This window comes from Microvirga sp. M2 (assembly GCF_047497095.1).
Lineage (GTDB): Bacteria > Pseudomonadota > Alphaproteobacteria > Rhizobiales > Beijerinckiaceae > Microvirga.
Genome location: NZ_CP134064.1, coordinates 1,459,542 through 1,516,156, shown reverse-complemented (window position 1 = coordinate 1,516,156; position 56,615 = coordinate 1,459,542). Strand labels below are relative to the sequence as shown.

The 56,615-nt window shown below is 63.0% G+C and carries 54 protein-coding genes and 1 pseudogene (2 of these 55 cut by a window edge); 17 read left to right on the top strand and 38 right to left on the bottom strand.

The annotated features are described in order from the left end of the window. Both RE429_RS26670 and RE429_RS26665 read left to right on the top strand, forming a co-directional pair. Window positions 1-408, top strand: the 3' portion of a protein-coding gene (locus tag RE429_RS26670; protein WP_414474732.1) for a FadR/GntR family transcriptional regulator. Its footprint begins 309 nt before the window's first position; only the last 408 of its 717 coding nucleotides appear in the window; its start codon lies off the left edge, out of view; its stop codon occupies window positions 406-408. 125 nt (window positions 409-533) lie between these two features. After that, a complete protein-coding gene (locus RE429_RS26665; RefSeq protein ID WP_414474731.1) occupies window positions 534-1,739 on the top strand; it encodes an epoxide hydrolase family protein in 1,206 nt (401 codons plus the stop codon). A gap of 159 nt (window positions 1,740-1,898) precedes the next feature. Here the strand turns inward: RE429_RS26665 and RE429_RS26660 are convergent, their stop codons facing one another. The 4 genes from RE429_RS26660 to RE429_RS26645 form a co-directional block, all read right to left on the bottom strand. Continuing rightward, window positions 1,899-2,849 (bottom strand): ornithine cyclodeaminase family protein, encoded by a 951-nt coding sequence (locus tag RE429_RS26660; RefSeq protein ID WP_414474730.1) that lies wholly within the window; start codon window positions 2,847-2,849, stop codon window positions 1,899-1,901. A gap of 45 nt (window positions 2,850-2,894) precedes the next feature. Further along, the gene (locus RE429_RS26655; protein WP_414474729.1) at window positions 2,895-3,893 is read right to left on the bottom strand and encodes a succinylglutamate desuccinylase/aspartoacylase family protein; all 999 of its coding nucleotides are present in this window, start codon (window positions 3,891-3,893) and stop codon (window positions 2,895-2,897) included. Between the two features lie 12 nt (window positions 3,894-3,905). After that, window positions 3,906-4,868, bottom strand: coding sequence for a pyridoxal-phosphate dependent enzyme (locus tag RE429_RS26650; protein ID WP_414474728.1), 963 nt, complete (start codon window positions 4,866-4,868; stop codon window positions 3,906-3,908). Between the two features lie 166 nt (window positions 4,869-5,034). Continuing rightward, the gene (locus tag RE429_RS26645) at window positions 5,035-5,889 is read right to left on the bottom strand and encodes a lysine/arginine/ornithine ABC transporter substrate-binding protein (RefSeq protein ID WP_414474727.1); all 855 of its coding nucleotides are present in this window, start codon (window positions 5,887-5,889) and stop codon (window positions 5,035-5,037) included. Between the two features lie 245 nt (window positions 5,890-6,134). Between RE429_RS26645 and RE429_RS26640 the strand changes: the two genes are divergently transcribed. The 3 genes from RE429_RS26640 (at window position 6,135) to RE429_RS26630 (ending at window position 9,499) form a co-directional block, all read left to right on the top strand. Continuing rightward, a complete protein-coding gene (locus tag RE429_RS26640; RefSeq protein WP_414474726.1) occupies window positions 6,135-6,788 on the top strand; it encodes a transcriptional regulator in 654 nt (217 codons plus the stop codon). 309 nt (window positions 6,789-7,097) lie between these two features. Further along, window positions 7,098-8,297: an MFS transporter gene (locus RE429_RS26635; protein ID WP_414474725.1), complete on the top strand. Its 1,200-nt coding sequence runs from the start codon at window positions 7,098-7,100 to the stop codon at window positions 8,295-8,297. A 545-nt stretch (window positions 8,298-8,842) separates the two neighbouring features. Further along, window positions 8,843-9,499 carry a hypothetical protein gene (locus RE429_RS26630; RefSeq protein WP_414474724.1) on the top strand — a complete coding sequence of 219 codons (657 nt, stop codon included), beginning with the start codon at window positions 8,843-8,845 and terminating at the stop codon, window positions 9,497-9,499. Between the two features lie 360 nt (window positions 9,500-9,859). On the opposite strand, the gene RE429_RS26625 is transcribed toward RE429_RS26630, so the two are convergent. Genes RE429_RS26625 through nthA form a run of 3 tightly spaced genes read right to left on the bottom strand, consistent with a single transcriptional unit; the run spans window position 9,860 to window position 11,515 of the window. Then, complete coding sequence (locus RE429_RS26625; protein WP_414474723.1) at window positions 9,860-10,261, bottom strand: nitrile hydratase accessory protein; 402 nt, start codon at window positions 10,259-10,261, stop codon at window positions 9,860-9,862. Beyond that, complete coding sequence (gene nthB, locus RE429_RS26620; protein WP_414474722.1) at window positions 10,230-10,889, bottom strand: nitrile hydratase subunit beta; 660 nt, start codon at window positions 10,887-10,889, stop codon at window positions 10,230-10,232. Before nthB ends, RE429_RS26625 begins: the two co-directional genes overlap by 32 nt. Next, on the bottom strand, window positions 10,886-11,515 hold the full coding sequence (gene nthA, locus RE429_RS26615; RefSeq protein ID WP_414474721.1) for a nitrile hydratase subunit alpha: 630 nt from the start codon (window positions 11,513-11,515) through the stop codon (window positions 10,886-10,888). The genes nthB and nthA overlap by 4 nt, the downstream gene beginning before the upstream one ends. A 450-nt stretch (window positions 11,516-11,965) precedes the next feature. Between nthA and RE429_RS26610 the strand changes: the two genes are divergently transcribed. Then, complete coding sequence (locus RE429_RS26610) at window positions 11,966-12,676, top strand: L,D-transpeptidase (RefSeq protein WP_414474720.1); 711 nt, start codon at window positions 11,966-11,968, stop codon at window positions 12,674-12,676. 100 nt (window positions 12,677-12,776) lie between these two features. Here RE429_RS26610 and RE429_RS26605 read toward each other — a convergent pair whose 3' ends face one another. From RE429_RS26605 to RE429_RS26595, 3 genes and pseudogenes are all read right to left on the bottom strand, one after another. Further along, a complete protein-coding gene (locus RE429_RS26605; protein WP_414474719.1) occupies window positions 12,777-14,033 on the bottom strand; it encodes a Zn-dependent hydrolase in 1,257 nt (418 codons plus the stop codon). Window positions 14,034-14,050: 17 nt separating this feature from the next. Further along, complete coding sequence (locus RE429_RS26600) at window positions 14,051-14,698, bottom strand: TenA family protein (RefSeq protein WP_414475949.1); 648 nt, start codon at window positions 14,696-14,698, stop codon at window positions 14,051-14,053. Between the two features lie 130 nt (window positions 14,699-14,828). Further along, window positions 14,829-14,924: pseudogene (locus RE429_RS26595) on the bottom strand (BtpA family membrane complex biogenesis protein); the annotation flags it as partial. A 27-nt stretch (window positions 14,925-14,951) separates the two neighbouring features. On the opposite strand from RE429_RS26595, the gene RE429_RS26590 reads away from it, so the two are divergent. Then, window positions 14,952-15,848, top strand: coding sequence for a ribokinase (locus tag RE429_RS26590; protein ID WP_414474718.1), 897 nt, complete (start codon window positions 14,952-14,954; stop codon window positions 15,846-15,848). Window positions 15,849-15,890: 42 nt separating this feature from the next. Here the strand turns inward: RE429_RS26590 and RE429_RS26585 are convergent, their stop codons facing one another. The 7 genes from RE429_RS26585 to RE429_RS26555 all read right to left on the bottom strand — a co-directional run bounded on the left by RE429_RS26585 (window position 15,891) and on the right by RE429_RS26555 (window position 22,081). Then, window positions 15,891-16,664, bottom strand: coding sequence for a glutamine amidotransferase (locus RE429_RS26585; RefSeq protein WP_414474717.1), 774 nt, complete (start codon window positions 16,662-16,664; stop codon window positions 15,891-15,893). Between the two features lie 41 nt (window positions 16,665-16,705). Then, on the bottom strand, window positions 16,706-17,770 hold the full coding sequence (locus tag RE429_RS26580) for a phosphotriesterase (RefSeq protein ID WP_414474716.1): 1,065 nt from the start codon (window positions 17,768-17,770) through the stop codon (window positions 16,706-16,708). 3 nt (window positions 17,771-17,773) lie between these two features. Then, on the bottom strand, window positions 17,774-18,778 hold the full coding sequence (locus RE429_RS26575) for an ABC transporter permease (protein ID WP_414474715.1): 1,005 nt from the start codon (window positions 18,776-18,778) through the stop codon (window positions 17,774-17,776). Next, window positions 18,775-19,590 carry an ATP-binding cassette domain-containing protein gene (locus RE429_RS26570; RefSeq protein ID WP_414474714.1) on the bottom strand — a complete coding sequence of 272 codons (816 nt, stop codon included), beginning with the start codon at window positions 19,588-19,590 and terminating at the stop codon, window positions 18,775-18,777. Before RE429_RS26570 ends, RE429_RS26575 begins: the two co-directional genes overlap by 4 nt. Further along, complete coding sequence (locus tag RE429_RS26565; RefSeq protein ID WP_414474713.1) at window positions 19,587-20,543, bottom strand: substrate-binding domain-containing protein; 957 nt, start codon at window positions 20,541-20,543, stop codon at window positions 19,587-19,589. Before RE429_RS26565 ends, RE429_RS26570 begins: the two co-directional genes overlap by 4 nt. A gap of 26 nt (window positions 20,544-20,569) precedes the next feature. Further along, window positions 20,570-21,595 carry a LacI family DNA-binding transcriptional regulator gene (locus RE429_RS26560; protein WP_414474712.1) on the bottom strand — a complete coding sequence of 342 codons (1,026 nt, stop codon included), beginning with the start codon at window positions 21,593-21,595 and terminating at the stop codon, window positions 20,570-20,572. Between the two features lie 231 nt (window positions 21,596-21,826). Next, a complete protein-coding gene (locus RE429_RS26555; protein WP_414474711.1) occupies window positions 21,827-22,081 on the bottom strand; it encodes a hypothetical protein in 255 nt (84 codons plus the stop codon). Window positions 22,082-22,688: 607 nt separating this feature from the next. Here RE429_RS26555 and RE429_RS26550 point away from each other — a divergent pair. The 3 genes from RE429_RS26550 to RE429_RS26540 all read left to right on the top strand — a co-directional run bounded on the left by RE429_RS26550 (window position 22,689) and on the right by RE429_RS26540 (window position 26,658). Continuing rightward, complete coding sequence (locus RE429_RS26550) at window positions 22,689-23,006, top strand: DUF5132 domain-containing protein (RefSeq protein WP_414474710.1); 318 nt, start codon at window positions 22,689-22,691, stop codon at window positions 23,004-23,006. 70 nt (window positions 23,007-23,076) lie between these two features. Next, window positions 23,077-23,382: a DUF5132 domain-containing protein gene (locus RE429_RS26545; RefSeq protein WP_414474709.1), complete on the top strand. Its 306-nt coding sequence runs from the start codon at window positions 23,077-23,079 to the stop codon at window positions 23,380-23,382. A 330-nt stretch (window positions 23,383-23,712) separates the two neighbouring features. Beyond that, the gene (locus RE429_RS26540; protein WP_414474708.1) at window positions 23,713-26,658 is read left to right on the top strand and encodes a cation-translocating P-type ATPase; all 2,946 of its coding nucleotides are present in this window, start codon (window positions 23,713-23,715) and stop codon (window positions 26,656-26,658) included. 72 nt (window positions 26,659-26,730) lie between these two features. Here RE429_RS26540 and RE429_RS26535 read toward each other — a convergent pair whose 3' ends face one another. Both RE429_RS26535 and RE429_RS26530 read right to left on the bottom strand, forming a co-directional pair. Next, window positions 26,731-27,237 carry a hypothetical protein gene (locus RE429_RS26535; RefSeq protein ID WP_414474707.1) on the bottom strand — a complete coding sequence of 169 codons (507 nt, stop codon included), beginning with the start codon at window positions 27,235-27,237 and terminating at the stop codon, window positions 26,731-26,733. A 183-nt stretch (window positions 27,238-27,420) separates the two neighbouring features. Next, window positions 27,421-28,626, bottom strand: a complete 1,206-nt coding sequence (locus RE429_RS26530) for a DUF445 domain-containing protein (protein WP_414474706.1) — start codon at window positions 28,624-28,626, stop codon at window positions 27,421-27,423. Between the two features lie 256 nt (window positions 28,627-28,882). Between RE429_RS26530 and RE429_RS26525 the strand changes: the two genes are divergently transcribed. Continuing rightward, window positions 28,883-29,488, top strand: coding sequence for an HMA2 domain-containing protein (locus RE429_RS26525; protein WP_414474705.1), 606 nt, complete (start codon window positions 28,883-28,885; stop codon window positions 29,486-29,488). A gap of 449 nt (window positions 29,489-29,937) precedes the next feature. On the opposite strand, the gene RE429_RS26520 is transcribed toward RE429_RS26525, so the two are convergent. From RE429_RS26520 to RE429_RS26495, 6 genes are all read right to left on the bottom strand, one after another. Continuing rightward, entirely contained in the window at window positions 29,938-31,326 is a 1,389-nt protein-coding gene (locus RE429_RS26520) for an aspartate aminotransferase family protein (RefSeq protein ID WP_414474704.1), read from the bottom strand. A 73-nt stretch (window positions 31,327-31,399) separates the two neighbouring features. Further along, window positions 31,400-32,140 (bottom strand): ABC transporter permease, encoded by a 741-nt coding sequence (locus RE429_RS26515; protein WP_414475948.1) that lies wholly within the window; start codon window positions 32,138-32,140, stop codon window positions 31,400-31,402. Window positions 32,141-32,198: 58 nt separating this feature from the next. Next, on the bottom strand, window positions 32,199-33,386 hold the full coding sequence (locus RE429_RS26510) for an ABC transporter permease (RefSeq protein ID WP_414474703.1): 1,188 nt from the start codon (window positions 33,384-33,386) through the stop codon (window positions 32,199-32,201). Then, window positions 33,383-34,447, bottom strand: coding sequence for an ABC transporter ATP-binding protein (locus RE429_RS26505; RefSeq protein ID WP_414474702.1), 1,065 nt, complete (start codon window positions 34,445-34,447; stop codon window positions 33,383-33,385). The genes RE429_RS26510 and RE429_RS26505 overlap by 4 nt, the downstream gene beginning before the upstream one ends. A 157-nt stretch (window positions 34,448-34,604) precedes the next feature. Further along, window positions 34,605-35,642, bottom strand: coding sequence for an ABC transporter substrate-binding protein (locus tag RE429_RS26500; protein WP_414475947.1), 1,038 nt, complete (start codon window positions 35,640-35,642; stop codon window positions 34,605-34,607). A gap of 166 nt (window positions 35,643-35,808) precedes the next feature. Further along, entirely contained in the window at window positions 35,809-36,357 is a 549-nt protein-coding gene (locus tag RE429_RS26495) for a cupin domain-containing protein (RefSeq protein ID WP_414474701.1), read from the bottom strand. A 163-nt stretch (window positions 36,358-36,520) separates the two neighbouring features. Between RE429_RS26495 and hisD the strand changes: the two genes are divergently transcribed. Next, on the top strand, window positions 36,521-37,804 hold the full coding sequence (gene hisD / locus RE429_RS26490; RefSeq protein WP_414474700.1) for a histidinol dehydrogenase: 1,284 nt from the start codon (window positions 36,521-36,523) through the stop codon (window positions 37,802-37,804). Between the two features lie 224 nt (window positions 37,805-38,028). Here hisD and RE429_RS26485 read toward each other — a convergent pair whose 3' ends face one another. Beyond that, complete coding sequence (locus tag RE429_RS26485; protein WP_414474699.1) at window positions 38,029-38,391, bottom strand: hypothetical protein; 363 nt, start codon at window positions 38,389-38,391, stop codon at window positions 38,029-38,031. A 31-nt stretch (window positions 38,392-38,422) separates the two neighbouring features. Between RE429_RS26485 and RE429_RS26480 the strand changes: the two genes are divergently transcribed. Continuing rightward, window positions 38,423-38,716, top strand: a complete 294-nt coding sequence (locus RE429_RS26480) for a hypothetical protein (RefSeq protein ID WP_414474698.1) — start codon at window positions 38,423-38,425, stop codon at window positions 38,714-38,716. Window positions 38,717-39,018: 302 nt separating this feature from the next. Further along, window positions 39,019-40,026: a 3'-5' exonuclease gene (locus RE429_RS26475; protein ID WP_414474697.1), complete on the top strand. Its 1,008-nt coding sequence runs from the start codon at window positions 39,019-39,021 to the stop codon at window positions 40,024-40,026. A 231-nt stretch (window positions 40,027-40,257) separates the two neighbouring features. Here the strand turns inward: RE429_RS26475 and RE429_RS26470 are convergent, their stop codons facing one another. The 3 genes from RE429_RS26470 to RE429_RS26460 form a co-directional block, all read right to left on the bottom strand. Further along, a complete protein-coding gene (locus RE429_RS26470) occupies window positions 40,258-41,508 on the bottom strand; it encodes a CaiB/BaiF CoA transferase family protein (RefSeq protein ID WP_414474696.1) in 1,251 nt (416 codons plus the stop codon). 1 nt (window position 41,509) lies between these two features. Continuing rightward, the gene (locus RE429_RS26465) at window positions 41,510-42,400 is read right to left on the bottom strand and encodes an HpcH/HpaI aldolase/citrate lyase family protein (RefSeq protein WP_414474695.1); all 891 of its coding nucleotides are present in this window, start codon (window positions 42,398-42,400) and stop codon (window positions 41,510-41,512) included. 138 nt (window positions 42,401-42,538) lie between these two features. Beyond that, complete coding sequence (locus tag RE429_RS26460) at window positions 42,539-43,504, bottom strand: Bug family tripartite tricarboxylate transporter substrate binding protein (RefSeq protein WP_414474694.1); 966 nt, start codon at window positions 43,502-43,504, stop codon at window positions 42,539-42,541. 151 nt (window positions 43,505-43,655) lie between these two features. Between RE429_RS26460 and RE429_RS26455 the strand changes: the two genes are divergently transcribed. Both RE429_RS26455 and RE429_RS26450 read left to right on the top strand, forming a co-directional pair. After that, a complete protein-coding gene (locus RE429_RS26455) occupies window positions 43,656-44,525 on the top strand; it encodes a LysR family transcriptional regulator (RefSeq protein WP_414474693.1) in 870 nt (289 codons plus the stop codon). Window positions 44,526-44,666: 141 nt separating this feature from the next. Further along, window positions 44,667-45,119, top strand: a complete 453-nt coding sequence (locus RE429_RS26450) for a PaaI family thioesterase (RefSeq protein WP_414474692.1) — start codon at window positions 44,667-44,669, stop codon at window positions 45,117-45,119. Window positions 45,120-45,311: 192 nt separating this feature from the next. Here the strand turns inward: RE429_RS26450 and RE429_RS26445 are convergent, their stop codons facing one another. Together RE429_RS26445 and RE429_RS26440 are read right to left on the bottom strand one after the other, a co-directional pair. Then, on the bottom strand, window positions 45,312-45,464 hold the full coding sequence (locus RE429_RS26445) for a hypothetical protein (protein ID WP_414474691.1): 153 nt from the start codon (window positions 45,462-45,464) through the stop codon (window positions 45,312-45,314). A gap of 85 nt (window positions 45,465-45,549) precedes the next feature. Further along, entirely contained in the window at window positions 45,550-46,098 is a 549-nt protein-coding gene (locus RE429_RS26440) for a GreA/GreB family elongation factor (RefSeq protein WP_414474690.1), read from the bottom strand. 579 nt (window positions 46,099-46,677) lie between these two features. Here RE429_RS26440 and RE429_RS26435 point away from each other — a divergent pair. Further along, window positions 46,678-47,715 (top strand): NAD(P)-dependent alcohol dehydrogenase, encoded by a 1,038-nt coding sequence (locus RE429_RS26435; RefSeq protein ID WP_414474689.1) that lies wholly within the window; start codon window positions 46,678-46,680, stop codon window positions 47,713-47,715. 5 nt (window positions 47,716-47,720) lie between these two features. Here RE429_RS26435 and xylB read toward each other — a convergent pair whose 3' ends face one another. The 7 genes from xylB to RE429_RS26400 all read right to left on the bottom strand — a co-directional run. Next, on the bottom strand, window positions 47,721-49,196 hold the full coding sequence (gene xylB, locus RE429_RS26430) for a xylulokinase (RefSeq protein WP_414474688.1): 1,476 nt from the start codon (window positions 49,194-49,196) through the stop codon (window positions 47,721-47,723). 113 nt (window positions 49,197-49,309) lie between these two features. Continuing rightward, a complete protein-coding gene (locus RE429_RS26425) occupies window positions 49,310-50,794 on the bottom strand; it encodes a mannitol dehydrogenase family protein (protein WP_414474687.1) in 1,485 nt (494 codons plus the stop codon). After that, window positions 50,791-52,473, bottom strand: coding sequence for a GMC family oxidoreductase (locus tag RE429_RS26420; protein ID WP_414474686.1), 1,683 nt, complete (start codon window positions 52,471-52,473; stop codon window positions 50,791-50,793). Before RE429_RS26420 ends, RE429_RS26425 begins: the two co-directional genes overlap by 4 nt. 21 nt (window positions 52,474-52,494) lie before the next feature. Then, window positions 52,495-53,628, bottom strand: coding sequence for an ABC transporter ATP-binding protein (locus RE429_RS26415; protein ID WP_414474685.1), 1,134 nt, complete (start codon window positions 53,626-53,628; stop codon window positions 52,495-52,497). 14 nt (window positions 53,629-53,642) lie between these two features. Beyond that, on the bottom strand, window positions 53,643-54,464 hold the full coding sequence (locus tag RE429_RS26410) for a carbohydrate ABC transporter permease (RefSeq protein WP_414474684.1): 822 nt from the start codon (window positions 54,462-54,464) through the stop codon (window positions 53,643-53,645). Between the two features lie 10 nt (window positions 54,465-54,474). Continuing rightward, complete coding sequence (locus RE429_RS26405) at window positions 54,475-55,398, bottom strand: carbohydrate ABC transporter permease (protein ID WP_414474683.1); 924 nt, start codon at window positions 55,396-55,398, stop codon at window positions 54,475-54,477. A gap of 68 nt (window positions 55,399-55,466) precedes the next feature. Further along, window positions 55,467-56,615: the 3' portion of an ABC transporter substrate-binding protein gene (locus tag RE429_RS26400; RefSeq protein WP_414474682.1), read on the bottom strand. 168 nt of this gene lie beyond the right edge of the window; the window shows 1,149 of its 1,317 coding nt (coding positions 169-1,317); the start codon falls outside the window, past its right edge; it ends in the stop codon at window positions 55,467-55,469.

The following is a 56,615-nucleotide window of genomic DNA, read 5'->3' as shown; positions in this document are numbered from 1 at the left end:
CGCCTGCACGTAGAAGGGTATACGGCCGGGTTAGCGGCCTCTCGGATCACCCGCGAAAGTATCGGTGAACTGCGCGAAAGCATCGCGAGAATGCGACACCACCTCCAGGAAGGATATCTCGAAGGAGTGGCCCAAGCCGATCTCAGCTTCCACACGGTGATCGTGTCCGCCGCAGGAAACCGTGCCTTTATCGATATGTATCAGAGTTTTTCCGGCATGGTCCTCGAAAGCCATCGCGCTCCTCTGACGGCGAGAAACCGTCTGCTTGAGCCCATCGCTGAACACGAGAATATCGTTGCCGCTCTGGAGCAGCGCGACACTGAGGGCGCCATCTACTACATGCGTCATCACCTCATTAAGACGGCAGGCCGCAGCGGGATAGACGAGGCCCTCTGCCGCTCATGGTAGAGTGCAATTGCGGATCACGGTGATGCGCTGCATCGAGCCTGTGAACTGCCCAGTGAGCGGGGTTGCGTTGAAGTCATTCTTCCATGCGTTCAGGATCGGGCGCGGTCCGACAAGGGGTGCAAGGGATGAATGAGGCCGCAGGGGGGGCCGAATGTCGACCTTGGAGCATGACACCCATGAGCAGCCGACCACAGCCATTCAGACTGCATGTCCCCGAAGTTGCCCTCACGGATCTGCGGGAGCGCTTGTCACGCACGCGGCTACCCGACCAGGCTCCGGGAGAGCCGTGGGCGTACGGTACCGAGGTGGCCTACATGAGCACCCTCATCGACTCCTGGCGTGATCGCTTCGACTGGCGTGCCCAGGAGGCGAGGCTCAATGCCTTCCCGCAGTACAAAGTGCGGCTTCATGGCATCGATCTGCATTTCCTGCACGTGCCGGGCAAGGGTCCCGATCCCCACCCTCTCCTCCTCTCCCACGGCTGGCCCGGATCGATCTTCGAGTTCCTCGAGCTGATCCCCCGCCTCACCGACCCCGGGCAGTTCGGAGGGGACCCCGCCGATGCGTTCACGGTTATTGCTCCGTCTCTGCCGGGCTACGGTCTGTCGTTCACGCCCGGTCAGCCGAGGTTCGGGGTGGAGGCGATCGCGGATTGCTTTGCCGCGTTGATGAGTGAAGTGCTGGGCTATCACCGCTTTGGCGCCCAAGGAGGCGACTGGGGCTCGTTCATCACGGCTCGCCTCGGCTACGCCTACGCGGAGCGCCTGTCCGGCATTCACCTCAATATGATGCCGATCCGCCGCGACCCGGCGATGGTGTCCGATCCGACACCCGAGGAGAGCCGCTTTCTGGACGAGCTACAGCTCTGGCTCAAGGAAGAGACCGGCTATCAGTGGATCCAAGGCACCCGCCCGCAGACCTTGTCCTTTGCCCTGACGGATTCCCCCGCCGGGCTGGCAGCCTGGATCGTGGAGAAGTTCCGGGCGTGGTCCGATTGCGGCGGGGACATCGAGGCCGTGTTCCCACAGGATCATCTTCTGGCGAACATCAGCCTCTACTGGTTCACGGCCGCGATCGGCTCGTCCTTCTGGCCCTACTATGCCCGCATGCATGGGCCATGGCCGATTCCGGCAGGTGAGACCGTGACGGTCCCTACCGGCTATTGCGAGTTCCCGCGCGAGATCGTGCGGCCGCCGCGCTCGATTGCCGAGCGGACATTCACAAACCTTCAGCGTTGGAGTGCGATGGAGCGTGGCGGGCACTTCGCTGCGATGGAGCAGCCGGATGCCCTGGCTCGAGAGATACGTGCGCTGTTTCGGACGTTGCGCTGATGTCTGCGTCCGTCAGCCTGATTCGGCTTGGGGCTTGGCTGACGGACCTATCGGGCAGCAATGGCGCGGATTGGAACTGGCCCGGATCGTCAGAGCTGTCGACGTGCAATCGCAGTGACTGCCGCCGACAGGCTGCCGTGGACGCGGAGCGGGGATATCTCACTGCCCGGACAGCACCGCTGAAGCCATGGCAATGTCCTGGACTGCGAGGCCCGACAAAGTCGCGACGGTGACCTGGCTCTCACTTGTCCGTCCCTTTGCAGTACGCGAAACGATCTCGCCGATTTCGGCGACCTGGGACAAGGCGGCTGTGTCCTGCCCGTATGCATGCATGAGCTCGCCGCGCGATATGCCTTGGCTCCGGCTATCGGTCACCACGACATCGGCATTGCGGATGATCGCCTCGTCGAGTTCCTGCTTATCGGCGCTGTCTGCCCCGATCGCGGTGATGTGCGTACCGGGCCGTATGTCGGACCATTGCAGCAACGGCGAAGGACTTGCGGTCGCAGTGACGATCAGGCGGCTGCGGGCAGCGACGTCGGATGCCGATGGCGCAATCTCGACAGAAAAGCCCTTCTCCTCCATGCGCCTGGCATAGGCAGACGTGCGTTCGGGGTTTCTCCCCCAGACGACGATGGTCTTGCAGGGACGGACGGCTTGAAGGGCAAGAACCTGCAACTCAGCCTGGATTCCGTTCCCGATGACCCCGATCGTGTCCACGTCCTCCGGCGCCAGATGCTTGGCGGCCACGGCCCCGGCGGCCGCGGTCCGCAGATCGGTCAGACGGCCGCGGTCATTGAGAACGGCAGCGAGTTCGCCCGTTTCCTTCCGGAAGACGAGGAGGAGTCCATCGCTGCTGTTCAGCCCCTTGGCGGGGTTGTTCCAGAACCCTGAAGCGATTTTGATGACGTATGTATCACCGGATTTGAAATAGCCGTACTTGAGATGGACCTCACCGGGCGGATCCTCGATCAGCAGCTCGCCCGGCATCGGCATGACGGCCTCGCCCCTCGAGAAAGCCGCGAAGGCCTGCTCCATCAGGCCAACGACATCGAGGCTTGCGACACGTTGTTCGATCTCGTCTGGATTGAGAAATGTGATGGAGGTCAAGGTCTCGGTTCCGGATTTCAATGGGATGGCAGGTGCAAGGCGGCGTTACGGCCTATAGTCCCTGGCGACGACGACCAGGGTATCGTTGCGGTGGACCACTCCCTGCCCGTGCAGACAGAGCAGCAGTCCGGATTGGGGAGAGAGCACCGGTGTCGGTTTCCGCTCCACGCGGTCGACGTAATGCAGGTGACCGATGACCGTCCCTTTCTCGACCGGGGCGCCGAGATCCAGGGCCGGTTCGAACAATGCGGTGTCATCCGCATGGACATAGTAATCAGACCCCGGCACCGAGACACGGCGCGAGGTCTTGCGCAGCGCGGCACGGTCGTCCGCGGATGGGGTCAGGTGGCCCAGATGCCGCAGGACCCCCAGCAGCCCCTCATAGCTCACGCGGGCGGTCTCTGCCGTGATGATGCCGCTTCCACCGAGCTCGCTGGAGAGCATGAGCTTGCCCGAACTCTCCACCACGTCGTCCAGCATCACGTCCGCATGCGGTTCCCGGATGACGACGATCAGCGGGGCTCCGAAGGCCTCGGCGGCCGCCAGGAAACTGCGGGTCCGCTCGGGGTCGGGCTGCTCATGGATGAATGTGCAGAGCTCGAAGCGCAGGGAGCGGCCGCCCGAATGGATGTCGAAGACATTGTCGGCCCTTGGCACGAGTTCCGTGCTGATGAAGTGCGCGATCCGCTGAGTCGCCGACCCGTGTACGTTGCCAGGGAACTCCCTGTTGAGATTGAGACCATCGAGCGGCGACAGGCGCGCTCCTGCCAGGACGGCCGGCAGGTTGATCGCCGGCACGACGATGAGGGTGCCCTTGATCTCGTCCACCCCGACCGAGTGCGCGAACTTCGAGAGGGCGACCGGTCCCTCGTATTCGTCGCCATGGCTGCCCCCGAGAAGCAGCGTCGTCGGTCCCGGGCCATTGCGGATGACAAACACGGGTATGCGCAGGTTCTGCCATGCGCTCTGGTTCGTGGAGCTCGGCACCTGGATGTAGGAGGCCTGTCGGCCGTCCCTGTTCCAATCGATCTCGAGACTTGCCATGGCGTGCGCCCCTTAACCGTTCACGACGGCCATGATCCGGTCATGGTCGAAATTGGCCCCGCAGAGCACCACGATGTTGTTCTGCCCCTCGCAGCGCTTGGCAACCTGATAGAAGCCGGCGAGGGCAAGGGCCGCCGCGCCTTCGACGAGCTGGTTCTCCTTGGCGGCCATGTCCTTGAGCGCAGCGGCGATCTCCGCCTCCGTGCACGTCAGGACCTCGTCTATGACGGCGCTCGAAAGCGGCAAGGTCATACTGTCATCGTCGACGCCGCCTGCGACGGCGTCCGCGAGGGTATCGAGATGCTCGGTCTCGACGACGCGGCCCGCCACGATCGAGGCCGCCAAGGCGGCCGAATTCTGCGCGGAAACACCGAACACGCGCGTCCTCGGACTGAAGCACTTCAGGACCGAACCGATCCCGCTGATCAGCCCGCCGCCGCCCATCGCGACGAAGACATTGTCGATCCTGTCGGCTTGTTCCAGCATCTCCAGCGCGATCGTGCCTTGCCCCGCGATGATCTCCGGATCGTTGTACGGCGACACGTAGACGAGGCTCCGGCTCTGGGCCTCCTTCTGTGCGTGCTGCTCCGCCAACCCGGTCTCGGCCCCGTGCAGGATCACTTCCACGCCAAAGGAGCGGATCTTCGTGAGCTTCGCGGGCGACACGGTTTCGGGAAGGACAACCGTCAGCTTCTGGCCGATCAGGCTCGCAGCCTGCGCGGCCCCGATGCCATGATTGCCGGAAGATGCCGTGATGACGCCTTGGTCGAGGCCGAGTGCGGTCATCTTGCTCGCCGCGCCACGGATCTTGAACGATCCGGTGAGCTGGAAATTCTCCGCCTTGAAGGAAACGAAAGAGTTGGTGTCGCGGCCGATCTGGCGCGAAGGCAGCAGCGGGGTCTCGTAGACGTAATCGCGGATGCGACGCCGCGCCTGTACGGAGCGGGCGGCTGATTCAAGGACGTCGTTGTTCATTGTCAGGTCTCGGCTTCGGTCAATGTCTCGGAACGCGGCCGGATTCCGGGAGAGCAGGCTCACGCAGCAACCAGGCCCGGGGTCACGTTGGGCTTCGCCGCATCTCACATATCTTATCCGGCAAATGCTCGTCGGGCTTCCGACGAGCACCTGCTGCAATCACTCATCAGCCCTGTGGGGTCATGTCAACTTTGAACCACTTCTCGGACAGCTGCTTGACGGTACCATCGGCAATGGCTGCCGCGATCGCGGGATCGAACATGCCCTTGAGTTCCTGGCTGTCCTTGCGCAGGCCCACAGCCACGCCGCGCCCGAGAACGCCTCCGGAGAAGCCTGGTCCTGCGACCGCGAAATCCTTGAATTCCGGCTTATCCAGTGTGCCGCGAAGGGCCGTCGTATCGCCGATCACCGCATCGATGCGCCCGGCGGCGAGATCGAGATCGTACTGCTCCGTCGTCTTGTACTCCCGGATCTCAACCGCTCCGGCGAGATATTTTTCGGTGAAGCTCGAGTGGGACGAAGAGGTCTGGACACCGAGGGTCTTGCCCTTGAGCGCCTCGCGAACCTTGGCCACGGCGGCCTCCGATTCGGCTGGCTGCGAGGTGAGGTTAAACCGGGCAACGGGACCAAGTGCCTTGGATTCCGGGGAGTTTTTCGCGACAACGATCCCATTGCTCACCTGAGCATAGGGCCGGGAGAAGTCGATGACCTCGAGGCGCTTGTCGGTGATGCTCATACCGGCCACGATGGCGTCATACTTCTTGGCGTTGAGCGCCGGGATGATGCCGTCCCAGTCCTGGGCCACGATCTCGCAAGTCACGTTCATGCGCTTGCACAGGTCGTTGGCCAGGTCGATCTCGAAGCCCTCGAGCTTGCCGCCGGCACCTGTGAAATTCCATGGCGCGAAGGCCCCCTCCGTTGCGATCTTGAGACTTGTGATCTTTCCGGATTGAGCATGAGCGAGAGCCGGAGCCATCGCGATGCCGATGGCTGCCAGAGCCAGGCGACCGAGCGTCTTCATCGTCAGTGTTCCCTTGTCGGAGGATTAATTGTTGACAACATGGCAGCCGTCACATTGAACAGTCAAGTCCAATTTAGACACGTTAGTCTAGATCAGCTTTTTCCTGATCCAACCTCGTGCCCTGCCTCGCCCGGACTGCGCCACTTGCCTGGACTTGTGGGAATGAGACAGTCTAGGACGATCCCTCCTGCATCCCGTACCCGGCCAGAACGCATGCTCCACTCCCAGCGCAACGGACTTTCAAAATGAGAAAAAGCAGGCAGACCGCCAAGTCCGGGCTTGCGCCGGAACTCGCGGCCTATACCGATGTCTGCGACGCGATCGCGCTGCTGTTCCAGCCCTACGCCGAGGTGGTCCTGCACGATCTCGCGACCGAGACGGTCGTGTATCTGACCAATACCTTCTCCAAGCGGGAGCTGGGTGAGCCGTCTCTCATTCAAGAGATCGATTTCAAGCCGTCCGACAGGATCATCGGTCCGTACGAGAAGGTGAACTGGGACGGGCGACGCATCAAGTCGGTCAGCGCCGTGTTACGATCCGACGGGAAGGCTATCGGAATTCTCTGCATCAACGTCGATGTCTCTCACTTCCACGCCGTCATCAGTACCTTGGAGGCCCTCGTCTCGGTGCCGCAAGCCCAGGAAAAGCCGGCATCGTTGTTCAAGGACGACTGGCATGAACGGGTCAACGAATACATTCAATCATGGACGCGGGAGCGCGGATTGTCCGTTGCCGATTTGGGCCGGCGCGAGAAGCAGCAACTCGTCATGGACCTTGCCGGGGACGGAGCATTCGGCGGACGCAATATGGCGTCCTACATCTCGAGGGTGCTCGGATTGGGCCGAGCGACGGTCTACAACTATCTCAAGCAAGGCGGCAACGGCGGGTCGGGGGGATGAATGATGCGGCGGCGTCTGCCACCTGGGTGATCCACTGACGCAACTCCTCAATATCGCGGGCCAAGTGCCGACTGACCGGTGGCTTGAAAGGGAACGGCTCGAAGCGTTGCGGCTTCGGCGCCCTGTAGACGTCCTGAGGCGCGTCGCCTATTCCATGGGCTGGGTTTGCGAACTTGTCCGATCGTCAAGTGCGCCACTGACGGACGCCTGTTTCGCGCTCGCCTCTATGATTGCCCCCCCTCATCTTCAACCGGGTCCATGACCGCACCTTTCCGCTGCCGAGTGGAAGGTCCAATCTCCGGAAGTGCAATGACCAGCGAACTCGACGCCCCTGTTAGCGGCTCCGACGCTCTGTCGGCCAACGTGGCATCCAACCGATGGTCGCTGCTTCGCTGGTTCGGCGCTTCCGCCACCTTAACCGTGCCGCAGGCGGCAGGGCCCGTTGCCTTCTCGCTGGTTGCCCTGAGCCTCACGGGCGAGACCAGCGGCGGCGCTGCCATGATCCTGGCAATGACGCTTGCCCAGGTGGCCGGCGCCGTCCCGTTAACCCGGCTTGGCAAGAACCTGCCGTCAGCGACGGTATTGAGGCTGCTGGTGGCCTTTCGCACCCTGGCCCTCGCTTCCGTCGCGCTGTGCACGGCATATGAAGCATCCCTTCCATGGCTCATTGCTTTTGCGGCGGTTGCGGGCTCGGTCAACGGCGCGGCCTCCGGGTATCTACGCTCCGTACTCAACCATTTTACGCCCGTGTCGCAATTGCCGCGAGCGCTCGGAATTGCGGCCACGCTCAACGAGATGACCTTCGTGTTGGCCCCGGTGGCGGCCTCCGGCCTGGGCACGGCCTCGCCCGTCGCTGCCGTCTTGGCTCTCACGGCTCTTGGCGCCGTACCCGTCCTGGCGGTCCCGCATGCAGGCTCGGCTCACATCACCGATATGCACCCCGCCGGGGGCTCGATCCTCAGCCCCGCGATCGTCCTGTGGCTTGTCTGCGCCGCGGCGGGAAGCGCTGCTGTGGCGGCCATCGAGATCGGCGCCGTCGCGCTCGCACTGAACCTCGGTTACGAACCGGCCTTCGCAATCATTTTCACGGTTCCCCTGTGCCTAGCCTCTGTCGCCGGCGGAATATGGGTCAGCGTGCGAAATCGCATGGCAACGCGGAAGACCGTGGTGGTTCAGCTCTTCGTCATGACCCTGGGATCCGCTCTTGTCGCCCTCGATCGATCCATCGCCACGACCCTTGTCGGAGCCGTGCTGATCGGCTCTGTTCTCGCCCCTTTGGGCACCTATTACTCGCTCACCCTCGACACGCTTTCCTCTCCTCGGAGACGACCTGAAGTGTTCGCCCTGCTTCGCACCGCGAACGCGGTCGGCATTATCTTGGCAAGTGCAGCGCTGACCATGATGCCTCTGTCGACAGCGTTGATCATGGTCACGGGCTTGATAGGCATCGTCGCTCTGGCAGTTGCAATCGCGGCGTTGCGCCGCCGAGCTCACGATCATCCGGGCTAGAGCAGCGGACGTGAGAAATGGAATCCACTTTCGGGATCGAATCCGATGCTCCCTTCTTGGAAAGAGCACATCGTTCTTGCGAAAGACCGGGTCCGCACGATGCGCTGGTGCGAACGGAACCTGCCGCCTATAAACATCACCCCTGACAGGCAGTTACCACCATTTGACGGCCTCGCTTGGCGCGCTTTGGTGTCGGCATGCGCGGTTGCGCAACTCGTCCTGGCAGTGGCGCGGCTGATGAGGCAGTGATCAGAGTTGCCTGCATAGACTTTCCTTCCAAACAGAGGTCCGCCGAACCGGCAAAACATTACCCAATGACGGGCGTCTTGTCGCCACATTCAGGCATTTTTCTCACAGCCCTCAGATGTCGAGTCTGAACAGCTCTCTTATGTAAAGAAGAAGAGGACTTTATGGCTAATACTTTTCAACATACAACTTCTCATTTTGTTGATTATTCTAGCACGCAATCTACGACGCGTGGGCAACCAACCCTCCGTTCGAGTGAAATTAGCCTAGAACGCCGCTCGGACCACCATCACAATCACTTGCACCATGTGCTGCATGAAGCCTCCAGCACGGACCCGACCGCTGCGACCCAGGCGGATGGTGTCACCACCATCGGCGGCACCGACGCGACTGTTGCGACCCAGGCTGATGATGCCACGACCACCGGCAGCGCCGACGTGACCGCCGCAACGCAGGCTGATGATGCCGCGCACGCCACCAGCACGGACGCGACTGTTGCGACGCAGGCTGATGCCACGACCGCCGGCAGCACGGACGCGACCGCCGCAACGCAGGCTGATGATGCCGCGCACGCCACCAGCACGGACGCGACTGTTGCAACGCAGGCTGATGATGCCACGACCACCGGCAGCACGGACGCGACCGTTGCGACCCAGGCGGATGATGCCACCGCAGCCTCGGCTTCGACCGGCCACCGGGGCCATCTCTCCGACAACGCGTTCGCGTTCCCGGCTCACGCCCACTCCACCGACGGATCTGTCTCTGATATGATCTCCGAGCTACTCTCGAATGCTCACAGCACAGATAGCTGGTCGGCACTGGGCGGCGAGATTTCTGCCATTGCCCATCAACTGCAGGACTACGCCGGCGAACATCACGTCACCTCTCAGGAGGTGCACAAGCTGGTAGATGCCATTCATGCCCAAATTGCCAGCAGCGTCGACTTCCAGCTCTAAAATGTGACGAACAAGCCATTGCAACAGGCCCCCGGCGGACACGCCGGGGGCTTCCTCGTCCATTGCAGGAGGGGCACGTAGGGAGCGCGTGGCGCTGTCCTCATTGTTGGCTAAAGGCGATGTGCATTTCGTCCTGACAGCGGCGCAGTTGGTGACGAGGCTCCTTCCGGCATTCCGCTGTGATCGTGCTGCCCTCGACTGTGGCGATCACGCCGCCTTCGCCCAGCCGCGAGTGCGCCCCGATTGTCTTATCGCTATATCGATACATTCCGGTTTGGCCGGTTTGGCCGGTTTGGCCGGTTTGGACGCGTTCCGGCCGACCTGCCGTTCATTACCATGCATGCAGATTTGTCTCTCGGATCAGCGAAGCGGATCATTCTCGAGCAGGATCGGCTGCCCATGTGGCGTCGCATGTGCCGCACGGTCCCATGCGTCCCGGCGCTCCGACAGCGCCTGCTCGGTTGCAATGCCTTTGTCGCCGACCAACTGCTCGATCGCGGCCAGCCAGTGCTGATAGTAAGTCGAACCGTCGTCGCAATCCCCCGCTGCCTGGGCGCGCCTGATCGCGGCCGACAGCGCTGCTGCCCATTCCGTCCAGGTAAACAGACCCCGCTCGTACAGGGCCAACGTCATCGCGAAGGCCTGAGCCTCCCACGGCTCGCGGAAGACAGGCTCTCCATCCTCGTCGCGGGGGATCGGCGCAACCGCCGCGGCCACACGGGTCAAATCTTCATGCCGGCTCAAGGTAGCTCTCCCAGGCATCGACCGAGACACTGATAGTCGGATCCGCCTGCTCGCCCCACAGCTCCCGACCCAGGAAGCAGATGGTGTAGAGCCATTGCGGCTGCTCGCCTTGGCCGTGTGCATTCGCATCCGGGAACACATGGGCATGATGCACCAGTTCCACGATCCCAATCTTGCCGCGGGCATAGCGCGGCAGGCGGGTGTGGCCTTGGGGATGCATGTTACGGGTGCGGACCCGGTCACCAACGGCAAAGCGCGCCGGCTTCTCGATCGGGCGCTCTGCCGGGCCGCCGCGGGCCAACATTGCCGGCACGTCCTCCGCCTTGAGCACCCGCTTGATCGGCGCTGGCTCCGCCAGTGCCCGTCCACGCGTCAGTTCCTCCGAAGAGACGAGCCCGCCTGCAACAACCAGCTTTTCGACACCCTTCGTCCAGATCTCGTAGTAGCTCGAGGTAAGATACTCCGGTGGTGGCAGGCTCTCTCTGGCATGCCGGCTCATGTCGAGGTTCCAGCTTCCTGTCGCCCCCATGGCAAGGGTCAGACCAAAGGCGCGCCGCTCCCACTCGGCGTGGAACCAGGGCTCGTCCTTCTCGACCTGGATCGGGCCAAAGCCCATCATGCCGCCGAGGTCCTGCGCGCCGTTCATCGGGCTGCCTCCGGCTGGAGGGCGAGACCGGTGCCGATCATGGAGTCCCGGGTGACAAGGTCGGCCAATGCCTCCTCGCCCATGCCCTCGGTACCCTCAGGGCGCATCGGGATCACGAGGTACCTGACCTCCGCGGTCGAGTCCCAAACACGGATGCGGGTGGTCTCCGGCAGGGATACTCCAAACTCGGCGAGAACCCCGCGAGGATCGAGTACGGCGCGGGAGCGATAGGGGGCGGACTTGTACCAGACGGGAGGAAGGCCCAGCACCGGCCACGGGTAGCAGGAGCACAGGGTGCACACGACCATGTTGTGCCGATCGGGCGTGTTCTCGACCGCGACCATGTGCTCGCCCTGGCGACCGATGAAGCCGAGGGACGCGATTGCAGCGGTCGCGTCGGTTCGGAGCCACTCTCGGTAGCCCGGGTCGGCCCAGGCTTTGGCGACCACCTTGGCGCCGTTGCGTGGTCCGACCTTGACCTCATAGGTCTCGACCAGCGCATCGATGGCGGCTGGATCGACATAGCCCTTCTCGACCAGGATTGATTCGAGCGCACGCACCCGAAGTTCAATCTCGGAGAGGTGGCTGTGGTCGTCATGATCGTGATGATGATGGTCGTGCCCCATACGTACTCCCCTCGCCTGCTCGGATGAGTCGCGACCATGGTACCCGGGGGACAGGGGCGAGGCCAGCCTTGGAGCACCCGGCTCGCCTTTCGGCAGCGGCAGAGAGCGCTCGGCCTTCTATGGGCTCCTGTAGAAAATGGCTCAAAGAGCCTATGCCGCCAGCCCCTCACACCGCCGGAACTGCCGAGAGTACCGGCACCGGGCGGCGCCCCGCGGGAGGGGGCACCTTGTTCCGCCGCCGGGCCCGCAACGGAGCCGTCGCCGCCCCAGGCAAGCGCTGAAAGCATGGGTGGACGTCATCGCCTTTGGTGCATGGCAAGCTCCGCGCGGCGAAGAGCCAGCCTTGCCAATCGAGCCGTGCGACGGCAATCTCAGATCGGCAAGACGTTCAGCGGGTGTATGCCGGACTATTTTCTCGTCGGGCGCTAGGACATGGGGAACGGACAAATCATGATCATGGATGGTGGGAATACCGACGCCAGAGAGACAGACGAGGTCGCTTTGCTCGGGCGCCGGGCCGGACTCCTCGATCGCCGGTCGTTTCTGGTTGGGTCGGCTCTCGGTGTCGGCGCGCTGGGGCTAGCCGGTTGCGCGACATCCGACGGCATGAGCTTCGCCGAGGCCACGAAGGTCTACGGGCCGGTGCCCGATGAGAAGTTCCCGATCCCGGCGGCCGATATCGGCAAGGTCGACCCGAAATATTATCGCCGGACAGTTCGCTACGACACCAAAGAGGCCCCCGGTACGATTATCGTCGATCCTGGCAATTATTACGTTTACCGCATCGAGGACGACGGATCCGCCACCCGCTATGGTGCCAATGTCGGCCGCGACGGGTTCCGGTGGAGCGGCGACGCCTATGTCGGGCGCAAGGCCGAATGGGCGACCTGGACCCCGCCCAAGGAGATGATCCGGCGCCAGCCCGAGGCGGCCAAATACGCCCGCGGCATGCCGGGTGGCCTCGACAATCCGCTCGGCGCCCGCACGCTCTATCTGTATCAGAACGGCGCTTACACGCTCTACACGATCTATGCCAGCAGCGACGCCGAATCGATCGGCTCGGGCATCACAAGCGGCTGCGTCGGCCTCCTCAGTCAGGACATGATCCACCTGTACTCACGAACACCGGTCAACACGAAGGTGGTCGTGCTGTCCGCATAGCCGTTGCCCAGCCCCGGTCCCGCGCCTCGGCATCGGGCGCCTTGACCGGCCGTCGTTGGAAGCAGGCAAGACACGATCCATCGTGGCCCGCGCGCCAATCTCATTTGGGCCCGAGTGAAGAGAGCGCCTGCAGAGTCGACGCCAGCAGCATCCGCGCGCCCGCGATACTGTGAGCAGGCTCGACATACTCCGCCTCATTATGGCTGAGACCGTCGCGGCATGGCACGAAGATCATGGCGGCGGGAGCGACATGGCTCATGAACAACGCATCGTGGAAAGCCCCCGAAAGCATGCGCTTGGTCGTAAGCATCTGCCCCCGAGCCGCCCGGTCGAGACAGGCAAGCAGCTCCTCCGGGAAGGAGGCGGGAGACATCTCGGAGAAGCGGCGGCTCTGTGCGCTGCACCCAGCCGAAGCTGCGGCATTCGTGCATGTCTTCACACTCAGGGCTTCCAACCTATCGAGGGTTCGGGCGTCGGGATGCCGTAGATCCACCGTGAACGTGACGGAGGCCGGAACGGCGTTCACGGATCCCGGATCGACGGCAAACCGCCCGACCGTGAAGCGCGCGAGCTCGTCCTGCGGCATCACCGTATCGAAGAGCGTCTTCAGGGCTGTGACCGCGGCGGTCATCGGATCGCGGCGAAAGGAAAGCGCCGTCGTGCCCGCATGGGACGCCTGACCGGTGATGGTGATCTCAAGCCAGCGGGTTCCCTGGATGCCATAGACGATGCCGATGGGGATGTTCTCCCGCTCCAGGGACGGTCCCTGCTCGATGTGCAGTTCAAGGTAGCCCATGATCGGAAAACCCAGCGGCCGCATCCTTGCCTCCGGCAGCGCTTCGAGGGTTGCGTGCAGCTCTTCTGAGAAGACTTCACCGGTGCTTCCCCGGAGATCATTCCACTCCGCCGGGATGGCCTTCAGAAAAAACGCCATGGAGCCCATGCAGCCCGGAGAGAAACGGCTCCCCTCCTCGTTCGTCCAGGCGACGACCTCCAGCGGCGCCTCCGTCTCGATCCCCGCATCCTCCAGGCTTTCGAGCGCCTCGAAGGCGGCGAGAGTGCCGAGCGCGCCATCGAAGCGCCCGCCCGTGGGCTGACTGTCGAGATGACTGCCGATCAGGAACGGCGGCACGTCGTCCCCTCTCCCGCCCCGCCGGATGAAGAGATTGGCCATCGGGTCCTGGAACACCTGAAAGCCTCGCGTCAGGGCGAGCTCCGCCAGAAGGCGCCGCGCCTCCCGGTCTTTCACCGACAAAGCCTGCCGGTTGACGCCGCCCGCGGGGGTGGCGCCGATGGCGGCGAAATCATCGAGGCGCTTCAGCAGCCTCTCACCGTTAACCTGTGCTTGATCGGGCATATGTTTCTCCGCACAATTCAAAGATAGGGCGCGTCGTGAAAGGCGATCTCGAGTCTCTGAGCCCGCCCGAAGATAAGGCTAAGCTTGGCGCGCCCGGCCGCATCGAGCGCCGCACCTGCCTCGTCGAGCCGGTCCCTCAGCCACAGGGCCTGGGTGGCAAAATCAACATGAGCATGGAGATCGACCCATTCCTTCAAAAGCGGATCCCTGATCCGGCAGGAGGCGGCTTCCTTCGACCAGGTCCAATACATCCATTCCGCCGCGAACACGGCGGCCATGATATCGAGAAACGTGCCGTCGCGGGCAATCTCAAGCATGCCTGACCGGAAGGCTGCTACCTCCGGCAGGCTCACGTCGAAGCTCTCGGGATTGATGCCGCGCGACGCGAAGGCCTTTTCGAAAAAGGCGATCTGCTGATTGGCGAGCGCGTCGAGAACCGCGATGAGCCAGCGCTTGTGCTCGATCCGCCCGGCCTTGGCGACCGCATAAGCGAAGATGGAGATCGCCGTGTCGACGAAGGCGCTCTCATAGACGAGATAGCGTTCGAAGACTTCCGTCGGCAGCCTGTCATGCCTGATGTCCTCAACGAAGCGATGCCCGATCATGGCGCCGAACACCGAACCGTTTTCGCGGAGGATCTGTTGCGAGAGGGTTTCCGCCATGATCTCAACGCGCCGGCGCCGTCTCGCCTGCGGAACGGAACGCGCGCACGCGCTCCGGATCGACCGGGTTCCAGCACACGCCTTCCCGCTTGAGGATCTTTGCCCCATTGCTCTCGCCGACACCGGACCCCACCGGAAAGGCCGGGCAATGGATCATGCCGATGAGAACTTTGTCAGGGCCGAATATTTCACTTATGGCGCTTGAAGCTTTGCCAGAGATGTTATTCATTTCTTATCCCTTTCTGGAAGCGCACTCATGGACGCTTACGTCATCGGCAATGTCGCCATCGACGAAACCCTCGCGGTCAGCGCCATGCCGACACCGGGCGCGTCCATTCTCGGCACGGCGCAATCCCGCGACCTCGGCGGCAAAGGTGCCAACCAAGCGATCGTGATGGCTCGGTGCGGATTGCGCACACATCTCGTGGCAGGTGTGGGCGAAGACCTGCGCGGCGACCTCGTGCGCCAACGGCTCTCGGCGGAACCCGTGATACGGCATCTCGTTCCGATCGCGGGCCGATCGACGGATTTCTCCATCATTCTCACCACGCTGGATGGCGAGAACGCCATCGTCACCACGACGGATTGCGCCCAGGACCTGGATGTTGCGCAGTGTGTCGCTGCACTGGAAGATGCACAGCCCGGCGATCTCGCCGTGCTGCAGGGCAACCTGACCAATGCCGTCACGCGCGGCGTTCTGGAGGCCGCCCGCTCGCGCAGAATGGTGACGGCGTTCAACCCCTCCCCCTTGCGGCCCTTCTTCGACGATCTCTGGAGCCTCGTCGATATCGGCTTTCTCAACGAAGGAGAGACGGCGGCCCTCACGGATGCCACCGGCGAGCAGGCTGCGCGCAAGCTGCTCGCCATGGGCGTGAAAGCGGTCGTGCTCACCTTCGGCCGCGATGGTGCGCTGCTCGCCACGGACGACCGTCTTATCCGCATCCCGGCCGTTGGCTGTCCGGTCGTCGACACCACTGGCGCGGGCGACACCTTCATGGCGACCGCACTCGCATCGGCCGCGCTGCGTGGCACGGCCCTCGACCACGCCGCCATCGAGCATGCAAGCAAGGCGAGTGCCATCACGGTCAGCCGCCAGGGAACTCAATCGGCCTTTCCGACGGTCGAGGAGCTCGCTGCAATCCTCGACCGCTAGCGCATCGTGCGAAAAAGTGGATCCTCTTTCTGGATCGAACGATCATGAATGTGCCTCAGTGAGCCAGCCGAGCAGATTCTTCCAGAGACGGCCATAGCCTTCCCATGCACAGAAGGCGGGTGACAGCCAGTGGGGACCGATATCCGATGTCCAGGCCGCCGCGCGTCCTCGCCCATGGGCGCCGAGAACAAGCAGCGGATGGCCACCCTGATCGTCGGGCAGGCGTGCCAGCACCTCCACGTCCGCACGGTCGCGCAGCTCGACCTCGTTGACGCCGAGCAGCAGCGGCCAGTCGCCCTCGAGTCCGGCCAGAACGGGATGATCGGGACGTACAATCGACGCCACGGCGCCTTCGGGCATTTCGACACGGTCGTCGTAAGGAAGGCACCTGACCGGCAGGGTATCCTCCACCGGCGTACGGCGCCAGCGAGCCTTGCCATCGATGCCCTGGAACGAGAGGTAGCCGCCCGCCATGAGCAAGCCGCCGCCCTTTTCGACCCAGGCCTTGATCAGCTTCAGGCGGTTAGGAACGGTCCGCGAGTGAAGCCACACGTCCGGGGGCAACAACAGGGAGTTGGAGCCGATGTCGGACAGGATGATTGCGTCGTAGGCGTCGAGCTCGGCCATGTCGTAGGGAAATTTTTCGACCGCCTCGTGGGCAGGCATGTAGGTCAGTGCGAAATCGCTGTCCTCCAGGGCCTTCACCAGCGGCTCCGCACCCAGGTGAAAGGTGACGCTGCCAAACTGGTCGAAGCCTTTATAGTGGGTGGCTGAGCTGACCCAACTTTCGCCGACGAGCAGAACTTTCTTTGTCATCGCATAACCATGTTCAAGTTGGTGTGTTTGGATAAAGGCGTTCAGGTCGCGTGGAACACGCTGCGAGGATTGTCCTGCATCATCTGATTGAGAATGGCCTCCTTCAACCCGTGCCGCCGCAGGCGCGGCAGGAAGTGGCGTGGGATGTAGGCATAACCGTTGCCGCCATACCGGGTCAGCATCATCTTCAAAAAGACATCGTGAGACAGGAGAATTCGGTCGGCGTATCCCGCCTCGACGAGCTTCACGATTGCACGGGCCGCCTCCTCATCGCTGGGGCATTGCACCTGCTGATCGGCATAGAAGAAATCCATGCCGATCATATCGTATTCGATGAAGGCGCCGCGCGCGGCCAGCTCCTGCTGATACCGCTGATCGTCATGGGAAGGATTCATGTGGCACAACACCGTATGCCGCAGATCCGCGCCCTCCTCGGCCACGACATCGAGGACCCGGTGTCCAAGCCTGAACCAGCCGGGCAGATGCACCATGAGCGGCAGGCCCGTGCGCACCTGAGCCTGCGCCGCGCCCCTGAGAGATTTCTCCTCCTCCTCCGTGAAGTCGGACGAGACGCCGATCTCGCCGATCAGACCGATCTTGACGTCGCTGCCGTCGACTCCCCGCGTCGCCTCCCGGACGATTTCGTCGGCGATCTCCTCGGCCGTCATGGCTGCAACTTTTCCAGGGTGCGACGCGCCGAGATAGTACCCGGCCCCCATCACGATGTTGAGACCCGTCGCCTCGGAGATGCGTCGCAGGGCGCGCGGGTCACGGCCGATGCCTTGGCAGGTCGGTTCGACGACGGTGCGTCCGCCTTCGGCCGCGAAGGACTTCAGTTCGGCGATGGCGAGAGGTTCGTCGTCGAGCGTGATGTTGTGCTTGTTGACGAAAGGGTCCTGCCTCAACTCCCCGAGAATCTCGATGCAGACGAAACTCTCGGCGAGGTATTGCCGCTCCTGCGTCTTCGGCGCGTGCCACCAGCAGCGGCAGTCGTTGAGAATGTGCTCGTGCATGAGCGTCATACCGAGCTGATCGACCGGCACGAGCCCCGTGACGGTCATGACCTTGCCGGAGCGCACATGGGCGTCCGAGAGTTCCCGACTCATCGCTCACCTGGCCTTTCTGATGGCGAAGCGGAAGTTCGCCGAGAAGATGCGGGTATTGAGCCAGATTGCCAGGAGAATGATCGCGCCGGTGACGATCTGGGTGAAGAAGGGAGAGATGTGCATCAAAATGAGTCCATTGCCGATGACCGCGATGGTCATGGTGCCCAGCACCGTGCCGAGGATCGTGCCGCGCCCGCCCATGAGAGAGGTGCCGCCGAGCACCACCGCCGCCACCACCTGCAGTTCGAAGCCGACCGCGGCGTTGGACGACCCGGACCCAAGACGGGCGGCAATCAGCAATCCCGCAAGGGCCGAGGCCACGCCCGTGACGAGATAAACCGAGGCGACGATCCACCTCGCCGGCATTCCGACCCGGCGCGCCGCTTCCATGTTGGATCCGACAGCCACGACCTGGCGGCCATATTTGGTCGTGGTGATCACCACATAGCCGAGGATCGCCACGCCAACGGCGATCAGCGCCGGAACAGGAATGCCCAGGAACTCGCCCCGGCCGATGGCGAAGAAGCCTGGCACGTTGTTGATGGGAATCGAGTAGCCCTGGGTGAGATAGAGCGCCAGCCCGCGCAGGATCGACAAGCCTGCAAGCGTCACGATGAAAGCCGGAATGCCCTGGTAGGCCACGAACCACCCTTGAGCCAGTCCGATGATCCCGCCGAGAGCGAGCATCGCCGCGACCACCAGGGGCCAGGGAACGCCCATGCTCAGAATGATCGCCGCAACGGCATTGATGAGCGCGACCATCGACCCGACGGACAAATCGATGCCGCCCGTGATGATCACGAAGGTCATGGCGACCGCAACGACGAGGATCGGCGCGGCTTGGCGCACCACGTTGAGGATATTGCCCACCGTCATGAAGGTGTCGGTCATGCCGGCGAAGAAGGCGCCGCACGCAAGAAAGAAAATCGCGATGGAAAGAACCTGCGCGTGTTCAGCGAAGAAGTCGGCGACCGGCGATCCCTTCTGTCGCTCCGTATAGGCACTCATGGTCTGCTTCCCTCACCGACGATCAGCTTCACGAGATCTTCAAGATTCGTCTTCCCGATATCCCGCTCCGCCACTTTGGTGCCTTCGTACATGACGGCGATCCTATCGCAGACGCGGAAGAGGTCCTGCAGGCGATGGGTAATCAGCACCACCGAAACGCCGCGCGCCTTCACCCGGTTGATCAGCGCGAGAACCGCTTCCACCTCGGCGACAGCCAGCGCGGATGTCGGCTCGTCCATGATCAGGACCTTCGGGTCGAAGGACGCCGCGCGAGCGATGGCGATGGCCTGCCTCTGTCCGCCGGAGAGCTTCTCCACCTTGGCGGTCAGGCGTGGAATGCGGATCTCCAGCGAATCCAGCATGTGCCGCGCCTCGGCGAGCATCCGCTTCCGGTCGAGGAATGGCCCCCTGGTGAGCTCGCGGCCCAGGAAGAGATTGCCGACGACGTCGATGTGATCGCACAGGCTCAGATCCTGGAAGACCATGTCGATGTTGCGGGCGCGCGCATCGGCGGGACCGGAGAAGCGTACCGTCTCGCCATCGAGGGCAATCGTGCCCTCGTCGGGGATGTAGGTGCCTGAAATGATCTTCGTCAGGGTCGATTTTCCGGCAGCGTTATCGCCGACGAGCCCCAGGCATTCGCCCGGATAAAGATCGAGATCGATGCCCCGCAGAGCCTGATGCGATCCGAACGTCTTGCGGATGCCGCGTAGCGAAACCCGCGGCGGCACTGGCCCGGATCCGGTCGACCGAGGGAGCATCGCTCCCTCGGCTCCGGCGACAGCGTGCTGGGGCTGTCGTTCCGTCATCATTTGAAAACAGCCCGGTAGGGTTCGACGTTCTGCTTGGTCACGATGGTGACGGGCACCGAGATTGTCGGCTCCACGGATCCCCCGCTCGAGAGCGTCTTCAGGGCGGTGACGGCGGCGGCGCCCATGCTGGAGGGGTCCTGCTGAACGACGGCCACCACATAGCCCTTGTCGATACCGGCGATAGCCTGCGCCGTGAGATCCCAGCCGAACACCTTGACGCCTTCCTGCTTTCCCTGGCTTTCGACAGCCGCGATGGCGCCCATCAGCGCGGGTTCGCCCGTGGCGTAGATCGCCGTCATGTCGGGATTTCCGGTGATCAGGTTCTCGGCCGCCGCAAGGGCGGTATCCTGGACGTTCTGACCGTCGACGACGCCGGCCTTGGTGATGCCCGGAGCGCCGTTGATGGTCTTCTCGAAGCCCTCCTGGCGCACGTTCTGGATGAACGAGTTCAGGGCGCCGACGATGCCGACCTTCGCCTTGCCGCCCATATTCGTCTTCACGTAGTCGAGGAAGAACTTGCCCATGTCGGCGCCGGCCGCCGCGTTGTCGACGCCGATCTGCGCCTTCTGCGGCCCCTTCGGAAGGATCGCGTCGATGGCCACGACCGGAATGCCCGCCTGCGCAGCTTGGTTGACGGCCGGCATGATTCCGTTGACGTCGATGGCCACCACTGCGAGACCATCCTCCTTCTGCTGGATGTAGGTCTCGATGGCGCTGTTCTGCGCCGCGGGATCGTTGTTGGCATTGAAGACGACCAGATTGGCGCCCGCGGCATCCGCCGCTTTCTTGGCGCCCTCGTTCATCTGGTTGAAGAACAGCGCCTGCTGATTGATCTGCACGAGCGCGAAGGTTTTCTTCTGCTGCGCTTCGGCCTGAGAGAGATCGAGGACGAAAGCCGCGAGGGCCGTCAAGCCCAGGGCGGCGAAGGGTCTGCGTTTCAAGGTCATGGTCATATCCTCTGTCTGGTTTCCATCGCAGGTTATTGTTTCGACGGCGGCGCAACGGATTTCCGCACGACGATTTCGACCGGCAGGATCTCCTCGGTGACGTGAGGCTCCCTCTCCTGCCAGTTTGTTTCGAGAAGCAATGACAGGGCCCGTTGTCCGAGCGCCCGGACGGGCTGGCGGATCGCCGTCAACGGAGGCGCAAAAAGATGCAGGGGGCCGATATCGTCGAATCCGACGATGGAGACGTCGTCGGGCACTCGAATGCCCTCCGCCTGGAACACCTCCAGAAGCCCGACGGCGATTTCGTCCGAGCCGGCGAAGATTGCTGTTGCCGGGCATATTTCAGCGATGAAGCGCCAGGCGGCCTGTCGGCCGAAGCTCGCCGTATAGTCTCCTTTGTAGGACTTGAGGTGCGCCGCGGAGCCGAAGGCCCCGCGCATGGCGCGCTCCAGCCCGCTGAAGCGCCGGTGGGTGCTGACCATCGCTTCGGGACCGCCGACAAAGAGAACATTCCTGTGACCGTATTCCGCGAGGTGGCGCCCGGCGAGATGGCCCCCCAACTCGTTATCGCAGAACAGCTTCGGGGCCTTCGCGCCAGGAACGTCCTCGTCGACGACCACGACCCTGCCGGTCTCGTTGATCAGCTCTGCCAGCTGTCCGTCATCGGGATGGTTCGTCAGGAAGATAAGGCCATCGATGTAATTGCGCGCAATCGACTGAAGATAGGTGATCTCGCGTCCGGGTCTGTTCAGCGTCGCGTTCAGGGCCACTGAGAGCCCTCTTCGGTCCGCCTCTTCTTCAACAGCCGCGACGAGCATCGCGAAGAAGGGATTCGCGATATCGGGAACGACCAAGCCGATCGTTTCCGACCGGCCCAAGCTCAACCGGCGCGCATGTGGGTTGGGCTGATAGTTCAGATCTCGGATCGCGTTCTGGACGCGTTTCCTTGTTTCTGCCGGCAGCTCCAGGGTCCCGTTCAGCATGCGGGAGACAGTCGCGACCGACACGCCAGCCGCGCCGGCGACATCCTTCAGACTTGTGCCCCGGCTGTTGCCCACACCAGTCTCGCGATTTTTGTAAAGCGGTTTACAAGCTGCGCGAAGCCAGGATCGCTGTCAATCAAGCGCCAAGTGGAAAAAAATCGGTATACTCCAGCGGTATACTTCAGCGGTATACTTCAGCGGTATACTTCAGAAGGACTGCACATTCATCGGTCTGAGTGTCAGCCCACCGTCCCGCAAAATCCGGCACTCTCCTCACGGGCGCGGCGCATTGCCGATCCGCGCCCGTCACCAGCGACGACGCACGACAACGGCCCCGCGGGGCCCATAATAGCTGCGGCGGACGACCGGCCCGTAATAGCCGCGGCGGACGACAACCGCTCGGCCGGGACCGTAGTAGCCGCGCCGCACACCGACGGCGCCATTGGGTCCGACACATCCGGCGCGGTACACGCCTCGAGCGCAGGCGACTGCGCTGGCCTCGGTGGTACTCAGGGCAAAAAAGCCTCCGAGCAGGCTGAGAACGATCAGAACATGTCTCATCGCGTGTCCTCTCCGCAACCGATGGATCCTGCCGGCCGGGAACCGGCGGCAGGTCGCCTATCCTAGATCCTGGCGCGGCCGCCGCTTGACCCAATAGGACACGGGTTTACACCGTGGGACACATGGTTCCTCGCTGAGTGAGCCGTCCGAGCTTCCGTTCGGCGCGGACGATCCGCAGCGAAACGCCGGCCGTTAGGAGAACTTCCTGAGCAATCCAGACTTACGCAAGTCGGGCCTTCGCCAGCATGGCTGACCTTCCTTTGTTTTTACCGGGCCTCCGAACGCGTCCGGAAACGTCGTGGCGGTTGCAGGACATCGAGACGAGTGTCGACCGTGATCGTTCGCTGTCAGCACTCTTTCGCAATCTTACGAAACGCTTGTTCTGCCTGCGGCGTTGATACCGTGACGCCGCCGCAGCTCATGGCAAAGCTTAAACCGGATGAGTCTGCAGAACCGGCTCGCTGATCCCGGCTCGTATCGTTATAGGGATTCTGAATGGAAGCTTCGAGTTCCTGCCGAGCCGGGAGCAGACCATTTCGAGTTGTCGACCTGGGCCAGAGCACCTGGGCCAGAGCAAATGAGCCGCGATATGGCGAGGAGAGGCACCATGGCTCTATTCGAAGACATGTTCAAGGGTGGAAATATCGTCACGGGTCTGGCGGTTGGCATCGGAGCGGCCGTTGTGGCGCCGGCAGTGATTCCTGTGCTGCGCCCACTCGCGAAAGCCGTGATCAAAGCCAGTCTCGTGGCATATGATCAAGGCCGCGTGGCCCTTGCCGAGCTCAACGAGCGAACGAGCGACATCGTCGCCGAGGCGCGGGCAGAACTCTCTGAAGCCAACGGCAGAAGTGAGGGTGAAACAACTCCGGAATCCCGCACCTCCACTCAGCGTGCGACGGAAGCCGGAACACCGACGTCAGCTTAAGTGACACTGGAAACATATCTTTTTCCGACGAGCCATTGAACGAGCCACGGGCCGATAGAGGAGAGCGCAAATGTCCCTGGTGGAAGACATCTTCAAGAGTGGCAATGTGGCCACTGGGATTGCCGTTGGGTTGGGAGTAGCCGTTGTTGCTCCCGTGCTCGGGACAGTTTTGCGCCCCCTGGCCAAGACTGTCATCAAGGCCGGTCTGATCGCGTATGACCAGGGTCGCACGGCGATGACCGAGCTGAACGAGAGAACCGGCGATATTGTCGGGGAGGCCCGGGCCGAGCTGGCAAGTGCCAGAGAGGAAAGTGACGAGCAGGGTAGCAAGCGTAGTCGTCGCAGCGCTCGTACCGAAGGGCCTGCCCCGGCATAGCCAGCGCACGCGCCCCGAGAGCATCATTCGCCGTGAGCTGCCCCATGACGTGAGTAGCTCCGTTTCAAGGTAGGTGGTGATAGCACCGCTTCCCTCCCGGCTGACTTCAGGAGGGTTTCTTTGCACCAGTCTCTGAGGCACCAGCCACTGGATGGCCAGCCGACTCCATCCGAAACCTTGCATGCTGCAGACGATGAACATGCGCTGTCCGACGAGCAACCTGCTCCTGTTCTGATTGAACCGCTTCACACGGCCGTTCCCGGCCGAGCGCGCCTGCGAATCGGCGGCCTCAGGGGATCTCAACCGCTGCAGCGGCTTCTTGAGCGGGGATTGGCGCTGGCGCCCGGCGTCCAGAGCGCGACCGCCAGCAGCCTGACCGGTAACGTGACTGTTTGTTACGATCCGGCCGCTCCGCTCCAGACCATCATCAATTTCGCCTCCGGGCTGTTGCGAGGCGAGATCGCCGCTTCGGAAGAAGAGACATCGCAAAAGCCTCAATCCGCGGCCTGGCACGAGTGGGCGCTCGAGCAGGTCCTCTCCGCTCTCGGCAGTTCGGAAGACAGGGGATTGACTGATACAGAAGCCCGGAATCGTCTGGCCTCCAACGGCCCGAATGCCTTGCCACCTCTCCCAGGGCGGTCGAACCTGAGCATCTTGATGGCCCAATTCGAGAGCCTGCCGGTCGCCTTGCTGGCAGGGGCCGCCGCTGTTTCAGTCATCACCGGCGGCCTTCTCGAAGCCGCCGCGATCCTGGGCGTCGTTGCGGCAAACGGAATGATCGGTTACCAAACGGAGAGCCGGTCGGAACGCACGATCCGAAGCCTCTCTCTCCCATCTGCGCAAACTGCCAGAGTGGTTCGCGACGGGGAACCACGGGACATACCGGCGGAAGCTCTCGTCCCTGGCGATCTTATTCGGCTCGGCCGCGGTGTCGTCGTTCCAGCCGACGCGCGTCTGGTGAGCACCCTGGATCTGATGGTCAGTGAGGCAACGCTCACCGGCGAGAGCCTGCCCGTGAGCAAGGCTCCGGGCGCGCCCGTCGACGCAACTGCCCTGCTCGCCAACCGGACCAACATGGTCTATCGCGGCACCATCGTGACCGGGGGCAGTGGAACGGCGGTTGTGGTCGCCACCGCCGGACAGACGGAGGTTGGACGCATCCAGCGCCTCGTCGGTACGACGGTCTCGCCCGAGACTCCTATTCAGCGCCAACTCGATGATCTCGGCCGGACCCTCGTCTGGGCCACCATGGCGGCGGGTGGCGTGCTCTTCGGCATCGGCTGGCTCCGCGGATTTGCACTTTTCCAGATCGCCCGCTCCGCGTTGTCGCTAACGGTTGCCGCGTTCCCGGAAGGGCTGCCGATGGTGGCCACCACCACCTTGGCGCTCGGGGTAGAGGACATGCGCAAGCACGGCATTCTGGCCCGTCGCTTGGATGCGGTGGAAACGCTCGCGTCGGTCCAGACCATCTGCTTCGACAAGACGGGCACGCTCACCCTCAACCAGATGTCCGTCACGACCGTTGCCATAGGCGATGACATCTATTGCACTCACGGCGGTGTCTTCGTCGATCAGAACAATGCCAGGCTGAGCGTGGACGAGGATCATCGGTTCAAGAAGATGCTGAAAGTCGCGTGCCTGTGCAGCGACACGGAGATCGAGGACAGCGATGGTCAGATCGTCCTCAACGGCTCGAGCACGGAAAACGCCCTCGTTCGGGCAGCCCTTGGCCATGGCGTGGATGCTCGTGTCCTACGGCGGCAATTTGCCCGTCTGTCAGTGCAGCACCGCAGTGAGGCCTATCGCTTCATGGTCACCACCCATGCCGATGGCGGCGATGGTCTCATGGCCGTGAAGGGCAGCCCCCTTGAGGTCCTGGCCCGCTGCCGCTGGGAGGCAATGTCAGATGGTAGCCAAACGGAGCTGACGCCTCCTCGCATCCTCGACATCGAACGTCTCAACCTGACCATGGCGCGACAAGGACTGCGGGTGCTGGGATTTGCCTATGGCGCTCCTGGGCCCGCGTGTTCCGGTCAGGGTTTCGGCGGGATCGATAACCTGACCTGGCTCGGCTTGACGGGCATGGCGGACCCGGTCCGCCCGGAGGTATCGGAGCTTATCGCCACGCTGCGGCAGGCGGGCGTGCGGACCGTGATGCTCACCGGAGACCAGGGCGCGACCGCCCGAGCCGTGGCGGAGCAGATCGGGCTGTCCGGTCAGGAGGACATCAAGATTCTGGACGCGGCGGATCTGGAACATCTGGACGCGGCGGGCCTCGCCAGCGCGGTCCGGGAAACTCATGCCTTCACACGCATGAGCCCAGCGCAGAAGTTGCAGATCGTGCATGCCCTGCAGGCGTCCGGCATCGGAATCGCGATGGTTGGGGACGGTGTGAACGACGGCCCGGCCTTGCGCGCCGCTGACATCGGCATCGCCCTGCGTCAGGATGGATCGGCAGCGGCCCGGGAGGTCGCGGATATTTTCCTGGATCGGGACGATCTCCGCAGTCTCGCCCTGGCCATTGAGCAAAGCCGCATGATTCACACCAACATCCGCAAGGCGATCCATTACCTGCTCAGCACCAATTCGAGCGAGATCCTCCTGATGTTGATGGCGGCGGCCCTGGGCTCAGGCGGGGCCTTGTCACCGCTGCAGCTTCTCTGGATCAACCTGATATCGGACGTCTTACCTGGGATCGGGCTGGCCTTGGAGCCGCCGCATGCGAACGTCATGGGCCGCCTGCCGGAAGCTGCGGGTCAGCCTATCGTGCACGGCAACGATCTTAGCCGCCTGTTCGTGCAAGCGACGGCTATGGCGGCTGGTTCGATGGCCGCTGGAGCGCTCGGCGTCGCCCGCCATGGCCTCGACTCGCCCCAGGCACGGGCGATGACATTCGATAGCCTCGTTATGGCTCAGCTGCTTCATGCCCTGACGTGTCGATCCGCGACGGGCAGCGCCTTTCGCCCGGGCCACCTTCCGCCCAATCCGACACTGACCAAGATCCTAGCCGGATCGGCGGCTGCCCAAGCTGCCGTGATGCTCCTGCCCGCCGTGCGGGGCCTCATGGGCCTGGCGCCCCTGGGTCTCGGCGACCGCCTTGTGACGCTGGTGGGAGGATTGCTGCCGTTTGCGTTCAACGAAACAATGAAAGTCGCCTCGAACTCCCTGGACTCGAATCCCGAGATCCTGCATTTTTCTCGAGGATGTGGACAAGCTGAAGACAGATCAGGAAGCTTCTCCCCGCCATCTCCCCTCGTGCCGGAACGATCACCCTGATCGCCGTAGCGCATCGTACGGACCCGGCGGGCCGCGCGAGCGAAAAGTGGACTCACTTTTGCGTTCGATGCTCTAGGCTGCCGCAGGCAGACCCCGCGGATCACTTGAGGTCGGAAGACCCGGAATCAATGCCGCCTTTGACGTGATGAAGGCGCGCAGCAGCACTTCGGCAATCCATTCTGCAAGCTGGAACGGCGGCTGCCGCGTCACGAGTGCCAGGGCGATCTTCACCAGGAACGTCGCAAGGTCGGCCTTGCCGTCTGTCAGCCGTTGGATGGAAGTGTCGAGACGGGCCACCGGCCTTTCGGCAACGGAGCGTGCCCGCGATGGGACCGCAACCCTTTCGAAATCGAGTTCCAGGAAAGGATTGCGCAGCACGTCCAAATCAAAGCCCGGGCGATGGTTGATGAGGACACTTGCGGTGCATGGATTGACCTCGATGTCGATGATCTCAGAGTGGTCGATCAGCCGGCGGCGCAAATTCTGGAAGAATTGGACGTTATGCCGCCGACCCGGGATCTTGATCCGAAGACGGCCCACAATGCGATGGACAATGTACGCGCGCTGCCGCTGCTGCATGGTCAAAATACTTATGATTCAAATTGGCGAAACATCTACGATAAGGAGCCAATCCAGCTGCCTTTCGAACGTGCCTATATGGCCATAAGACGAAGGTTTGATGACAGACACCAAAGGATCTGCTGCAATCGATGCCGAGTTGTCGCCGGAATTCCGCCGAGGGTCCGATGTAAAGCGATGGTCCTATGTCAAGAAGGACGTCACCAAGAAGATGAGGCACCCGGCGCAGGCACCGACGATGGTGCCGTTCATCCGGATATACTGAAGATCGCTCCCGACCACGAGCTCAAGCCGATCCGTGACCGTACGGGTGTCCCAGCTCCTGACTACCTCCGCGATGAAACCGCCGATCTCGCCGCGCCAGGTGATAAGATAGCGCGCCAGGCGCTGGAGAGCGTCGTCAATATGGCCCTGCATGACTTGGTCGTCGGCCAAGGTCTGGCCGACGAGGTGAAGCCCCTGCTCGAGCGCAGAGCGCATCTTGGAGGAAGGCTCCGCAAGATCATCAAGCATGGTTTGCGAAAGTTCGCCCCAGACCGAGGCGATCCAGGCCTGGACATCAGGATGGCTCAGGATCCGGTTCTTCGAGGCGTTGAGCTGCTCCCGCTGCTCGGGAGAGTTGAGAAGTTCGTCGATCAGGGTCGCAAGGGCTACCCGGAATTTCAGCCGCACGTCGCTGTCCGGCTTAGCTAGGCCCTGCAACAGATCCATGATGCCGGAGACAATGGCTGCCGCGATACGGCGGTCGATCGTCTTCGGGATCCACCACCGGCTGCGTTCCCGTACCAGCTCGTCGATTTGGCTCCTGTTGTCGTCGAGCCATTGCACCGTAATGCCAATCGCTCGCTCGAACAGGACATCCGCCTCCCCGCTCGCGGTCGTCATCTCGATTGCGCGCCCGATGATGGGAGCGAGATCCGTCTGGCGAAGCTGTTCGCCGAGCGTGCGGTTGGCAAAATCGTGAATATCCTGGCTCTCTAGGGTGCGGATCAGGTGGGGCACCGCAGCAATGACCGTACCCGCGATCACGGGAGCTGTTTCCGGAGCGGCCAGCCACTTGGCGATGCGCTGCCCGGCACGTGCCTTCCTCAGCTTCGCGAGCAGGGCCTCCTCCGTCAGGAAGTGCCGTTCGACGAAGCGACCCAGGGTTCGCCCGATCCGGTCCTTGTTGTTGGGGATGATCGCCGTATGCGGGATGCGCAGGCCCAATGGATAGCGGAACAGCGCCGTCACGGCGAACCAGTCGGCAAGCCCGCCGACGATCCCGGCCTCGGATCCAGACCGAACCAGGAGAATTCCGAAGCCGGGCTCCCGAACCAGATGGGTGGCCGCATAGGTTGCTCCCATGGCTACGAGCAGGCCTGTCGCCAAACGGCGGTTGCGCCTCAATCGCTGCCGAGCTCCCTCCTCATAAGAGCTGTTGTCCGGCTCGTCGCCGAAGCGTGGCAGCGCTGTCGGTGGCGGAGGCTTATCCGGCTGCATGGGTGACCCATCAATTGTCCGTCCAATGAGCCATCGCCCGGATACGGCGGCGACAGGCTCAAACCTATGGTGCGAGCTGAATGGCTGGTATCCTGATCTACCTAACGTCCAAGTCGAGCATTGGTTAGGCGGACCCGGAGATTGTCATCGAAGGATCTTTGACATGGCGCCCATTGCTGTCGTCGAACATCAGCTGCCGGGACGCGCCCGGCTTCGGATATCCTCAAAGAAGGGGGATGCGACGTGGTTCGCGTCGCTTGTCGAGCAACTCGCAAGCCACCCCAAGATTGATGAACTGCATGCCAATCCGCGGACCGGAAGCATTCTGATCCGGCATCAGAAGCCGCTTGATCTCCGAGAGCTTCTCACAACCATAGGCAGTCTGATCGAGATTACTGCCGAGGGGCCAGACCTCATCTCTGCGCCCGCTCCACAGATCGAGGCTTTGGCCGCAGCTCCTGCCGCCCTCGATGTGGTAGCCACGGGTCTTCTTGGCTTGAGCGCCTTTCAGGCCGTCTATGGACAGCCCCTGGGGGCAGCCGTCGAACATTTCTGGAGTGCCTATGGCTCGGCCAGGGTTCTCAGGAGCCCACCTCTGGCCGTGGGATTTGCCGCCCTGGGTTTCTACCAGCTCATGAGAGGGCAGGTGATCGGATCGGCAGCCTCCCTGCTCTACTATGCGCTCACCGTTCACCATGTCGCCGAAGGTGGCGGCTGGGAAGGGACATCCTTGAAGGGAAAGCGCTCCCATGGCGCCGATCAAGGTTGAGCGCCAGCAGACGCCTTCAGCGGCAGTGCCCCCCTCGAGTTGTCCAGCCCACCCATGCGTGGAAAAGAGGTCGTGGCTCTGAGACGGCGGCTTCGAAGGGAATGGCTCTTCCCGTGACTGCCCGAATAGTCTCATGCACGTCGACGTGCAGGGAGATACGCTGGAGGGACGCGGCTCTCGATCATTCTGTCGAGCCGTTCAAAAACGCAGCCGCGTGATCCTGATGAAATCAGCAGACGATCGTTGGTCATCCGTAAAATCGGAGTACGAGGCCCACATCTCGGTTCGGAACCATGGAATCCTCGTGCATCGGACGCGACAAGTGGACCCGGTTTTCCGCACGATGCGCTAGCGCCCGACGAGACAGCTAGAAACGGAGGGGAAAATGCGTTCCCCTCCATGACCCGTGACCCGTGACCTGGCGGCACGTGGCAAAAGGCATGCCTGGATCACAAGGCAGCCACATCCGTGCCCTGCAGCAATGCAGCCGTTTGATCGAGAGTGAGCCTGAAGCGCTCCACCATCTCACGGACTTGCTCCTCTGTGATGATCAGAGGGGGGCAGAATGCGATAACATCTCCAATGGCGCGGATGATCAATCCATTCTCATGGGCACGGGAGAACACCCGTGCTCCAACTTTTCCGACAGGATTGAACTTCGCCTTTGTCTTCTTGTCAGCGACCAACTCCACGCCGGCAATGAGTCCGACGCCCCGGACTTCCCCCACAAGGGGGTGACCTGCCAGCGCGCGGAGTTCCGCCTGCATCACCTCTCCGACACGGCGCGCATTCTCGACCAAATTCCTTTCCTCGATGATATCGAGGTTCTCGAGCGCGACCGCCGCAGGCACCGGATGGCCCGATGTCGTGAAGCCGTGACCGAACGTGCCGATCTTGGAAGAGTTGTCGGCGATACCGTCATAAAGGTCTTGGCTGATCATGACCGCCGCCAGGGGCTGGTAGGACGAGGTGATCTGCTTCGACAGCACCATAATGTCAGGGTCGATTCCGTAATAGTCGCACGCGAACATCGTCCCGAGGCGACCGAAGCCATTGATGACCTCGTCGGCGACGATGAGGATATCGTACCGGCGGCAAATCTCCTGGACTTTTTCCCAGTAGGTCGCGGGTGGCGGCAGAACCCCGCCTGCCCCCATCAGCGGTTCACCGATGAAGGCTGCTATCGTCTCAGGCCCCTCCTCCAGGATCGCCGCTTCGAGTTCCGCCGCAAGGCGGTCGGCGAAGGCCTCCTCGCTCTCGCCCGGTTCCGCATATCGGTAGTAGTGCGGGCAGGTGACATGTCTCACCGGCACGAAGGGGAGGTCGAAATCGCGATGGTTTGCCGCGAGCCCCGTCAGGCTGCCCGAGGCAAGAGTGATCCCATGGTACGCATTGGTGCGGGCAATGAACTTCTTCTTCTGCGGCAGCCCCCGCGCGTTATTGTAATACCACACCATCTTGATGACGCTGTCGTTCGCCTCGGAGCCCGAGTTCGTGAAAAAAGCGCGCTTGAGACGGGCAGGCGTCATCTTCACGAGTCTCTCCGCCAGTAGGACCGAGGGCTCGTTCGTTTTGTGAGAGAACGTGTGATAATAGGGCAGCTTCGCCATCTGCCGGCTGGCGGCCTCGACGAGGCGTTTCTCTCCAAAGCCGACCGCCACGCTCCAGAGGCCGGCCAATGCTTCGATATACCGGTTGCCCTGGTCGTCGTAGACGTAGACCCCCTCACCGTGATCGATCACGATTGGTCCGATCTCTTCGTGCTTGCGGGCATTGGTGACGGGATGGAGCACGTACTCCACATCGCGGGCCGAAATCGAGTTGGGATGTCCACGCATGATTGTCTCTATCCTTCCGGTGTGCTGGATCGTGATGATCTGAGAAGTGTGAATGGTGCTCCTGCTGCCCTCGTCATGGGGCCGCCCGGAGGGCGATCCGCTCCTGACGCCACCTGAGCAAGGCGGCCAGTCCTGCAAGGCAAAGCGTGCCGATGATAAGCAGCAAGGCGGCGGCCACGACCGTCGGGCTGATATTCTCCCGGATACTCGAGAACATCTGCCGGGCCAATGTTCTTTGATTGGGTCCTGCTACGAACAGGGTGATGACCACCTCGTCCAGAGACGTCGCGAACGCGAAGACGGCCCCCGAGATGATGCCTGGAAGCGCCAACGGGAACGTCACACGCCGGAAGACCTTGACCGGTGCGGCCCCCAGGCTGCTGGCCGCCTTCTCGACCGAGGAATCGATTCCTTGAAGCGATGCGGACACGCTCACGATCACGAAGGGAACACACAGGACCGCATGGGCGATCATGACGCCCGGATAGGTACTCGCAAGGCCAAGCCGTACGAAGAGCATCTGCATGCCGACCCCCAGGACGACCGCCGGCACCACCATGGGAAGGAGGAACACCGTCCTCAACAGGTTCGTGAAAGGCAGAGTCCTCGTCCGCATGCCCAAGGCCGCCAGAGTTCCCAGAATTGTGGAGAGCAGCGTTGCTCCAAGTCCGATGATCAGACTGTTCATGATCGAGAGGCGCCACGCGTCCGCCGTCGCCAGTTCCTTGAACCAGCGGAGGGAATATTCCTCGATCGGATAGGTGAGGAAGACGCTGGATGTGAACGCAAGTGGCAGAATCGCGACGATCGGCATGAGCAGAAACGTCACGATCAAGACGCCGAACACGGTCTGAACCGTCCGAAACACGGCCTCACGCCCCCAGCAATTGGGGTGACTTCGAGAGTCGCCCGTAGATGAAGTAGAGGATCACCGTCACCACCAGCAGGATCATGCCGAGTGCTCCAGCGAGCCCCCAATTGGCCGTTCCCATGGCGTAGAACGCAATGACGGAACTGATCATCTGGTCGTTGGCGCCACCCACGAGAGCCGGAGTTATGTAGTAGCCTATGGCCACCATGAAAACCAGAAGGGAACCGGACAACAGGCCAGGGAGACTGAGCGGGAGAAGCACGCGCCAGAAGGCCCGCAGGGGCCCCGCTCCCATGGAGGCGGCAGCCTGCATCAGATTGCGAGGAACGGACAGGAGGACACTGTAGATCGGCAGGACCATGAACGGCAAGAGAACATGCGTCATAGCGATCACCACACCGATGCGGTTGAAGATCAACGGCAAGGGACTGTCGATGAGGCCCATGGCCTGCAAGGCTCCGTTGATCAACCCTTCGTTCTGCAGCAGGACGAACCAGGCCGTGGTGCGCACGAGCAACGACGTCCACAGCGGGACTAGGACCGCCAGCAGAAGCACCGTGCGTTTCCAGCCCGTCACGGCCGCAGCCAACATCCCATAAGGCAATCCGATGGCAGCGCAAGCCAGCGTCACGATCCCCGCCACCAGGAACGTGCGGATCATGATCAGTCGGTTGGCCGATGCACCGGGTTCCTCGCTCACGATAGTCCCATCCGCGCCCCGCTTCATATCGACGGCGGCCAGAAGGTTGCGGTCGGTGTAGGGCGGCACCGCATCCTTGAGCGCCAGCCAGAAGCGAGGCTCCTGCCAGCGCCGATCGAGGCTCGCCAGATCGATGCTCGACGCATTGCCCTCATCGCGGACGGCGGCCGTCGTGCGGGTCAGCAGGGTTCGAAAGCCGGATACGGCGCTGTTGAGCCGCCTGACCGTCTCCCCCAGCGCCTGCTGGTCGCCGGCCTGCCTGAGATCCTCAACCAGAGCCTGCCGGACCTGCGGCGGCGGGAGATCCTGTCCATTCCAGGATACGATGGCCGCCGCGGTCCTCGGCAGCACCCGACTGACCGTGTCATCAACGACGGCGGCCATCATCATTGTCCAGAGAGGCCACAGGAAGAACACCGCAAGAAAGGCCAGAAGCGGCACGATCAGCAGCAATGCGCGCAATCGCTCGCGTACGGGTGCCCTGCTCATGGCACGAGCACCGTGCAATCGCGGGGATCGAACGACACCACGACCGGCGTCCCGACCGTCCAGTCCCCCGCGAGGCGCTCGCACCGCGCCGTGAAGGTAAAATTACCCCGTGCCAGCTGCACCCGCATGTGATCTCCATGATAGATGCAGTCGGTGATCATCATGTCGAGCACATTGTCTCCGGCGGGGTCCGCTCCGAGCCTCATCCGCTCCGGACGCAACGAAAACCACGCCTTCCGTCCCGGCTCCAATTCAGGGCCGGGCCGCACCCTGGCCACAAGGTCTTCGCTGAGGGCGATTGTCGCGTGCCCATCCCGGACATTGACGACATCGGCTTCGATCAGGTTCGTCTCTCCGATGAACTGCGCGACGAAGCGCGTACGGGGCCTATCGTAAATCACATGGGGGCTGTCGATCTGCTCGATCCTGCCCGCATTGAACACCGCGATCCGGTCGGACATCGTCAAGGCTTCGGACTGGTCGTGCGTCACGAACACGATCGTCAAGCCGAGCCGCTTGTGAAGCTCGCGTATCTCCAGTTGCATGTGCTCCCGCAGCTGTTTGTCGAGAGCGCCGAGGGGCTCATCCATCAGGATGACCCGGGGCTCGAAGACGAGAGCCCGCGTGAGAGCAACGCGCTGCTGTTGCCCGCCTGACAACTGAGAGGGCCTGCGGTTCTTCAGAGGCCCCAGCCGAACCATGTCGAGGGCTCGATCGACCTTCTGGGCGATCTCAGCGCGGGGCAGCCTTTTCATTTCGAGGGGGAACGCGACGTTCTCGGCGACCGTCATGTGGGGAAAGAGGGCGTAGTTCTGAAACACCACCCCCATTTCGCGCCGGTGAGGCGGCAGCTGGTCGATGCGGGCGCCATCGAGCGTGATCGTTCCCTGGGTTGGTCGCTCGAAGCCTGCGAGCATCATCAGGATCGTCGTCTTGCCCGAGCCGGAAGGGCCGAGAAGGCTCAGGAACTCGCCCTTGTGAATGGTAAGATTCAGCGAGTCGATGACGGTGAGCGAGCCGAAGCTCTTTGAAACGGACGCCAACTGAATGAAGGGCTGCATATCTCTGCTCTATCCGGCTCTGATCGTGCCCTGTAAGCTTGGTGCGTCGCCTGCCACATCCCACCAAGGGCGGGATGCGGTCGAAATCCTTCCGAGCAGGAGAGAGCGTGACAAAGCCTCGGCACGCTCTCTCCCCGTCAAGAGACCGGCTTTCGCTTTACTGAGCCAGCCAGGCATTGAAACGCTTGTTCAACTCTTCGATGTTGTCGATCCAGAAATCGGCATCGAGCGGAGCGGAATTCGCGAGGTTTTCGGGCGCCGTGGGCAAGTCCTTCTGCAAATCGGCAGGCACCTTTGCCGCAGCCTCCTTGTTCGGCAGGCCGTAGGCGATGTATTCCGGCAGCTTCACCTGGTTCTCCGGCTGACTGGCGAACGTGATGAAATCCATCGCCTGGTCCTTGTTGGGGCTGTCCTTGAGGATGACCCAGCTGTCGATGGCGTACAAGCTGCCGGGCCAGACGACCTTGAAGTTCCTGCCCTCGGTCTTGTTGATGCCCGAAATGCGTCCATTGTAAGCGGAGGTCATCACCACCTCGCCGGACGCGAGAAGCTGCAGAGGCTGCGCACCGGATTCCCACCAGACGATGTGTGGTTTCAGCTGATCGAGTTTCTTGAACGCACGGTCGACGCCTTCCGGCGTCGCAAGCACCTTGTAGACGTCGGCGGGTGGAACACCGTCGGCCATCAGGGCGAACTCGAGAGCGTATTTCGGTCCCCGCCGGAGGCCACGCTTGCCCGGGAACTTGTTGACATCCCAGAAATCGGCCCAGGATTTCGGCGCCTCCTTCAGGCGATTGGCGTCGTAGCTCAGAGCCGTCGACCACACGATGGCGCCGACCCCGCAATCATCCACGGCCGCGGGCAGAAACTTGTCCTTGCCGCCCAGCTTGTTCCAATCGATCTTTTCGTAGAAGCCGTCGGCGCAGCCGAGCGCCAGTTCCTCGGACTCGACCTGAACCACGTCCCAATTGGGCGTACCGGCCTTGACCTTGGCGGCCAGAACGCCGATACCGCCATCCCAGCTTTCTTCAAGAACCGGCTTGCCGATTTTCTTGGAGAAGGGCTCGAAGTAGATCTTGCGCTGGGCATCCTGGTAATTGCCGCCCCAGGAAACCACCGTGAGATCACGGGCCTGAACGGCCTGCACGCTCCAGCCGATGAGCAGGGCGGATACACAGCCGGCGACGGAAAGCATCTTCGCGGAATTCATCGTCTATCCCTCTGTTGGTTATTTTCCTCTGGGGGAGCCGAGCATAACGTGGCCGATTAACGACTGCCAAGGCCGTTCCATGGTGAGAATAATCACCATCGCGCCTCTGTGACACCCGTGACGATGACATATGTCTCAGTCTGTCAGCATCTCAGTATGTGGGCGGCGTGACCGCACTGATGATGGTGCTTGTCCCGCCCGATACGTTGCGAAACCGGTGGGGTACCCTGCTGTCGAAATAGTAGCCGTCGCCCTCTCCCAGGACCTTGCTCTGATCCCCGACCGTCACTTCGACGGCGCCGCGGACGACCATGCCGGCCTCTTGGGCCGAGTGGGAATACGGCACGCCGGAATCCGCCCCGACCGCATAGGTCTCGTGCAGCATCAAGATCTGGCGGTTGGGCTGGTTCATCCCCAGCATCCGATAGGAGATCGTCTGCGCCTTTCCGATCTCCACCCACTCGCTGGCCGGGTAGAACGGCGAATAGGGCGCGGCCGCGTTCATCTCGGCGAAAAACCCGGTCAGCGTCGTTCCCAACGCATCCAGAATGGCGCTCAGGGTGTCGACCGAGGGGCTCATACGGTCGCGCTCGATCAGCGAGATCGACGAGTGCGAGATGCCCGACCGCAACGCGAGCTCCCGAACGCTCAATCCGCGCCGGCGGCGCAATTCCAGCAATCGTGCTCCAATCTTCGGCATCGCCATCCCGCATGATGAAGTTGCGCTACTCGCGAGCGCCCTCCCGGAGTCCTCCGGTCCTCGATACCCTACTCCTGGTGAGAATTCTGAACAAGCCGGTCAAGCTGTCTTGAGGACGGCGGCGCGATCCATGAACCTGGGTTCAACGCAATGGGAGGAAGCGATGTCGACCCTGACCGCGAGCACGCGCGCCAAAATCACTTTTCTCAAGGCCCCGAAGCATGATGCCGCAACGGAAACCGGAGAGATCGAGGCGACCGTCAGGGGCATCATCGCGGATGTGCGCGACAGGGGAGATGCCGCTCTCCGCGACTATTCGAAGGCCTTCGATCAGGCTGACGTTTCGACCTTCGAGGTCAGCGACACGGAGCGTGCCGAGGCCATCGAGAACCTCGACCTACAAACGCGCCGTGACACCGAGTTCGCGATCGAACGCGTCCGCGCCTTTGCACAGGCCCAGCTGGGCACGGTGCTTCCGCTCGATGTCGAAGCCCTGCCCGGCCTTCATCTGGGTCACCGTGTCATCCCCATCCGGACCATCGGCGCCTATGTTCCGGGCGGGCGCTACCCTCTCCTGTCGGCTCCGGTCATGACGCTCGTGCCCGCGAAGGTCGCCGGATGCGAAGAGGTCATCGCCTGCCTGCCCCCCAAGGCGCATCCGGCTATGATCGCCGGTTGTCACCTGTCCGGCGCGGATCGCATTTTCCGGGTCGGCGGCGCTCAGGCGATTGCCGCCATGGCTTATGGAACGGAAAGCATTCCTGCGGTGGATAAGATCGTCGGGCCTGGCAATGCATACGTGAATGAGGCCAAGCGGCAGGTTTTCGGGCGCGTCGGCATCGATCAGCTCGCGGGACCGAGCGAAATCTTCGTGGTCGCCGACGAAACGGGAGATCCGCACTTGATCGCCGTGGACCTTCTCGCTCAGGCCGAACACGACGTGCGGACGCGGATGGGGCTCATCACCACGAGCCGGAGGCTGGCGCAGGCAACGCTTGCGGAGGTGGAGCGGCAGTTGCGCGACCTTCCGACCGCACCCGTCGCCGGCGCCGCATGGCGCGACTATGGCGAGGTGGCGCTGTGCGAGGACGAGGACGCAATGGTCGCCTATTCCGACTTCATTGCTGCCGAGCATCTTCAGGTCCACACGGCCGATCCTCACGCGACCGCGCGTCAACTGCGCAATTACGGCTCCCTCTTCATCGGGCCCCTCGCCAGCGTCGTGTACTCGGATAAATGTTGCGGAACCAATCATACGCTGCCGACCATGGGAGCCGGACGATACACGGGTGGGCTCTGGGTCGGATCCTACGTCAAGATCTGTACGCATCAGTGGCTGGATGAACGTGGAGTCGCCGCCGTGGCGCCGCCGGCGACCAGGCAAAGTCGGAGCGAGGGCCTGGAGGGCCACCGCCGCGCGGCAGCAATCCGGATGAAGGCGACCTGAAGGACACATCCTTCCCGGAACTGCTCAATCAGTATGACACTCGCAGTATGACGCTCGCGCCTGCCGACCAGCGAAATTCCGAAAAGGGTCCAGCAAGGATATTGCCGATCCCGAATGAATATCCGATGTCCCCGGCTCGACTGGCGCCGGGACCGCGTTCTGTGACGGCCGGACGGGTTAGTGCTGGCAGGCACGCTTTCCGTCCGACCGATGATCCGATTGGACTACTTGCCGACGGACGATGCTCTCTTTCGCGCGGAGGACTGCCTGCCGCCCTTCCGGCCATTGCCGCTGCCGCGGCCCTCGCCCGCCGAACCGCCGAGTGCACTCGTCACGACGTCTCCTGCTGCCCCGATGGCAGCCGCTGCGACCTCCAGCGGAGCGGCAACGATCTCGGCGCCGAGACTTCCTGCGGCCGACACGGCGTTCCTGCCTTGCTGTGCCGCACGGCCCTGCCCCTGCTCGGTCCCCTGCGGATTCTCAAGCACGTTCGCGACGGCCCTGAGGGCCTCGGCCATCACAGCGCGTGCCTGCGGCGAGGTGAGCGTCGTCTCGAGGCTCGAGAGCCATGCCATCGGGCTCAGCATGCCGCCCTGCGACCGCGAGCGGGCCCGTGTCGTGGAACGTGACTTCGACGCACCGGACGTCGAGCGTGCCGCATTGCGCGACCCCGCAGAGGAACGGGCCTTCGCCGGAACAGCCTGGGACTTCGTCGCGGACCGGGAGCCAGCCATAGCCTTGGGCTGCGCACGCTTGGCAGCGGTGGTCCCCTTCTTGGCGGCGCTTCGCGAGGAAGACTTCTCCGACGCCTTCCGGCTCCTGCTGGGTTGTGACGTGCCATCCTTCTTGGTCGTAGCCATTGTCATTCCTTCATCTGCTAAGGCCGAAAGCGGCCGGGCCGAGGAGCAGTGATCCTCGCCCATGATAATGACAACGTGGCCGTTCGGTTCACTCGCGCGAGATGACCCTGGCACGTCACGCGGCTTTCGCCCCGAGATCTTCCGGCCGCGGCGACATGCAATGGAATTGTCATGGATCCGACTCTCGTGTTGATCTCCAGGAGGCCCCAGTGCCTCTTTCATTCGCGCCCGCTTGGGCCTGATTGCCAAATGTGCCGCGAACGTCGCCTTCTTTAACCATGTGGCGACCAGTTCCATCCTACGGTTTGTCCGGTTCATCAACGACATGCATCACTGTCACAGGAGCGGGACTGAATGCAGGGACAGGCCGATCTCTTTCAAGGACTGGATGCGACCGTCCCATCCGTCCAGAAGCCCGTCACCTCCGACATCCAGGTCAAGCCTCAAGGGCAAAGGCGGGCCTTCCGATTGGACCCGGCCAATTTCGAACTGGCAGCCGATAGCCTGGAGGCGAGCGGGCAATATCGCATTCTACGCCGCCTTCTGCCTCGTCCCGTGATCACGTCCCGCATCGCGCTTCCAGGTGAAAAGCTCGCAGTCATCGTGGACACCGAAACCACAGGTCTCGACCATACCCGCGACGAGGTCATCGAGATCGGGATGGTGGCGTTCTCGTATGATGAGGATGGCCGGATCGGTGAGGTCGTCGGCACCTTCAATGCTCTGCGGGAACCATCCGTCCCGATTACGCCCGAGATCACGCGTCTGACCGGGATAACGCCCGACATGGTCAGAGGCCACTCGATCGACTTGAATGCCGTCGAGGCCTTCATCCAGCCGGCCCATCTGGTGATCGCCCACAACGCTCGCTTCGATCGTCCCTTCTGTGAGCGCTTGACCCATGGATTTTCGTTGAAGGCGTGGGCCTGCTCGCATGCGGAGATATCCTGGTCCAATCTCGGCTTCGAGGGCTCGAAGTTGGGCTATCTGCTCTCGCAATGCGGCTGGTTTCATCAGGGCCATCGCGCCGTCGAGGACTGCCATGCGCTTCTCGAGGTGCTGGCAGCTTCTCTGCCCGGGGATGCGGGCAGCCCCATGTCCCATCTTCTGATTTCGGCCCGCAAAGCCCTGCTGCGGATCTGGGCGGAAGGCAGCCCCTTCGAGATGAAGGATGAGCTTAAGAAGCGGGGCTATCGCTGGAACGATGGCACGAACGGTCGACCCAAATCCTGGTTCATTGAAATCGCCGAAGACGCCTACGAGATGGAACTGACCTTTCTGCGGCGGGAGATTTACCGCCGCGACGTAGAGCCGTTCACCCAGAGGATCACGGCCTTCGAGCGTTTCCGCTCAGCGTCGTAACTTGGCCGCTTCCACCGCGAAAATGTTCCTCCAGGTTCGGAAACGTCTTCATGAGAGCATCGGACGTGAAAAGTGGATGTGCACTTTTGGCGTCGGTTCGATGCTCCCCCTATCGAACAGCGCATCGTCGTTGCGGAAAACCGGGTCCACTTTGTCGCACGAGGCGCTGGGGCACGGTAGAAATGTCCTCACGGCGAATGTGGACAGGCGCGGAATCATGCATTCTGGGCATCATCCCGCAGTTGATGGAATTTCCTCACACACCACCTTGGATGCGACCAAGTCGGCGTATCCGGCATCGTCGATCCCAATCTCGGACAGCACAGCCCGGTTATGTTCGCCGAGCCTCGGAGCGGGCGTCCTGATGGAGCCGGGCGTACCTTCGAGCCGGGGCACGACGTGATGCATCGGCAGTGCGCCCATGTCCGGATCGGGATAGTCGGAAACCACGTCACGCGCGACGAAATGCGGGTCATCGAGGATCTGGGAGGTATCGTAGATCGGGCCGATCGTGACTTCCGCCGCCTCGAAGAAGGCGACGTTCTCCGCCTGCGTCCGCTCGGCGATGAAGGCGCCGATGATGGCGTCCAGCTCCTCGGCGTTCCTGACCCGGTCGGCATTCGTCCGGAACCGGGGATCGTCGATGAGCTCAGGCCGGCCGATGGACCGGAACAGGCGTTCGGCCATCTTCTGGATAGAGGCCGAAAGGCTCACGTATCGGCCGTCCCTGCATCGATAGGCATTGCGCGGAGCCGAGTTCGTCGAACGGCTTCCCGTGCGCGGCTTGACCTTGCCGGTAAGGCGGTAATTGGCGGACTGGGGACCGAGGATCGAGAAGAGCGGGTCGAGCAGTGGCAGGTCGATGACCTGTCCCCGTCCGCCCTTCAGCTCCACCTCGCGCAATGCGATCATGGCCGCGGAGGCGCCATAGATGCCGGCGATGCCATCGGCGAGATACATCGGGGGAAGAACGGGTTCCCGGTCGGCGAAACCGTTGATGGCTGCAAATCCGGAGATTCCCTCCACCACGGTGCCGAACCCGGGACGCTGACTGTAGGGACCATCCTGGCCCCAGCCCGAGATGCGCATGACCACGAGCTTCGGATTGAGCTGCAGCAAGGTCTCGGGACCAAGCCCCATCTTCTCGAGAACGCCGGGCCGGAAGCTCTCGATGAACATATCGGACGAGGGGACGAGAGCCTTGATGATCTCGCAGGCTTGAGGATTTCTCAGGTCGAGGCAGAGACTCTTCTTGTTGCGGGCGTAGATCTTCCAGTGCGTGCTGACGCCTTCGGTCTTCCAGGCCCGCAGCGTGTCGCCCTCGGGCGGCTCGACCTTGATCACCTCGGCGCCGAAGTCGGCCAGCATCTGCGTGCAGACATTGCCCGCGAAAAGGCGCGAAAGATCGAGGATCCTCAGACCGTCCAGAGTGCCTTGCATCTCGGGACGGTAGTCACGCTGGTGAAGTTTCGAGGAGACCATGTCAGCGTCCCTCCCCGCTTCGATCGGGATCGAATTGCTCGGCGAGGGCAACGATGGCCCGCGCACTGACGAGGAATGGTTCGTCGATCATCTGCCCGTCCACCACGAAGGCTCCGACGCCCTTGGCGGCGGCCTTCTCCGCGGCAGCCAGGATCCGGCGGGCCCGTTCGATATCCGCCCGACGAGGCATGAAGCACTCGTTGGCAATGGGAATCTGCGTGGGATGGATGCAGCTCTTGCCGGAAAATCCGAGACTGCGGGCCTCCTCACATTCCTCGCGATACCGCTCCGGTTTGGCCACGACGGCATAGGCTCCGTCGTAAGCCGGAACCTTCGCCTCCGCCGCAGACAGCCGGATCGCCATTCGAACGTAGCTCAAGGCCTTCGGATCAGATCGGTCGATGCCGCATGGCTCGAACAGATCCGCATAGCCGATCTGAAGTCCGACGATACGTGGGTCCGCGGTCGCGATGTCGGCTGCAAGCCGCAAGCCTTTCGGCGTCTCGATATTGGCGAGAATGCCGATGGGACGCTCCATGCCGGCCGCCGCCTCGAGACGGGCAAGTGCACGGGCAGCCTCCCGGACCTCATCGCCGCTCTCCACCATCGGCAGGTTGAGGACGTCGAGACCGGGTCCGACGATCACCTTGAGATCGTCCTCGAACAATCCACTCGAAAGACCGTTCGAACGCACGACCACGATCTGGCGATTCTCCGTCGGACGGCCGCGCAGGAAGGATCCGACGGCGGTTCGCGCCTCCGCCTTGCGGTCCGCTGCGACGGCATCCTCGAGGTCGAACGAGAGCGCATCGGCTGCCGACGCGACCGCCTTGGCGAAGAGTTCCGGGCGTGAGCCGGGCACGAAAAGCTTGCTCCGCATCAGACGTTGCATGGGTCTTTCCCGAGATCCGAATGGGCGACGTCACCGTGCTGGCCGATGACGTCCTGGTTGCCGAACCTGCGGCGGGATGCGGCGGGTTCGCAACCGCGGCTGCCTGCCTCAGGGATGTTTTCAATCGATCAGTGACCGCTATTTCAGGAGGCCGAGCTCTCCCAGCGCGGTCTTCATCATGGCCTGCTGCTCTTTCAGGAAGGCACCGAACCCTTCCCCGTTCCGATAGGCTCCGATCCAGCCGTTCCTCTCGAGGGCGGCCTTCCAGGCCGGGGTTTCGACCATCTTCTCGATCGCCGCGCTCAGCTCCTGCTTCTCGGCGTCGCTGGACTGCTTCCGGGCCAACAGGCCGCGCCAGGTTCCGATCTCGACGTCGACGCCCTGCTCCTTCAGCGTCGGCACGTCGAGATCGGCGAGACGCTCACCCGATGACACCGCGAGAGCCCGCACCTTGCCGGACTTGATCTGCGATGCGAATTCCGGCACGCCGCCGATGCCGGCCGTCACGTGACCGCCCAGAATGGCCGCGACCTGTTCGCCGCCGCCGGCATAGTTGATCGCATTGGTCTTGCTGGCATCGCCCGCGACCGCTTTCGTGATCTGTCCCGCGATGACGTGGTCGAGCCCGCCCGCGGATCCCACGGCCCATGTGACGGAGGCGGGATTGGCCTTCACCTTGGCGGTGAGATCGGCCAGCGTCTTGATGTCGGAACTGGTCGGGACTACCACCACGCTGTACTCACGCAGCAGCAGGGCGAGAGGTGTGGCGTCCTCCAGCGTGACCGGTGGCTTGGTCGTCAGGATCGCCCCGACCGTGGTCACGCCGATCGTCAGCAGCCCGGGGCCGCGGTTCTGCCCGTTCACGAACTGAGCGAGCCCGATGGCCCCGCCGGCGCCGGGGACGTTCAAGACCTGGATGCCGGAAGCGAGCCCTGCTTCCATCAGAGCCTCCCTGACGGCTCGCGAGGTCTGGTCAAAGCCACTGCCCGGATTGGCCGGGGCGATGATCTCGAGACCTTTGATCTGCGCATGGGCTGGCGCGGCGGCTGCAACGGCCAGGGCAGCGAGGGCGAACAAAGCGGTTCGGCGGCGAACGGGCGTCATGATTTCTCTCCCATGTGGCTGAGACCTTTCGAGCAGGCCCCTTTAACAGGCTGGCTCCGGAACGGACGATCCAACGGAGGAAGAGTAACGATCGCCGATACGATGGGAAAAGCTGGCATTTTCCACATTAAGAAGATAGTTTTTCCATCTTATGGATACCGAATTTCTCAGGACCTTCGTGATCGTCGCCGAGGGTGGCTCGATCGCAGAGGCCGCTCGCCGCCTCAATCTGACACCCGCCTCCGTGGCCCTGCGCATGCGCACGCTGGAAAAGGAATTTGGAGCGCGCCTTCTCGTCCGCTCCGGCCGGACCGTGACGCCCACGGAGGCGGGACGGGCCCTGACCGAACTGGGGCGCAACCTGCTCCGCGACGTCGACAACCTCAAATGGGCCCTGACGACCGAAACGCCTTCCGGAGAGATCCGGATCGGCGCGGTACCGACCGCCATTACGGGGTTGATGCCCAAAATCCTGACGGCCGTGCAGGAAGCCTATCCCGGCCTGGAGATCCACATCGTTCCCGGCCAGTCGGCCGAGCTCCATTCCAAGGTGCTGAACGGCGAAGTGGATGGCGCCATCATCATCGAGCCTTACTTCGCGCTGCCCAAGGCCTGCGGATGGACGGTGCTGAGAGAGGAACCTTTGCTGGTGATCGTGCCGTCGTCGATGGACGGCCTGGACGCCCATGAGGTCCTGGCGTCCGAACCGTTCATCCGTTATGGGCGCAGCTTCTGGGGCGGCCGCCTGGTGGACAATTATCTCGCCCAGGCCAAGATCCGACCTCGGGAGAGGTTCGAGCTTTCGACTCTCGATGCGATTGCCGTCATGGTGGATCGGGGGCTGGGGGTCTCGCTCGTCCCCGATTGGTCTCCGCCCTGGCCCGAGGGCCTCTCATTGGCGAAACTGCCGCTGCCCTTGCCGGCCGAGCCGAGGCGGCTCGGCTTTCTGTGGATGAAAGGCTCGGCACGAATCCGCCTGCTGCGGGTCTTTCTCGAACAGGCCGTGGCATCGCTCTCATAGGTCTTTGCGCCTCTCGGCCTTGCGCCATGGCCAGCGCTGGAGGTGCAGCCGCCCGATCCTGTTCTTGTCACTGCCTCTCGATTGTCCCATGAACGGGCCGAACCGCTCGTTCGCCCGAACTCTCCAGAAGACGAGAACCGCATGGCTGCCGCAGATCACGGCTCAGACCCCTCGGGCCAGGACGCCCCTTTCGATCCTGCCGCACATGGATGGGAGAGAATTTCGGACGAGGGATATATCGGCCTCGTCGGTCCAATCTGGCAAAAGCCTGACGGGAACGGGATGCGCTTCGCCTTCCTGGCGGATCCCAAGCACCGCAACCGTCTCGGAGTCGTGCATGGCGGAATGATCATGACCTTTGCGGACCGTGTCCTGGGAATGACCGCCCATCACGCGATCGGCGGCAAAGATCACGCGACGATACAACTCGATGTTCATTTCGTCGCTGCCATCCAGATCGGCCAATTCGTCGAAGCCCGCGCCGACATCGTGCGACGGACACGCGACTTGATCTTCATGAAAGGCGATCTCGTGGTGAATGATCGCATCGTTGCGACCGCCAACGGGATCTGGAAAATCCTGACAAGCGGATGATGCGGCAGGGATCCGCCGCAGTCCCGGTCGAGGTGATGGTGCCCGAGCGCGGACTTGCCGGGTCTTGTGCAGCGCCCCCCTGCGAGCGGAGCGAGATGTCCGCTGGAGGGGGGATGGCGCATGGTCTCCCGAGACCTTCCAGCACCTCCCCGGCGCTGGGCCCGCAAGCCGGCTCCAGCGGGCAAGCGGCCGCTATCCGATCTGGGCGATCACGATCCTGCGGATCTCCTCGCGGGTGAGCGGGTTGGGCTGCGGAGCCCATGGCGCGACCACGACGGCCTTGGCTTCGGTCGGGCGCTCGATACGCGGCTTTCTGGTGGTCGCAATCTTGTTTTCAGCTTTCATTTTTTCTTCTCCTTGGCCGCTTCTGCGGCGGATTTTCGTTTTTGTTTAAGCAGGAATTCACCTGCCTTATCGTCACCTAAGACCGTCAGCGGACGATGACCGAGACAGGGTCACTGGCCGGGAAGGTCTCCATCAAAGCATCGTCCAGCCGGCGTTCGAGATCGGCCCACGAGTTGTCGTTCCCGCTTCCCGACCGGTCGGGTGCCTTAGAGGCGGGCTCCGCCTCATCCGGCAGAAGCCTGAACCGGACATCCTCCACCACGACCTCGTGCCATGGCCCGCCCGGACTCGTCCGGAACGGCATGCGGTCGCCGACCCGAAGGCCGAGCAAGGCGATCCCCAGGGGGGTCGTCACGGATAGTTCCGCGCCCGGCCAGAGCAGGTCCTCCGGATAGACCAGGACATGCGCCATCGATTGTCCGCTGCCGTCGATCCGGTACGTGACCTTCGCGTTGGTCGAAACCACGTCCTCCGGCAACGCGTCGGGATGACAGAGAGAAGCCCGTCGCAGCTCCGACATCAGGAACTGCCGGTGCGGCTTGCGCCGGTTCTGGTCCATGGCCGCGACGGACATGAGACGGTTGAAATCATGGGTCGCGATGGTGACGTGCGGCAATTCAACGGTCGTGTTCATGAAATCCTCCGAGACAGCGCCGATCCGGCTCGCACGCGAGCCGCACGGCGGCAGACACACCCGGTCGCACCCGGGATCGGGCCTGCTGACTTCGATTTTTGCGCGATTGGTCATGACCCCGAACGACGGCGGCGCCATGCGCCCGCACGGGTTCGGGGTTCAGCAGCCTGCGAAGAGGCGGCCTCCGCGGAGGATGAGGATGTAACGCGATGTAATCATGACAGTATGCATATAAGTACCGAACGAGAGGATTCAAGACCGTGGACGTCGACGAAGACCGTTGAGCTTGTTTTCCTCTGTTCCGAGCGCGCATCTGTCGGAACGAATGCCCTCGATCGACGTGCGCTCGTCAATCGGCTCGAAGCCGTAAACTGTCCTGTCCAACAATGCTCTCTTGGTTGTCTCGAGATTGCACGCGAAGCAATATGTCCTATCATGGTGGCCGAGCCGCTTTGAGGATGAGGATGCGCGTATCCGGCAGCCTTGCTCCCACCATGGACAGGCAGTGTCATCTTCCGCCTTCATTCCGTCAGGCGCAGCCGCGGCCTGACCCGACGACCTTCGCGAAGAGATCGAGTCATGAAAGCACTGGTTCTTGAACGTAAGGATGAGCTCAGTCTGCGTGATCTCCCACTCCAGGAGACGCTCGGACCACGGGATGTCCGGATTGCCCTTCGCACGGTCGGCGTCTGTGGCAGCGACGTGCATTACTATACGCACGGCGCCATCGGCCCGTTCGTGGTTCGAGAGCCCATGATCCTCGGCCACGAGGCCGCCGGAGAGATCGTCGAGGTCGGATCGGCGGTGACCGAGCTCAAGCCGGGTGACAGGGTCTGCATGGAACCCGGCATTCCCGATCCGGCGAGCCGTGCGACGCGGCTCGGCAAGTACAACCTCGATCCGGCGGTGCGGTTCTGGGCAACTCCACCGGTGCACGGGGTGCTGCGCCCCACGGTGGTTCACCCGGCCGACTTCACGTTCAAATTGCCGGATCATGTCAGCTATGCCGAGGGCGCGATGGTCGAGCCGCTGGCCGTGGGCGTGCACGCCGCCACCAAGCTTCAGGTGCAGCCGGGCGATCTCGCCGTCGTGATCGGCGCCGGACCCATCGGGATGGTGACGATCCTGGCGGCTCTTGCGGCAGGCTGCTCGCGTGTCATCGTCAGCGATGTCCATGAGCCGAAGCTCGAACTGGCCAGGAAGCTCGGACCCGTCCTGCCGGTCAATGTCAGAAGCCGGAAACTTCAGGATGTCGTCGCACGCGAGACCGACGGATGGGGTGCGGATGTGCTCTTCGAGTGTTCGGGCTATGCGCCCGCCATGGCGGAGATGTTCGACCTCGTCTGCCCGGGCGGAAAAGTCGCGCTGGTGGGCATTCCGCTCGAACCGTTCGCCTACGATGTCAGCAAGGCGCAGATGAGGGAAGTTCGCGTCGAGAACGTCTTCCGCTACGCCCATGTTTATCCTCGCGCGGTGGCGATGATCGCCTCGGGCAGGATCGACGTGAAGCCGCTGATCACCGATCGCTTCGCGTTCGAGGACAGCATCGCTGCCTTCGACTTCGCCAAGGCCATGCCGCCGACCTCGGTCAAGGTGCAGATCGAAATGCCGACCTGATCGCATTACCGGATCGAGGCCGGAAATGTCGATCGCAGGTCGGCATAAAGGCGCCGATAAAGGATCTGGCGTGATTTGAGGGCGTCCACCAAAGCGGCCTCCGGTTCGACGACATGGGACAGCGGCGGTGGAGGGCAGGCCTCGTCCAGGCTCGCGCCCGACGTTGCGATGCGGGCAAGGCGAGCCGCCCCGAGGGCGGGCCCGACTTCGCCCCCATGATGGTATTTGAGAGGGCGCTCGAGCGCAGCGGCCAGGATCCGGCCCCACAGCTTGGAGCGCGCGCCTCCGCCGATCACCGAGAACGTCTCGATCCTGCCTCCTCCGGCCTCCAGCGCGTGCAGTCCGTCGGCAAGGGCGAACGCCACCCCTTCGAGCACCGCGCGCCCCAGATCCGCCCGGCTCGCCGATGCATCGAGGCCGAAGACGACGCCCGTCGCGGTCGGATCGTTGTGGGGCGTGCGCTCGCCGCTCAGGTACGGGAGGAAGACGAGGCGGCTGTGCTTCGGCGCCTGAATGCCGGCGCTCTCAATGTCCGACAGGAGTTCCGCCTCGCTGGCGGCGCCGACGAGACGCGCTGCGAAGGAGAGAGCGCTCGCGGCGGACAGGATCACGGCCATGCGGTGCCACATGTCCGGGACGCAATGGCAGAACGCGTGAACGCCTCGCTCCGGATCCTTCCGGAGTGTGGCGTCCGCGACGAAGATGACGCCCGAGGTGCCGAGCGACAGGAAGGCCATGCCGGTACGGACGACGCCGATGCCGACCGCTCCGGCCGCGTTGTCGCCCCCTCCTCCCGCCACGGGAAGCCCCGGTCTCAGGCCCAGCGCGCCGGCGGCTTCGCGCGTGAGCCGACCGGACACTTCGGTTCCCTCGACAAGACGAGGCATGTGCCGCTCGTCCAGTCCGGTGGCCGCCAGCATTGCGGGCGACCAGTCTCGCTTCTCCACGTCGAGCCAAAGGGTACCGGCGGCATCGGACGGCTCGCTGACCGCCTCTCCGGTCAGGCGCAGCCTGATCCAGTCCTTCGGAAGCAGGACTCGCGCCGTGCGTGCGAAGATGTCGGGCTCGTGTTTGGCGACCCAGAGAAGTTTCGGCGCCGTGAAGCCCGGCATCGCCATGTTGGCCGTGATGGCCCGGCTGGCAGGCTCCCTCTGTTCCAGCTCGGCGCATTCCGCTCCGGCGCGGCCGTCGTTCCACAAGATCGCGGGACGCAGGACATGTCCGCCTTCGTCGAGGAGGACGGCCCCGTGCATTTGGCCGGACAAGCCGATGCCCTTGACCGCGTCGAGAGAATGCGTGGCTCCGAGCCTGATCACGGCCGCCCCGGTCGCCTGCCACCACGCCTCAGGATCCTGTTCCGACCAGAGCGGATGAGGCCGGGACACCGTCAATGGTGCCGTCGCCTCGCCGACGAGCACGCCGTCCTCGTCGATGAGGACCGCCTTCACGCCTGACGTTCCCAGGTCGATTCCCACATACATCGATCAACCCCTCGGTCAGATGGTCCCACGATAGAGCAGCGCATCGTTCTTGCGAAAAACCGGGTCCCCATTTTCGCACAATGCGCTTGTGCGACCTTCGCAAAGGCCACGCCTCACAGGGGCTCCCCATCGAGATAGCGCTGCAGCGTCGCGCGGGTTCCTTCGCGCCAGAGGCTTCTCAGCGCCGTCTCGAAGGATGCGCGGAAAGAGGGCGCATCCGCGACGTCGCCGAAGATGTCGCGGAGGCTTAAGAATGCGGCGGGATCGTCCTTTGCCGCGAGGGCAGCCGGCGTCAGGCGTGCGGCATTCGGATCGTTGAGCGCGATGGGCGCACCCGCATCGTCGGTGGCCGCGCAGTAACGGCACCACAGCGCCGATTCCAGCGCCAGTCCCGTGACGTCCGCACCGGCCTTCAGACGATCGCGCGTCGACGGCAGAATGAATTTCGGCTGCCGGTTGGAGCCGTCCTGCGCCAGGCGCGGGATCGTGTCGCCGACATCCGGATTGGCGAAGCGCCTTGCGATGAGCTCGTAATAGGCCGTCAGATCGACACCCGGCACCGGCGGCACCTGAGGGATGATCTCCCCGGTCTCGAGCTTGTCGAGAAAGCCGCGGACATGCGGGTCCGCCATGGCATCGTGGACGAAATGAATGCCCAACAGGGCAGCCGGATAGGCGATGGCAGCATGCCCGCCGTTGAGGATGCGCAGCTTCATCAGCTCGAAGGCGCCGACCTCGGACGTGAAGGTGACGCCCACCTCTTCCAGCGCAGGGCGCCCTGCCGTGAAGTTGTCTTCGAGCACCCATTGCCGGAACGGCTCGCAGAAGACGGGCCAGTTGTCCCGGATGCCGAAGGTGTCGCTCAGGATGGCGCGCTCTCTGTCGGTCGTGGCCGGCGTGATGCGGTCGACCATGCTGTTGGGAAACGCCACGCTCTCGCGGATATAGGCCGCGAGAGCCGGATCGACGAGATCGGCGAGGCCCGCCACCGCATCGAGCGTGACATGGCCGTTATGGGGGATGTTGTCGCATGACATCACGGTGAAAGGGACCTGCCCCCGCTCACGGCGGCGCTTGAGTGCGGCCACGAGCACGCCGAACACGCCCTTGGGCGCATCCGGATGCGTCGCGTCGTAGCGGATTTCAGGATGCTCCGGATTGAAGACTCCCGTCGCGGGATCGATGCAGTAGCCGCCCTCCGTGACGGTCAGGGACACGATCCTCAGGGCAGGGCCGTCGAGAGCCGCAACGATCGCGCGGGCATCTTCGCCGACCGGCACGAAATCCACCATGGATCCGGACACCCGCGCCCGGTTGGCTCCGGGCTCCAGCTCCACCACGGTGGTGAGCCAGTCCTGAGGCGCGAGCGCGCGCCGCATGGCTTCATCCCCCGACCGGACGCCGGCTCCCAGCAGAGCCCAATCCAGATCCTTGCCCGCATTGAAGAGATCGTCGAGATAGATCGCCTGATGGGCACGGTGGAAATTTCCCACGCCGATATGCAGGATGCCGGGCGACAAGGCGTCGCGTGCGTAATTCGGCCGGTCGACCGCGGCGGGAAGCGCTCCGAGGGTTGCAAGGCTGAGAGGCTGGCTCATGACAGTTTGACCTGATTGGCGGGGGAGATGGATTGTCTCGTCGGAGCGGGCTCGCGCGCATCGCCCGGCCGGGTATGACCGGTCATGATGTCGACAGCCTTGTCCGCGATGGCGAGCACGGGGGCATTGGTGTTCCCGCTGGGGATCGCCGGCATGATCGAGGCGTCGACGATCCGCAGGCCCGCAACGCCGCGCGTTCGCAGATCCGGGGTCACGACGGCATGCTCGTCGGTCTCGCGGCCCATCCGGCACGTGCCGACGGGATGATAGTTCGTCTTGACCGTCTGCCGGCAATGGGCCGCGAGTGCCTCGTCGGAGTAACGATCGGCTCCGGGGAAGATCTCCCGTCCGATCATGTCTCTGACCGGGCTCGTCGCCAGAACGTCCCGGGCATAGCGCAGTCCCGCGATGGTCAGCCGGAGATCGTCCGGATCCCCGAAGAATTGCGGGTCGACCTGCGGGGCCGCCGAGGGGTCGGCCGATGCGAGCCGAACCGATCCCCGCGCCTTGGGACGCAGCAGGCAAGGATTGAGCGTCACGCCGTGCGTCGGCTCGACGCCGGAGACGTCGCGGTCGAGATAGACGGTCGGAACGCAATAGAGCTGGAGGGTCGGCCGCTCGCTGCCGTCGGGGTCGATGAAGGCGCAGGCCTCCACGCCCGTCGTGGTGACGGCCCCCGACTTGAAGAGCATGTACTGCAACCCGTGGCTCAGCATGGCCAGGCCACGGTCCTGACCGAAATAACCGAAGGCTCCGGTCGTCGTCGCAACGATGGGAACTTCGTGATGATCCTGCAGATTCCGACCGACTCCCGGCAGATCCGCTTTGACCGCGATGTCGTGGCGGGACAGCTCTCCGGCCGGACCGATCCCGGACAGCATCAGGAGCTTCGGCGTCATATAGGTGCCGGCGGCAAGAACCACTTCCGTGTCGGCATAATAGGTTTCCGACCCCGATCGCCCTTTCACCTCCACGCCCGTTGCCCGCCCCTTCTCGATCCGGATGCAGGTTACAACGGTATCCGTCAGGAGGGTCAACTTCGGATTGCTCAGAACGGGCAGGAGGAATGCATCGACCGCGCTGCACCGGCGCTGCGTGGTCCGGTCGATCGTATGCTGCATGAAGCCGACGCCCGCCTGACGCGCGCCGTTGAAATCGGGATTGTAGGGCACTCCTTTCTCCTGCAGCGCCTGCACGAAGGCGCGGCTCATCGCGGAGTGCTGCCCGAGATGGGATACCTTCAGGGGGCCGGTGAGCCCGTGATAGGGCCTGCCGAGGTGATCGTTGCCTTCCTGCTTGATGAAGTAGGGCAGAAGGTCCTCATAGCTCCACCCTGCCCCGCCGAGCGCCGCATCCCAGGCATCATAGTCCTGCACCTGCCCCCGGATATAGACCATGGCGTTGACCGTGCTGCCCCCGCCGAGAACTTTCGCCTGCGGCACAACCGGCGCCCGGCCGCCGAGCTGGGGCTGCGGAACGACCTTGTGCATCGTGAGATAGGTATCCCGTGCGAGAAACTTCATGTAGCCCGCGGGCATCGCAAGAATGCGGCTGGCCCTGCGCGGCCCGGCCTCGATCAGCAGGACCCGGGCACCGTGTTCCGCCACCAGACGGCTGGCGACGACACAACCGGCACTGCCTCCGCCGACGATGATATAGCCGAACCGCTTTAAGGGCATGAGCCTTCCTCGCCAAAGGTTTCAGCTCGCCTTGCGGGTCGGCAATCGGCGCAGGTTGGCCAAAGGATGACGCCGGATGCGCTCGACCGCGAGGCCCTCGGCATCGAACAGATGGCAGGTGACCGGATCGAGCTTGATCGCGATGCGCTCATGCACGCCGGTCGGGATCTCTCCGTCGGCCTGGACGATCACGGTGGGGCCGCCCTGCAGCTGGGTGTAGAGGAACGTCTCACCGCCGAGCCGCTCGACCACCATGACCTCGCCGGTCAACTCCCCCTCTCCCGCCAGATGCATGTGCTCCGGCCGGACGCCGAGGGTCACGGCATCGCCGACCTTTTGGCGGCCGGGACGAACGGGAACCGTCAGACTGGCACCATTGGCGAGTTGAACGGTGGTGCCGGATTCATCAACCGAAGCGACCTTGGCCGGAAGGAAGTTCATCTTCGGACTGCCGATGAATCCCGCAACGAACAGGTTGCGGGGGTGATGATAGAGTTCGAGCGGCGAACCCGCCTGCTCGACGAGGCCCGCTTGAAGCACCACGATCTTGTCGGCCATCGTCATCGCCTCGACCTGATCGTGCGTCACATAGATCATGGTCGCGGCCAGTTCGTCGTGCAGCCGGGCGAGTTCGATGCGCATCTGGACGCGCAAAGCGGCGTCGAGGTTTGATAACGGCTCGTCGAACAGAAAGACCTTCGGCTTGCGCACGATGGCTCTGCCGATGGCCACACGCTGCCTCTGCCCCCCGGAGAGCTCCTTGGGCTTGCGGTCGAGCAACGCGTCGAGGTGCAGGATGCGCGCGGCCTCGGCGACCTTGGCGCGGCGTTCCTCCTTCGAAACGCCGGCGAGCCGGAGCGAGAAACCCATGTTGTCGGCGACGGACATATGGGGGTAGAGCGCATAGGATTGGAACACCATGGCCAATCCGCGCTCCGATGGCGGGACATCGTTGACGCGCTGTCCGTCGATCATCAGGTCGCCGGTGGTGATCTCCTCGAGCCCGGCAATCATCCGCAGGAGCGTGGACTTGCCGCAACCCGACGGACCGACGAAGACGCAGAACTCGCGGTCATCGATGGAGAGGTTGACCCCCTTGATGACCGGCACGTTACCGTAGTTCTTCTGAATGTCCTTGAGCGTGACGGTCGCCATTGCGACTCTCCCTTTTACTTCACGGCGCCGAAGGTCAAGCCGCGCACCAGCTGGCGCTGGCTCATCCAGCCGAACACGAGGATCGGCGCGATGGCGATCGTCGAGGCGGCCGAGAGCTTGGCCCAGAACAGTCCTTCAGGGGCAGAGAACGAGGCAATGAACGTCGTCAGCGGCGCTGCCTCGGAGGTGGTGAGGTTCAAGCTCCAGAACGCCTCGTTCCAGCACAGGATGATCGACAAAAGAGCCGTGGACGCGATACCGGGCAGGGACAGTGGCATCAGGAGCATCCAGACTTCCTGCTTCGGCTTGGCGCCGTCCATTCGCCCTGCTTCGAGGATGTCCTTCGGCACCTCCTTGAAGAAGGTGTACAGCATCCACACCACGATCGGCAGGTTCATGAGCGTATAGACAACGACCAATCCCCAGCGGGTGTCGATCGCGCCGATATCCCGGAACAGCAGGTAGATCGGGATCAGCACGCCCACGGCGGGCATCATCTTGGTGGAGAGCATCCACAGCAGAAGATCCTTGGTCCTCCGGCCCGGGAAGAAAGCCATGGCGTAGGCGGCCGGCACGGCGATCACCGTTGCCAGGAACGTGGCGCCGACCGAAATGATCACGCTGTTGAGGGCGAAGTGAACGTAATCGGCGCGCTCGCGCACGGTGATGTAGTTCTCCAATGTCGGCGTGAAGAAGAGCTTGGGCGGCGTCGCAATCGCTTCGACCTCGGGCTTGAAGCTCGTCAGGACCATCCAGAAGATCGGGAAGAAGATCAATCCGGCGGCGATCCAGCCGACCAGCGTCATGATGAGCCTTTCGCGGGTTCTTGGATGCATGGCCGTGTCCTCAATCGGCAATGTTCTTGGCGATCGACCGGACAAGGAAGATCGCGACGATGTTTGCCAGGATGACGGCGATCACACCCGCGGCCGACGCTCCGCCGACATCGTATTCGCGCAACGCGCGCAGGTAGATCAGGAAGGCAAGATTGGTCGATGCCAGCCCCGGACCGCCCGAAGTGGTGACGTAGATCTCCGCGAAGACCGAGAGCAGGAAGATCGTCTCGATCATGATCACCACGCTGATCGCGCGGCCGAGATGCGGCAGGATGATGAAGAAGAACATCGCGAACGGCCCGGCGCCGTCCATCCGCGCGGCTTCCTTCTGCTCGCCGTCGAGGGATTGGATGGCCGTCAGCAGGATGAGCAACGCGAAGGGGAGCCATTGCCATGCCACGATGATGATCACGGAGGTCAGGGGAAGGCTGCCGAAGAAGTCGATGACGGGCAGGCCCAGGGACCGCGAGAAGAAGGCGAACAACCCGTTGACCGGGTGCATCAGCATGTTCTTCCAGATCAGCGCGCTGACTGTCGGCATGACGAAGAAGGGCGCGATGGCGAGCAGGCGGGCAATGCTGCGGCCGTAGAAGTCCTGATCGAACAGAACGGCGAGCAGCGTCCCGAACCCGACGGTGATGACCAGAACCCAGAAGACCAGAAAGATCGTGTTGGCCATCGCGGTCCAGAGGGACGGATCGGTCAGCAGATAGGTATAGTTCTCGATCCCGGCGAACCCGCCGACCGACGGGTCGAGCAGATTATAGTATTGGAACGAGAACCATAGCGTCATCGCCAGCGGCACGATCATCCATAAGAACAGGACGATGACGGACGGGGCGATCAGGGGAAGGGTTTTGACGTTGCGTTGACTGCGCCTGCCGACGAGGGCCGTCGTCGTCGGGACAGGAGCGGTTGTGGTTGTGCCTACCATCGTACCGACTCACAATTGGAGTGAGCAGCCGGCGAGCCGGAAGGCTCGCCGGTCGCATGGCACCTGACTTACTTTGGATAGCCCGCCTGCTTCATCGTCCGCTCGGTGGAACGTTGCGCATTCTCGAGGGCCTGATCGACCGTTACCTGGCCTGCGAGGGCCGCGGCGATCTGCTGGCCGACGGCCGTGCCGATCCCCTGGAACTCCGGAATCGCCACATACTGGATCCCTATGTAAGGAACGGGATCCTTCGTCGGCTTGGTGATGTCCGCATTGACGATCGACTCATAGACGATCTTCGCGAAGGGGGCGGCCTTCTGGTATTCGGGATTGTCGTAGGTCGACTTGCGCGTCCCGGGCGGGACCGAAACCCAGCCGGCCTCGTTGCCGACCAGCGTGATGTAATCCTTCGACGTCGCCCATTTCAAAAACGACTTGGCAGCGTCCGCCTTCTTCGACGAAGCAGGAACGGCCAGAGCCCATGACCAGAACCAGGCCGAACCGTTGCTGGTGACCTCGATGGGCGCCGGAGCGAAAGCCGTCTTGTCCGCGACCTGGCTTTCCTTCGGATTGTAGATATAGCCCGCGGCCGAAGTGGCATCGACCCACAAGGCGCAGTGTCCGGTCGCGAACAGGGCGCGATTCTCGTTGTGGCCGTTGGCCGTGGCCCCGGGCGGGCCATACTCCCTCATGTTCTTGACGTAATAATTGATCGCATTCTTCCATGGCTCGGTCGTGAGCTGCGGTTCCCATTTCTCATTGAACCAGCGGCCGCCGAACGCATTCACCATGGGACCGATGAAGGCCATGTTCTCGCCCCAACCGGGCTTGCCGCGCTGGCAGAAGCCATACTGCTCCTTGGATTTGTCGGTGAGCTTTGCGGCATATTCGGAGATCTGGTCATAGGTCGGCTTGTCCGCCATCTTGAGACCGGCCTGATCGAACAGGTCCTTCCGGTAGTATGTGAACGAACTTTCGGCATAGAACGGCACGGCATAGAGCTTGCCGTTGGCCGAAAGGGCGCTCTTCACCGTCGGAATGAGGTCGCCATAATCGTAATCGGCGCCCAGATCGTCGAGGGACACCAGCCAGTTCTGCTTGCCCCAGATCGGCGTTTCATAGGAACCGATGGTGATGATGTCGAACTGCCCGCCCTTGGTGGCGATATCGGTCGTCGCCCGCTGACGCAGAACGTTTTCTTCCAGTACGACCCAATT

Excerpts from the sequence above, each read along its gene's own strand:
- RE429_RS26505 (WP_414474702.1), bottom strand. The coding sequence starts at position 34,447 with ATGCAGCCCTTCATTCAGTTGGCGTCCGTTTCAAAGAGCTTCGGCTCG.
- RE429_RS26475 (WP_414474697.1), top strand. The coding sequence starts at position 39,019 with ATGCAGGGACAGGCCGATCTCTTTCAAGGACTGGATGCGACCGTCCCA.
- RE429_RS26580 (WP_414474716.1), bottom strand. The coding sequence starts at position 17,770 with ATGAGTCGGGAACTCTCGGACGCCCATGTGCGCTCCGGCAAGGTCATG.
- RE429_RS26420 (WP_414474686.1), bottom strand. The coding sequence starts at position 52,473 with ATGCCCTTAAAGCGGTTCGGCTATATCATCGTCGGCGGAGGCAGTGCC.
- RE429_RS26465 (WP_414474695.1), bottom strand. The coding sequence starts at position 42,400 with ATGCAACGTCTGATGCGGAGCAAGCTTTTCGTGCCCGGCTCACGCCCG.
- nthA (WP_414474721.1), bottom strand. The coding sequence starts at position 11,515 with ATGGGGCACGACCATCATCATCACGATCATGACGACCACAGCCACCTC.
- RE429_RS26470 (WP_414474696.1), bottom strand. The coding sequence starts at position 41,508 with ATGGTCTCCTCGAAACTTCACCAGCGTGACTACCGTCCCGAGATGCAA.
- RE429_RS26605 (WP_414474719.1), bottom strand. The coding sequence starts at position 14,033 with ATGCCCGATCAAGCACAGGTTAACGGTGAGAGGCTGCTGAAGCGCCTC.
- RE429_RS26590 (WP_414474718.1), top strand. The coding sequence starts at position 14,952 with ATGGACGCTTACGTCATCGGCAATGTCGCCATCGACGAAACCCTCGCG.
- RE429_RS26460 (WP_414474694.1), bottom strand. The coding sequence starts at position 43,504 with ATGACGCCCGTTCGCCGCCGAACCGCTTTGTTCGCCCTCGCTGCCCTG.
- RE429_RS26665 (WP_414474731.1), top strand. The coding sequence starts at position 534 with ATGAATGAGGCCGCAGGGGGGGCCGAATGTCGACCTTGGAGCATGACA.
- RE429_RS26535 (WP_414474707.1), bottom strand. The coding sequence starts at position 27,237 with ATGCAGCAGCGGCAGCGCGCGTACATTGTCCATCGCATTGTGGGCCGT.
- hisD (WP_414474700.1), top strand. The coding sequence starts at position 36,521 with ATGTCGACCCTGACCGCGAGCACGCGCGCCAAAATCACTTTTCTCAAG.
- RE429_RS26520 (WP_414474704.1), bottom strand. The coding sequence starts at position 31,326 with ATGCGTGGACATCCCAACTCGATTTCGGCCCGCGATGTGGAGTACGTG.
- RE429_RS26545 (WP_414474709.1), top strand. The coding sequence starts at position 23,077 with ATGTCCCTGGTGGAAGACATCTTCAAGAGTGGCAATGTGGCCACTGGG.
- RE429_RS26425 (WP_414474687.1), bottom strand. The coding sequence starts at position 50,794 with ATGAGCCAGCCTCTCAGCCTTGCAACCCTCGGAGCGCTTCCCGCCGCG.
- RE429_RS26645 (WP_414474727.1), bottom strand. The coding sequence starts at position 5,889 with ATGAAGACGCTCGGTCGCCTGGCTCTGGCAGCCATCGGCATCGCGATG.
- RE429_RS26510 (WP_414474703.1), bottom strand. The coding sequence starts at position 33,386 with ATGAGCAGGGCACCCGTACGCGAGCGATTGCGCGCATTGCTGCTGATC.
- RE429_RS26415 (WP_414474685.1), bottom strand. The coding sequence starts at position 53,628 with ATGGCGACCGTCACGCTCAAGGACATTCAGAAGAACTACGGTAACGTG.
- RE429_RS26445 (WP_414474691.1), bottom strand. The coding sequence starts at position 45,464 with ATGAAAGCTGAAAACAAGATTGCGACCACCAGAAAGCCGCGTATCGAG.
- RE429_RS26570 (WP_414474714.1), bottom strand. The coding sequence starts at position 19,590 with ATGATGACGGAACGACAGCCCCAGCACGCTGTCGCCGGAGCCGAGGGA.
- RE429_RS26550 (WP_414474710.1), top strand. The coding sequence starts at position 22,689 with ATGGCTCTATTCGAAGACATGTTCAAGGGTGGAAATATCGTCACGGGT.
- RE429_RS26585 (WP_414474717.1), bottom strand. The coding sequence starts at position 16,664 with ATGACAAAGAAAGTTCTGCTCGTCGGCGAAAGTTGGGTCAGCTCAGCC.
- RE429_RS26610 (WP_414474720.1), top strand. The coding sequence starts at position 11,966 with ATGATCATGGATGGTGGGAATACCGACGCCAGAGAGACAGACGAGGTC.
- RE429_RS26635 (WP_414474725.1), top strand. The coding sequence starts at position 7,098 with ATGACCAGCGAACTCGACGCCCCTGTTAGCGGCTCCGACGCTCTGTCG.
- RE429_RS26405 (WP_414474683.1), bottom strand. The coding sequence starts at position 55,398 with ATGGTAGGCACAACCACAACCGCTCCTGTCCCGACGACGACGGCCCTC.
- RE429_RS26640 (WP_414474726.1), top strand. The coding sequence starts at position 6,135 with ATGAGAAAAAGCAGGCAGACCGCCAAGTCCGGGCTTGCGCCGGAACTC.
- xylB (WP_414474688.1), bottom strand. The coding sequence starts at position 49,196 with ATGTATGTGGGAATCGACCTGGGAACGTCAGGCGTGAAGGCGGTCCTC.
- RE429_RS26565 (WP_414474713.1), bottom strand. The coding sequence starts at position 20,543 with ATGACCATGACCTTGAAACGCAGACCCTTCGCCGCCCTGGGCTTGACG.
- RE429_RS26655 (WP_414474729.1), bottom strand. The coding sequence starts at position 3,893 with ATGGCAAGTCTCGAGATCGATTGGAACAGGGACGGCCGACAGGCCTCC.
- RE429_RS26515 (WP_414475948.1), bottom strand. The coding sequence starts at position 32,140 with ATGCCGATCGTCGCGATTCTGCCACTTGCGTTCACATCCAGCGTCTTC.
- RE429_RS26440 (WP_414474690.1), bottom strand. The coding sequence starts at position 46,098 with ATGAACACGACCGTTGAATTGCCGCACGTCACCATCGCGACCCATGAT.
- RE429_RS26435 (WP_414474689.1), top strand. The coding sequence starts at position 46,678 with ATGAAAGCACTGGTTCTTGAACGTAAGGATGAGCTCAGTCTGCGTGAT.
- RE429_RS26525 (WP_414474705.1), top strand. The coding sequence starts at position 28,883 with ATGGCGCCCATTGCTGTCGTCGAACATCAGCTGCCGGGACGCGCCCGG.
- nthB (WP_414474722.1), bottom strand. The coding sequence starts at position 10,889 with ATGAACGGCGCGCAGGACCTCGGCGGCATGATGGGCTTTGGCCCGATC.
- RE429_RS26625 (WP_414474723.1), bottom strand. The coding sequence starts at position 10,261 with ATGCCTGGGAGAGCTACCTTGAGCCGGCATGAAGATTTGACCCGTGTG.
- RE429_RS26495 (WP_414474701.1), bottom strand. The coding sequence starts at position 36,357 with ATGCCGAAGATTGGAGCACGATTGCTGGAATTGCGCCGCCGGCGCGGA.
- RE429_RS26450 (WP_414474692.1), top strand. The coding sequence starts at position 44,667 with ATGGCTGCCGCAGATCACGGCTCAGACCCCTCGGGCCAGGACGCCCCT.
- RE429_RS26485 (WP_414474699.1), bottom strand. The coding sequence starts at position 38,391 with ATGCTGAGCCCGATGGCATGGCTCTCGAGCCTCGAGACGACGCTCACC.
- RE429_RS26500 (WP_414475947.1), bottom strand. The coding sequence starts at position 35,642 with ATGCTTTCCGTCGCCGGCTGTGTATCCGCCCTGCTCATCGGCTGGAGC.
- RE429_RS26555 (WP_414474711.1), bottom strand. The coding sequence starts at position 22,081 with ATGAGACATGTTCTGATCGTTCTCAGCCTGCTCGGAGGCTTTTTTGCC.
- RE429_RS26650 (WP_414474728.1), bottom strand. The coding sequence starts at position 4,868 with ATGAACAACGACGTCCTTGAATCAGCCGCCCGCTCCGTACAGGCGCGG.
- RE429_RS26410 (WP_414474684.1), bottom strand. The coding sequence starts at position 54,464 with ATGCATCCAAGAACCCGCGAAAGGCTCATCATGACGCTGGTCGGCTGG.
- RE429_RS26455 (WP_414474693.1), top strand. The coding sequence starts at position 43,656 with ATGGATACCGAATTTCTCAGGACCTTCGTGATCGTCGCCGAGGGTGGC.
- RE429_RS26575 (WP_414474715.1), bottom strand. The coding sequence starts at position 18,778 with ATGAGTGCCTATACGGAGCGACAGAAGGGATCGCCGGTCGCCGACTTC.